This is a genomic window from Desulfohalobium retbaense DSM 5692, from assembly GCF_000024325.1.
Lineage (GTDB): Bacteria > Desulfobacterota > Desulfovibrionia > Desulfovibrionales > Desulfohalobiaceae > Desulfohalobium > Desulfohalobium retbaense.
This window is the reverse complement of record NC_013223.1, coordinates 2,485,001-2,541,575: the sequence shown is the minus strand read 5'-3', so window position 1 is coordinate 2,541,575 and position 56,575 is coordinate 2,485,001. Positions and strand designations below refer to the sequence as shown.

58 protein-coding genes, 1 tRNA gene and 1 other RNA gene (2 of these 60 cut by a window edge) are annotated in these 56,575 nt (G+C 58.5%); 51 read left to right on the top strand and 9 right to left on the bottom strand.

From position 1 onward, the window contains the following. On the bottom strand, positions 1–333 hold the start of the coding sequence (locus DRET_RS11205) for an elongator complex protein 3 (protein ID WP_015752663.1). 732 nt of this gene lie to the left of the window's left edge; only the first 333 of its 1,065 coding nucleotides appear in the window; the start codon lies at positions 331–333; its stop codon lies off the left edge, out of view. A 524-nt stretch (positions 334–857) separates the two neighbouring features. Here DRET_RS11205 and DRET_RS11200 point away from each other — a divergent pair. Beyond that, the gene (locus DRET_RS11200) at positions 858–1,274 is read left to right on the top strand and encodes an HIT family protein (RefSeq protein WP_015752662.1); all 417 of its coding nucleotides are present in this window, start codon (positions 858–860) and stop codon (positions 1,272–1,274) included. Between the two features lie 11 nt (positions 1,275–1,285). Then, positions 1,286–1,582, top strand: a complete 297-nt coding sequence (locus tag DRET_RS11195; protein WP_015752661.1) for an integration host factor subunit alpha — start codon at positions 1,286–1,288, stop codon at positions 1,580–1,582. Here DRET_RS11195 and DRET_RS11190 read toward each other — a convergent pair. Together DRET_RS11190 and DRET_RS11185 are read right to left on the bottom strand one after the other, a co-directional pair. After that, positions 1,566–2,222, bottom strand: a complete 657-nt coding sequence (locus DRET_RS11190; protein ID WP_148214099.1) for a septal ring lytic transglycosylase RlpA family protein — start codon at positions 2,220–2,222, stop codon at positions 1,566–1,568. The genes DRET_RS11195 and DRET_RS11190 overlap by 17 nt on opposite strands. 331 nt (positions 2,223–2,553) lie before the next feature. Next, positions 2,554–2,629: transfer RNA gene (locus DRET_RS11185), tRNA-Asn, on the bottom strand. 201 nt (positions 2,630–2,830) lie between these two features. Here DRET_RS11185 and lysS point away from each other — a divergent pair. The 9 genes from lysS (at position 2,831) to DRET_RS11140 (ending at position 12,909) form a co-directional block, all read left to right on the top strand. Further along, on the top strand, positions 2,831–4,345 hold the full coding sequence (gene lysS / locus DRET_RS11180) for a lysine--tRNA ligase (protein ID WP_015752659.1): 1,515 nt from the start codon (positions 2,831–2,833) through the stop codon (positions 4,343–4,345). After that, positions 4,345–5,574 (top strand): lipoprotein-releasing ABC transporter permease subunit, encoded by a 1,230-nt coding sequence (locus DRET_RS11175; protein WP_015752658.1) that lies wholly within the window; start codon positions 4,345–4,347, stop codon positions 5,572–5,574. The genes lysS and DRET_RS11175 overlap by 1 nt, the downstream gene beginning before the upstream one ends. Next, positions 5,567–6,256, top strand: a complete 690-nt coding sequence (locus tag DRET_RS11170) for an ABC transporter ATP-binding protein (protein ID WP_015752657.1) — start codon at positions 5,567–5,569, stop codon at positions 6,254–6,256. Before DRET_RS11175 ends, DRET_RS11170 begins: the two co-directional genes overlap by 8 nt. A 146-nt stretch (positions 6,257–6,402) precedes the next feature. Then, positions 6,403–9,081, top strand: coding sequence for an outer membrane protein assembly factor BamA (bamA, locus tag DRET_RS11165; RefSeq protein WP_015752656.1), 2,679 nt, complete (start codon positions 6,403–6,405; stop codon positions 9,079–9,081). Positions 9,082–9,112: 31 nt separating this feature from the next. After that, entirely contained in the window at positions 9,113–9,652 is a 540-nt protein-coding gene (locus tag DRET_RS11160) for an OmpH/Skp family outer membrane protein (protein ID WP_015752655.1), read from the top strand. Between the two features lie 14 nt (positions 9,653–9,666). Then, positions 9,667–10,707 (top strand): UDP-3-O-(3-hydroxymyristoyl)glucosamine N-acyltransferase, encoded by a 1,041-nt coding sequence (gene lpxD / locus DRET_RS11155; RefSeq protein WP_015752654.1) that lies wholly within the window; start codon positions 9,667–9,669, stop codon positions 10,705–10,707. Next, entirely contained in the window at positions 10,700–11,158 is a 459-nt protein-coding gene (fabZ, locus tag DRET_RS11150; protein WP_015752653.1) for a 3-hydroxyacyl-ACP dehydratase FabZ, read from the top strand. Before lpxD ends, fabZ begins: the two co-directional genes overlap by 8 nt. A gap of 2 nt (positions 11,159–11,160) precedes the next feature. Further along, positions 11,161–11,961, top strand: a complete 801-nt coding sequence (gene lpxA, locus DRET_RS11145) for an acyl-ACP--UDP-N-acetylglucosamine O-acyltransferase (protein WP_015752652.1) — start codon at positions 11,161–11,163, stop codon at positions 11,959–11,961. Between the two features lie 111 nt (positions 11,962–12,072). Then, positions 12,073–12,909, top strand: a complete 837-nt coding sequence (locus DRET_RS11140) for an LpxI family protein (RefSeq protein ID WP_015752651.1) — start codon at positions 12,073–12,075, stop codon at positions 12,907–12,909. Between the two features lie 124 nt (positions 12,910–13,033). Here the strand turns inward: DRET_RS11140 and DRET_RS11135 are convergent, their stop codons facing one another. The 3 genes from DRET_RS11135 to mnmL are packed head-to-tail and all read right to left on the bottom strand — an operon-like array spanning position 13,034 to position 16,096. Next, on the bottom strand, positions 13,034–14,632 hold the full coding sequence (locus DRET_RS11135; RefSeq protein ID WP_015752650.1) for an ABC transporter ATP-binding protein: 1,599 nt from the start codon (positions 14,630–14,632) through the stop codon (positions 13,034–13,036). Next, the gene (locus DRET_RS11130) at positions 14,629–15,114 is read right to left on the bottom strand and encodes a methylated-DNA--[protein]-cysteine S-methyltransferase (protein ID WP_015752649.1); all 486 of its coding nucleotides are present in this window, start codon (positions 15,112–15,114) and stop codon (positions 14,629–14,631) included. The genes DRET_RS11135 and DRET_RS11130 overlap by 4 nt, the downstream gene beginning before the upstream one ends. Continuing rightward, positions 15,107–16,096: a tRNA modification radical SAM protein MnmL/YtqA gene (mnmL, locus tag DRET_RS11125; RefSeq protein ID WP_015752648.1), complete on the bottom strand. Its 990-nt coding sequence runs from the start codon at positions 16,094–16,096 to the stop codon at positions 15,107–15,109. Before mnmL ends, DRET_RS11130 begins: the two co-directional genes overlap by 8 nt. A gap of 116 nt (positions 16,097–16,212) precedes the next feature. Between mnmL and DRET_RS11120 the strand changes: the two genes are divergently transcribed. The 28 genes from DRET_RS11120 to cmk all read left to right on the top strand — a co-directional run bounded on the left by DRET_RS11120 (position 16,213) and on the right by cmk (position 42,288). Next, positions 16,213–17,253 carry a rod shape-determining protein gene (locus DRET_RS11120; protein ID WP_015752647.1) on the top strand — a complete coding sequence of 347 codons (1,041 nt, stop codon included), beginning with the start codon at positions 16,213–16,215 and terminating at the stop codon, positions 17,251–17,253. A 40-nt stretch (positions 17,254–17,293) separates the two neighbouring features. After that, entirely contained in the window at positions 17,294–18,130 is an 837-nt protein-coding gene (gene mreC, locus DRET_RS11115) for a rod shape-determining protein MreC (protein WP_167317805.1), read from the top strand. A gap of 5 nt (positions 18,131–18,135) precedes the next feature. After that, positions 18,136–18,594: a hypothetical protein gene (locus tag DRET_RS11110; protein WP_015752645.1), complete on the top strand. Its 459-nt coding sequence runs from the start codon at positions 18,136–18,138 to the stop codon at positions 18,592–18,594. Then, positions 18,587–20,389: a penicillin-binding protein 2 gene (gene mrdA, locus DRET_RS11105; RefSeq protein WP_015752644.1), complete on the top strand. Its 1,803-nt coding sequence runs from the start codon at positions 18,587–18,589 to the stop codon at positions 20,387–20,389. Before DRET_RS11110 ends, mrdA begins: the two co-directional genes overlap by 8 nt. After that, a complete protein-coding gene (gene rodA, locus DRET_RS11100; RefSeq protein WP_015752643.1) occupies positions 20,376–21,497 on the top strand; it encodes a rod shape-determining protein RodA in 1,122 nt (373 codons plus the stop codon). The genes mrdA and rodA overlap by 14 nt, the downstream gene beginning before the upstream one ends. Before the next feature lie 563 nt (positions 21,498–22,060). Continuing rightward, complete coding sequence (locus DRET_RS11095; protein ID WP_015752642.1) at positions 22,061–22,483, top strand: ATP synthase F0 subunit B; 423 nt, start codon at positions 22,061–22,063, stop codon at positions 22,481–22,483. A 74-nt stretch (positions 22,484–22,557) separates the two neighbouring features. After that, complete coding sequence (atpF, locus tag DRET_RS11090; protein ID WP_052293339.1) at positions 22,558–23,088, top strand: F0F1 ATP synthase subunit B; 531 nt, start codon at positions 22,558–22,560, stop codon at positions 23,086–23,088. Next, entirely contained in the window at positions 23,085–23,636 is a 552-nt protein-coding gene (gene atpH, locus DRET_RS11085; RefSeq protein ID WP_041282026.1) for an ATP synthase F1 subunit delta, read from the top strand. The genes atpF and atpH overlap by 4 nt, the downstream gene beginning before the upstream one ends. 5 nt (positions 23,637–23,641) lie before the next feature. Then, complete coding sequence (atpA, locus tag DRET_RS11080; protein ID WP_015752639.1) at positions 23,642–25,156, top strand: F0F1 ATP synthase subunit alpha; 1,515 nt, start codon at positions 23,642–23,644, stop codon at positions 25,154–25,156. Positions 25,157–25,167: 11 nt separating this feature from the next. Next, entirely contained in the window at positions 25,168–26,037 is an 870-nt protein-coding gene (locus DRET_RS11075; RefSeq protein ID WP_015752638.1) for a F0F1 ATP synthase subunit gamma, read from the top strand. Between the two features lie 20 nt (positions 26,038–26,057). After that, positions 26,058–27,464: a F0F1 ATP synthase subunit beta gene (gene atpD / locus DRET_RS11070; RefSeq protein ID WP_015752637.1), complete on the top strand. Its 1,407-nt coding sequence runs from the start codon at positions 26,058–26,060 to the stop codon at positions 27,462–27,464. Between the two features lie 23 nt (positions 27,465–27,487). Further along, on the top strand, positions 27,488–27,904 hold the full coding sequence (locus tag DRET_RS11065) for a F0F1 ATP synthase subunit epsilon (protein WP_015752636.1): 417 nt from the start codon (positions 27,488–27,490) through the stop codon (positions 27,902–27,904). Between the two features lie 247 nt (positions 27,905–28,151). Next, the gene (gene glmU, locus DRET_RS11060) at positions 28,152–29,561 is read left to right on the top strand and encodes a bifunctional UDP-N-acetylglucosamine diphosphorylase/glucosamine-1-phosphate N-acetyltransferase GlmU (RefSeq protein ID WP_015752635.1); all 1,410 of its coding nucleotides are present in this window, start codon (positions 28,152–28,154) and stop codon (positions 29,559–29,561) included. Next, positions 29,548–29,736 (top strand): hypothetical protein, encoded by a 189-nt coding sequence (locus tag DRET_RS11055; protein ID WP_015752634.1) that lies wholly within the window; start codon positions 29,548–29,550, stop codon positions 29,734–29,736. Before glmU ends, DRET_RS11055 begins: the two co-directional genes overlap by 14 nt. A gap of 3 nt (positions 29,737–29,739) precedes the next feature. Beyond that, positions 29,740–30,009 (top strand): cell division protein ZapA, encoded by a 270-nt coding sequence (locus DRET_RS11050; protein WP_015752633.1) that lies wholly within the window; start codon positions 29,740–29,742, stop codon positions 30,007–30,009. Continuing rightward, a non-coding RNA gene (ssrS, locus tag DRET_RS13495) (6S RNA) lies at positions 30,009–30,188 on the top strand. Before DRET_RS11050 ends, ssrS begins: the two co-directional genes overlap by 1 nt. Positions 30,189–30,424: 236 nt before the next feature. Continuing rightward, positions 30,425–31,981, top strand: coding sequence for a ribonuclease Y (rny, locus tag DRET_RS11045; RefSeq protein ID WP_015752632.1), 1,557 nt, complete (start codon positions 30,425–30,427; stop codon positions 31,979–31,981). A gap of 28 nt (positions 31,982–32,009) precedes the next feature. Beyond that, on the top strand, positions 32,010–33,221 hold the full coding sequence (gene tyrS / locus DRET_RS11040) for a tyrosine--tRNA ligase (protein WP_041282023.1): 1,212 nt from the start codon (positions 32,010–32,012) through the stop codon (positions 33,219–33,221). 50 nt (positions 33,222–33,271) lie between these two features. Further along, entirely contained in the window at positions 33,272–34,102 is an 831-nt protein-coding gene (locus tag DRET_RS11035) for a 4-hydroxybenzoate octaprenyltransferase (RefSeq protein ID WP_041282627.1), read from the top strand. A gap of 224 nt (positions 34,103–34,326) precedes the next feature. Then, the gene (locus tag DRET_RS11030) at positions 34,327–34,779 is read left to right on the top strand and encodes a universal stress protein (protein WP_015752629.1); all 453 of its coding nucleotides are present in this window, start codon (positions 34,327–34,329) and stop codon (positions 34,777–34,779) included. 73 nt (positions 34,780–34,852) lie between these two features. Further along, on the top strand, positions 34,853–35,911 hold the full coding sequence (gene pilM / locus DRET_RS11025; protein ID WP_083777236.1) for a type IV pilus assembly protein PilM: 1,059 nt from the start codon (positions 34,853–34,855) through the stop codon (positions 35,909–35,911). Between the two features lie 9 nt (positions 35,912–35,920). After that, the gene (locus tag DRET_RS13130) at positions 35,921–36,496 is read left to right on the top strand and encodes a PilN domain-containing protein (RefSeq protein WP_015752627.1); all 576 of its coding nucleotides are present in this window, start codon (positions 35,921–35,923) and stop codon (positions 36,494–36,496) included. Beyond that, the gene (locus DRET_RS11015) at positions 36,489–37,106 is read left to right on the top strand and encodes a type IV pilus inner membrane component PilO (protein ID WP_015752626.1); all 618 of its coding nucleotides are present in this window, start codon (positions 36,489–36,491) and stop codon (positions 37,104–37,106) included. The genes DRET_RS13130 and DRET_RS11015 overlap by 8 nt, the downstream gene beginning before the upstream one ends. A gap of 54 nt (positions 37,107–37,160) precedes the next feature. Next, entirely contained in the window at positions 37,161–37,703 is a 543-nt protein-coding gene (locus DRET_RS13125; RefSeq protein WP_015752625.1) for a pilus assembly protein PilP, read from the top strand. A gap of 13 nt (positions 37,704–37,716) precedes the next feature. Continuing rightward, positions 37,717–39,849 (top strand): type IV pilus secretin PilQ, encoded by a 2,133-nt coding sequence (locus DRET_RS13120; protein ID WP_052293303.1) that lies wholly within the window; start codon positions 37,717–37,719, stop codon positions 39,847–39,849. A 3-nt stretch (positions 39,850–39,852) separates the two neighbouring features. Continuing rightward, positions 39,853–40,131: a hypothetical protein gene (locus tag DRET_RS11000; protein WP_015752623.1), complete on the top strand. Its 279-nt coding sequence runs from the start codon at positions 39,853–39,855 to the stop codon at positions 40,129–40,131. Positions 40,132–40,496: 365 nt separating this feature from the next. Then, on the top strand, positions 40,497–41,597 hold the full coding sequence (gene hisC, locus DRET_RS10995) for a histidinol-phosphate transaminase (RefSeq protein ID WP_015752622.1): 1,101 nt from the start codon (positions 40,497–40,499) through the stop codon (positions 41,595–41,597). Further along, a complete protein-coding gene (gene cmk / locus DRET_RS10990) occupies positions 41,587–42,288 on the top strand; it encodes a (d)CMP kinase (protein ID WP_015752621.1) in 702 nt (233 codons plus the stop codon). Before hisC ends, cmk begins: the two co-directional genes overlap by 11 nt. 90 nt (positions 42,289–42,378) lie before the next feature. Here cmk and mazG read toward each other — a convergent pair whose 3' ends face one another. Next, entirely contained in the window at positions 42,379–43,191 is an 813-nt protein-coding gene (gene mazG / locus DRET_RS10985) for a nucleoside triphosphate pyrophosphohydrolase (protein WP_015752620.1), read from the bottom strand. Positions 43,192–43,197: 6 nt separating this feature from the next. Then, positions 43,198–43,758, bottom strand: coding sequence for a CvpA family protein (locus DRET_RS10980; RefSeq protein WP_015752619.1), 561 nt, complete (start codon positions 43,756–43,758; stop codon positions 43,198–43,200). Between the two features lie 96 nt (positions 43,759–43,854). Here DRET_RS10980 and DRET_RS10975 point away from each other — a divergent pair, with 96 nt between their 5' ends. The 4 genes from DRET_RS10975 to DRET_RS10960 all read left to right on the top strand — a co-directional run bounded on the left by DRET_RS10975 (position 43,855) and on the right by DRET_RS10960 (position 49,830). Next, positions 43,855–44,217 (top strand): hypothetical protein, encoded by a 363-nt coding sequence (locus DRET_RS10975; RefSeq protein ID WP_015752618.1) that lies wholly within the window; start codon positions 43,855–43,857, stop codon positions 44,215–44,217. 72 nt (positions 44,218–44,289) lie between these two features. Next, positions 44,290–46,818 (top strand): TIGR03936 family radical SAM-associated protein, encoded by a 2,529-nt coding sequence (locus DRET_RS10970; RefSeq protein WP_015752617.1) that lies wholly within the window; start codon positions 44,290–44,292, stop codon positions 46,816–46,818. A 26-nt stretch (positions 46,819–46,844) separates the two neighbouring features. Further along, entirely contained in the window at positions 46,845–47,114 is a 270-nt protein-coding gene (locus DRET_RS10965; protein ID WP_015752616.1) for a hypothetical protein, read from the top strand. Positions 47,115–47,190: 76 nt separating this feature from the next. Next, a complete protein-coding gene (locus DRET_RS10960; RefSeq protein ID WP_015752615.1) occupies positions 47,191–49,830 on the top strand; it encodes a M16 family metallopeptidase in 2,640 nt (879 codons plus the stop codon). Positions 49,831–50,005: 175 nt separating this feature from the next. Here the strand turns inward: DRET_RS10960 and DRET_RS10955 are convergent, their stop codons facing one another. Beyond that, positions 50,006–52,411: a diguanylate cyclase domain-containing protein gene (locus DRET_RS10955; RefSeq protein WP_015752613.1), complete on the bottom strand. Its 2,406-nt coding sequence runs from the start codon at positions 52,409–52,411 to the stop codon at positions 50,006–50,008. Positions 52,412–52,701: 290 nt separating this feature from the next. On the opposite strand from DRET_RS10955, the gene DRET_RS10950 reads away from it, so the two are divergent. The 8 genes from DRET_RS10950 to obgE all read left to right on the top strand — a co-directional run. Next, the gene (locus DRET_RS10950; RefSeq protein WP_015752612.1) at positions 52,702–53,223 is read left to right on the top strand and encodes a nitroreductase family protein; all 522 of its coding nucleotides are present in this window, start codon (positions 52,702–52,704) and stop codon (positions 53,221–53,223) included. Next, positions 53,223–53,855 carry an MBL fold metallo-hydrolase gene (locus DRET_RS10945; protein ID WP_015752611.1) on the top strand — a complete coding sequence of 211 codons (633 nt, stop codon included), beginning with the start codon at positions 53,223–53,225 and terminating at the stop codon, positions 53,853–53,855. The genes DRET_RS10950 and DRET_RS10945 overlap by 1 nt, the downstream gene beginning before the upstream one ends. Positions 53,856–54,099: 244 nt before the next feature. After that, positions 54,100–54,222 (top strand): hypothetical protein, encoded by a 123-nt coding sequence (locus DRET_RS14025; protein WP_015752610.1) that lies wholly within the window; start codon positions 54,100–54,102, stop codon positions 54,220–54,222. Positions 54,223–54,229: 7 nt separating this feature from the next. Continuing rightward, entirely contained in the window at positions 54,230–54,835 is a 606-nt protein-coding gene (locus tag DRET_RS10940) for a flavodoxin family protein (protein ID WP_015752609.1), read from the top strand. Next, positions 54,771–55,565, top strand: a complete 795-nt coding sequence (locus tag DRET_RS10935; RefSeq protein WP_167317804.1) for a ComF family protein — start codon at positions 54,771–54,773, stop codon at positions 55,563–55,565. The genes DRET_RS10940 and DRET_RS10935 overlap by 65 nt, the downstream gene beginning before the upstream one ends. 178 nt (positions 55,566–55,743) lie before the next feature. Continuing rightward, entirely contained in the window at positions 55,744–56,055 is a 312-nt protein-coding gene (rplU, locus tag DRET_RS10930; protein ID WP_015752607.1) for a 50S ribosomal protein L21, read from the top strand. A 15-nt stretch (positions 56,056–56,070) separates the two neighbouring features. Continuing rightward, positions 56,071–56,337, top strand: a complete 267-nt coding sequence (rpmA, locus tag DRET_RS10925; RefSeq protein ID WP_015752606.1) for a 50S ribosomal protein L27 — start codon at positions 56,071–56,073, stop codon at positions 56,335–56,337. Between the two features lie 107 nt (positions 56,338–56,444). Then, a protein-coding gene (gene obgE, locus DRET_RS10920; protein WP_015752605.1) for a GTPase ObgE crosses the window boundary here: on the top strand, positions 56,445–56,575 show its 5' portion. It continues 922 nt past the right edge of the window; only the first 131 of its 1,053 coding nucleotides appear in the window; it begins with the start codon at positions 56,445–56,447; its stop codon lies off the right edge, out of view.

Genomic DNA, 56,575 nt, shown 5'->3' with positions numbered 1-56,575 from the left:
CCCGCGGTTTTTGAATTCCCTGGCCAATTCGAGAAACCGTTGGAGCCACTGCAGGGGCAGTCCGGTGAACGTGCCCCCGAAAAAACCGAGCTCCAGCGATGTCCCCTGCCGTGCATAATTGCTGAGCTGGTCGTGAAGACGGGCGTGCATCTCCTCCAATGCGAGGGGGGATTGCCCCGTCTGCCGGTCCTGGGCGCAATAGATGCATCGGCCGGGGCAGCCTTGAAAAGGCAAAAAGACAGGGTGGATATGCCGTTTGGCCTTTCCAGTCGGAGCCGGGGCAAAGGTCGCTTGGCGAGAAGGGGCGGTAAGACCGGGGGCGTGAAGTTCCATATTTGTCTATTTGCGCATAGGTGGTTGAAAAAACAAATCTGATTGGCTAAGGACCAAGGGAGAACAGTACGAGCGAATGGTATCTCCGGAAGCCGCATTGGCCTCGCCACCTCGCGGAACCGAGGAGCACTTGCGAAAGCCGACTTTTTCGCCATGCAACAGTGGCTTTGCTCCGGTGCCCATCTGTCAGTGCGCAGGGCATGGAGACGATGGCGAAATGCCGCCGTAGGACCCTTGGCCGCTGGAAAGGACCAAAACCGGCTTCAAGGGTTCAGAAATCCTATTTTTGGGGGCAAAACACGAATTTTCTGTTGACAAAACAGCCAGGAACAGGTGTGTCGATAGATATGCTGTTTTACCAGTCTTTTGTACATCTGGCCTTGGTTGCAAGCATAAGAAATCTGCTGTCCCCGGCTCCCGGGGCGGCTCATGCTGCGGGGCAGCCTGGGCTCAGCCGTCTGGTGGTTTGAGAAGTGTCTCCCGGACACTCAGCCTAGCCCAAAAGCAGCGCATGGAGTTTACATATGCAGGATTGTCTTTTTTGTAAAATAGTCCGGGGAGAGATCCCCAGTGCCCAGGTCTTCTCCTCGGAACATGTCCTGGCCTTTTTGGACATTGGTCCGATCCATAAAGGGCATACCCTGGTCATTCCCAAAACGCACTACGCCACATTGTGGGAGCTGCCCGCTGCCCTGGGCCAAGAAATGCAGGAGGCGCTGCAAAAAGTGGGACAGGCTGTGGTTCAGGCGACGGCGGCTGACGGACTGAATGTGGTCATGAACAATTTCAGGGCGGCCGGCCAGTTGGTCGACCATGCCCATTGGCATCTGGTGCCCCGGTTTACTGAGGATGGTCTGCGCTGGTGGCCCCAGCAAGAGTATGAGAGTTCTGAAAGTATGGAGGCCGTGGCTCAGGCGATACGAGAGACACTGCAACCGTGAAGGGGTGAGCTATGCAGGGAAAAACGTTGACCAAAGCGGATATCGTGGACGCGATCTACGAACAGGGGCAGCGCAGCCGCGCCGAAGTCAAGAATATCGTCGAAGATATGCTTGATATCATGCGCGACTCCATCAAAAAAGACTACGCCTTGCTGATCAGCGGGTTCGGCAAGTTCGAGGCCTATGACAAAGAGCCCAGAAAAGGCCGCAATCCCCAGACCGAGGAAGCGATCACCCTGCCGGGGCGCACCGTGGTCGTTTTTCGCTTGTCCCGCCGCTTTCGCGCTGAGCTCAATCCGCGAGAATAAAACACGAAGGGATGGTCCGTTCCAGGCGGGCGAGGTGGGAGCGGGCGACTTCCAAGGCAGGGAAGACCCCGGCCTGGACCCGCCATACGTGGACGCCATTGACGTTTGCCCGGACAATTCGGGAATGGTCGTAGCCTCGGCTGCGCAACTCCCGGTATTGGGCCAGGGCGTTCTCCTTCTCCCGGTAGGAGCCGGTCTGGATGTAAAAGCGCCCGCGCACCTGTTGCGGCCAGGAGCCGACAGCCTTGATGCGCACCGGGGCCGTCCCCGGGCCGACGACGCCGAGACGCTTGGCTGCGGCAAAAGAGAGATCCAGGATGCGGTTCTTGACGAAGGGACCGCGGTCGTTGATTCGGACCGTGGTCTGCTTGTTATTGCGCAGATTGGTGACCATGAGTTTGGTGTTCATGGGCAAGGTGCGGTGGGCGGCGGTCATGGCGTGCATATCGTAGCGTTCGCCGTTGGCGGTGGGCTTGCCATGAAAGTCTGAGCCGTACCACGAGGCGATGCCCTGCTCGACATAGCCATTCGCTGAACGCAGGGGGCGGTACGTCTGGCCGTTGATGGTATACGGCCGGAAGGTGCCTGTGCTTTTGCTGGGGATGCTCGCAGAGTGCGGCGGTCCTTCGACCGATCCCATGCATCCAGCCAAAGACCACAGCAGCACAAGGCTGCCCAAAACGGCACAAGCAGTGTGGAAAATTCGCATAAATGTGGCTTTGTTCGGCGTCATGCGGCCAGGACCCTGGTAGACCCCAGTTTTGTATGGCGTCCTAGAGCCAAGCGCCTGAAACGATTGGGCCCAGGCTCAGGTTGTCGGGCGCCAGGAACAGCTCCACCTCTGTGGGAGAACCCAGTCACCGGGTTCCCGAATTGAGAATGGTATAGCCTCCCCGCCGGGCAAAGTAAACCCGACACGATCCTTTGAGCATACAAAAAGCCCCATCCCGACGGGATGGGGCTTTGTCGTCTGGCTCCCCGGGACGGACTCGAACCGCCAACCTAGTGGTTAACAGCCACCCGCTCTGCCGATTGAGCTACCGGGGAAGACACGCATTGCGTGCGTGGCAAGGAGAAGTGTTTACAGAACGGGAGTTCACCTGTCAACAGGTTTTTCTGAGAAATCTCCGGGCAAGCCGGCTTTCTTGACGGGCTGACCAATTTGGCTTACCCACCATGAATTCAGCGTCAAACGGGAATTGGCGTGTGGTGCGGCGGTACGGTCAGACAAGCACGGAGTAGAGATTCTTGAGTAAGCAGAAGAAAGACAAAGCAGGGACTGAAAGTCAGGTCATCAAAAACCGCTGGGACAAAGCGCAGAATTTCGCCGAACAGGGTCTGGCGCTGTTCGGGAACACGTTTCGCAAGGATACGGATATTCAGGACCTGATCCAGTCCTATGAGTCCCTGAGCGCTGAAGATCTTGAAAACGTGGAGCACACGTTTGCCTTGGCCGGTCGGATCATGGCCATTCGCTCGTTTGGCAAGGCCACTTTCATGCATATCCAGGACAGCACCGGCAAACTCCAGGTCTTTGTCCAGCGTGATGCGGTCGGAGCTGATCTGTACAAGCTCTTTAAAAAGTTCGATGTCGGTGACATCGTCGGTGTCCGGGGGACGCTTTTTCGGACCCGAACCGACGAATTGACGCTCAAGGCGGAGCATGTCGAACTGGTCACCAAATCCATGCGGCCGCTTCCGGAAAAATACCACGGCCTCAAGGATGTCGAGACCAGGTATCGCCAGCGATACGTCGATCTGATCGTTACCCCCCAAGCTCGGGATATTTTTGTCAAACGGACCCGTATCGTCCAAGGGTTACGCCATTTTCTGGACAATCGTGGCTTCATGGAGGTTGAGACCCCCATGATGCAGCACATTCCGGGCGGGGCGACGGCCCGGCCGTTTGTGACCCACCACAACGCGCTGGATATGGAGCTTTACCTGCGCATCGCGCCGGAGCTGTATCTGAAGCGACTGTTGGTCGGCGGGTTGGAGCGGGTGTATGAAATCAACCGCAATTTCCGGAATGAAGGCATCTCCACACAGCACAATCCAGAATTCACCATGCTCGAATTCTATTGGGCCTACGCCGATGTCTACGATCTCATGGATCTGACCGAGGAGATGTTTGCCCAATTGGCCCAGGACGTCTGCGGGACGACCCGGATTACCTATCAGGGGCAGGAGATCGAGCTTGGCGGCCGCTGGAACAGGTTGACCTTCCACCAGGCCCTGGAGGAGATCGGGGGACTTGAGCCGCAGCAGTATCAGGACCATGATCAGGCCCAGGCCCTGGTCCAGCGGCTGGGCGAGAATGTCCAGACCGGAGAGCAACTCGGCAAGACCCAAGCCAAATTGTTCGATCTGCTGGTGGAGCCCAAACTCATCCAGCCCCACTTTATTTCGCACTACCCGACCGACATTTCCCCCTTGTCCCGGCGCAATGAGGAGAACCCTGAACTCACAGACCGCTTTGAACTGTTTATTTGCGGCCGTGAAATGGCCAACGCGTTTTCCGAACTCAACGACCCCTTTGACCAGCGGCAGCGCTTCGAACAGCAGGTGCAGGAAAAAAGCGCCGGCGATGATGAGGCCCACGCCATGGATGAAGACTATCTCCGCGCTTTGGAGTACGGCATGCCGCCAGCGGCCGGCCAAGGGGTGGGCATCGACCGTCTGGTCATGCTTTTGACGGACTCGGCTTCGATTCGTGAAGTTATCCTCTTTCCGTTGCTGCGGCCGGAAACCAAGACAGAATAATGGGTTTTGAACGATTTATCGCGGTGCGCTATCTCCTGGCGCGACGCAAGCAGACTTTTATTTCCGTGATTTCCCTGATCTCGGTCCTCGGCGTCGGGCTCGGCGTGGCCGCGCTGATTGTTGTCCTGGGGGTCATGAACGGGTTCAGCAATGAATTGCGGGACAAGATCCTCGGGGTCAACGCCCACGTGATCGTCGGCGCCACGAGCGGCGGGTTTGCCGATTATGAGCAGACGGCCGAGACCGTTCGCCGCGTCCAGGGTGTGACCGGTGTCATGCCCTTTATCTATTCCGAAGTCATGTGCAGCACGCCCCACGGCGTCAAAGGGGCCGCCTTGCGAGGAATCGACCCCGAGCGGGCGCCGGAGGTCTTGAACCTTGGCGAACAAATGGTTCAAGGCTCGCTTCAGGCGCTCACGGAACCCGGAGAGTATCCCGGGATCATCCTCGGTCAGGACCTGGCGGATCGCCTCGGCGTGTTTAGCGGACGAACCATCAACCTCCTTTCTCCCAGCGGGCAATCTTCCGCAGCGGGATTTTCTCCAAAAATCAAGATTTTTCGAGTTGTGGGCGTCTTCGAATCCGGCATGTACGAATACGATTCGTCCCTGGCCTATGTCGGACTCCCGGCGGCCCGGGATCTTCTGGGGTTCGGCGGCGAGTTGGTCACCGGTCTCGAGGTGCGTCTGGCTGATGTCTACCAAGCCCCCCAGATCGGGGAGGCGGTCCTTGAACGGCTGGACCCGTCGCGATTCTATGTCCGCAACTGGATGGAGATGAATGAGAGCTTTTTTTCAGCCTTGAAGCTCGAAAAGACGGCCATGTCCGTTATTCTGGTCATGATTGTTCTGGTGGGGTCGTTTAGCATCATCACCACATTGATCATGCTGGTTATGGAAAAAACCAAGGATATCGCGATACTTATCTCCATGGGTGCACAGGCACACAATATCCGCAATATCTTCATGCTCCAGGGGACGATCATCGGTTTCGTCGGGACCGGGCTTGGTTATGCGCTCGGACTGGGGGTCTGTTTTCTCCTGGACCGGTACCAATTTATCCGCTTACCGGGGGACGTGTATTATCTGGACCACTTGCCCGTGCAATTGGAGTGGCTGGATATGGGGCTTATCGGAGTCGCCGCGCTGGGATTGTGCTTCCTGGCCACCTTGTACCCGGCGCGTCAGGCGTCACGTCTGGAACCGGCGGAGGCCCTACGCTATGAATAGTCCGGTCTATGAACTCCGCCAGGTGCGCAAGGTGTATTCCGGCCCGGCTGAACAATTGACCGTGCTCGATGGCGTCGATTTTGCGATCGCCCGCGGCGATTCCCTGGCGGTCCTCGGGGCCTCCGGGTCAGGCAAAAGCACCTTTTTGCATCTGCTCGGGACCTTGGATACGCCGAGTTCCGGTTCGCTTCTGTTCGATGGCAAAGATCTGGCGCAGTTTTCAGACCGGGAAAAGGCGGTCCTGCGCAACTCCCAGCTCGGTTTTGTTTTTCAGTTCCACCATCTCCTGCCCGAATTCACGACCCTGGAGAATGTGGCCATGCCCGGACGGATTGCGGGCAAATCTCGAGCTGAAGCCGAAGATCTGGCTGCAGCGGCTCTGGACCAGGTCGGTCTGGGCCATAAAGGGCGACAGCAGGTCAACACCCTCTCCGGAGGAGAACGGCAACGGGCGGCCATTGCCCGGGCCGTGGTCTTGAGCCCCTCGGTCCTGCTGGCCGACGAACCCACAGGAAACCTGGATGAACGCACCGGCGACCGGGTCGGCGACCTTTTGTTTCGTTTAAATGACGAATTGGGGACAACCATGGTTGTGGTGACCCACAATCTCCGGTTGGCCTCCCTGTTTTCCCGGCAATATCTGTTACATGACGGGCGCCTGCAGCCAGCGGCGTCCGAGTGAGATCTGTTTCGCTTCCCTCGCTCCCGGCCCGTGCGGGCGGCAGGGGAGACCACGCCAACGGCTTGTGGAAACGTTTTAGTGTAGAGGCTGCTGAGCCGCCCGGTGGGCTTCATTTGAGCGTTGACCGAGCGCAGAGGAGGAACGACATGCGCTGCACTCTCCCTTTGATCTGTATTGCTCTTCTCGTCTGGGCCCTGATGGGAGCTGTCCCCCCATCAGTCGCTGCGGCCCAAGCAGAGGACACGGCCCTTGTCGTGCTCCCTTTCGAGATCAATGCCGAGCAAAATCTTGACTATCTGGGCCAGGACCTGCCGGAGATGCTGCGCGGCAAACTCCGGGACAAGGGGTTTGCTGTCCGCTCCCAGGAAGACACTCTTCGGCTTTTGCAGCAGGAAGAGGTCGAGTTTTTGAATCTGGAACGGGCCAGGGATCTGGCGTTGTTGGGCAAGGCCCAATACGCGATCTACGGCAGCCTGAGCCAGGTCGGCACGAATCTCAGTCTCGACGCCCGCTTGGTGGAGGCCACCGGCCTGAAACAGCCGACTCCGTTTTTCGTGGTCAAAGAGGGCCTGATCAACCTTATGCCAGCTGTAGAGGAACTGGCGGACAAGGTTGCCGACCAGATCTTGCGCAAGGAGAAAATCAGCGAGATCAAGGTGGAAGGCAACGAAATCCTTGATGACGATGTGGTCCTGATGCGCCTGCGCCTCCAGGAAGGGGACACGTATGACCCCAAGGCGATCAACACCGAGGTCAAACGGCTGTACCAGCTCGGGTATTTCGATGACGTCCGAGTCGAAGTCGAGGAGACCCGGGAGGGCAAGGAGGTTGTCTTTCAGGTCCAAGAGAAACCGTTGATTCAGGCCATTGGCGTCAAAGGTGCCGATGCCATCGACAAGGACGATATCCTGGAGGTCATGTCGACCAAGACTGGGGCAGTTCTCAATCCCAAGGTTATCGCCGAGGATCTGAAAAAAATCCGCGAAGTCTACCGCAAGGAAGGGTATTATCAGGCCGAGGTCGATTATGAACTCGAGCAGACCGATCCCCGCAAGGCGCGTTTGAACGTCCTCGTCGAAGAAGGGGACAAATTGTATATCGAGGACATCCGTATCAAGGGCGCCAAAGTCCTGGACCCCGGTGATCTCAAGGATGAACTCGCGCTTTCTGAACGGGGGCTGTTTTCCTGGCTCACAGGCCGTGGGGTACTTAAAGAGGAATTGCTGGACCGGGATGCCGCCGCCCTGGAGGCCTATTATTCCAACCGCGGGTTCATGGACGCCAAAGTCGGGCAGCCCGAGGTCGAGTACACGGACGAGGGCATTGTGATCACCTTCCACGTCAAGGAAGGGGACCGCTACAGCGTGGCCGGGGTGGATTTCAGCGGTGACCTGTTGACCGGAAAAAAAGAGCTTGCGGCTCAGACCCAGCTCGATGATGCGGCCGAGGAAAAGGCCCCCTTTGATCGCTCAGTGCTGCGGGAGGATATACAGAGCCTGACCGACTTTTACACCAACTACGGCTATGCCTATGCCGAGGTTGATGTCCAGATGGATAGGGACCGGGACGAGGATACGGTCCGCGTATCGTATAATTTGCGCAAAAATCAGAAGGTTTATGTCCGCCGGGTGACCATTGAGGGCAACACCAAGACCCGCGACAATGTCATCCGCCGCGAGATGCGCCTGGCAGACGGCGACATGTTCAGCGGGGCCGCACTGCGCCGGTCCAATGTCCGGCTGCAAAAACTCGACTATTTCGAGAAGGTCGATATCCAGACTGTTCCGACCTCTGACCGCGAACGCATGGACCTGGTGGTCCAGGTCAAGGAAAAGTCCACAGGCATGCTCAGCGCCGGTGCCGGGTATTCCAGTGTCGACAGTGTCTTTTTGAGCGGCCAGGTCAAGGAGCGCAACCTGTTCGGCAAAGGGTACACAGCAAGCCTGCAGGGAACCTTCAGCGGCTCCCGGACCCGGTACGATCTCGACTTCTGGAATCCCCATCTCTACGATTCCCCATTGGGGGCCGGAACCAATGTCTACTATGTGACCCGCGAATACGACGATTACGACAAGAATTCCATCGGTGGCAAAGTCAAGTTCGGCTATCCCTTGGGCGAATACACCCGCTTGTTCTGGAATTACCGGCTGGAAAAGTATACCCTGGACGAAATCGACGAGGACGAGGTCGACGAAGACATCCTTGAGCGCGAAGGGGAAAATTGGGCCAGCGCCGTGTACGCTTCGATCAAGCGCGACACCACGAACCGCCGTTTGAATCCCTCCAAGGGCACGGTCAACACCCTTTCCGTGGAATATGCCGGCGGCCTGATCGGCGGGGACGACGATTTCGTGAAATTCATCTACGACACGAGCTTTTACCAGCCGTTGCCGTTTGAACATATTTTCCACTGGCACGCCCAAGTGGGGCATGTCATGGAGAACAGTGACGATGAGGTGCCGGATTTCGAACGCTTTTATCTCGGCGGGATGGATGACGTCCGGGGCTATCCCGGTCGGGAGATCTCACCCGAGGACGATAGTGGTGACGAAATCGGCGGCCACACCTCGTTTTTCACCAATTTCGAATATCTGTTCCCCTTGAGCGACGAGCTCGGATTGATGGGGCTCGTCTTTTTTGACGCCGGGGACACCTGGGCCAAGGACGAGAGCTTTGACGGCGAACTCTACAAGGCGGTTGGCGCCGGTGTTCGCTGGTACTCCCCGCTTGGTCCCCTGCGCCTGGAATACGGCTACGGTCTTGATGAGATCGATGGGGAAACAAGTGGCGGCCATCTCGAGTTCTCCGTTGGCCAGTTTTTCTAAAAAATGTCTCTAACCCATGAGGAGAAAAAGCATGTTGCGCACTCTCGCCACACTGCATGTCTTTGTATTTCTGCTGGTCTGCACTGCACCGGGCTTTGCCGCTGATCTCAAGGTCGGTATTATCGACATGCAGCGGATTATCGAAAAGTCCGAGCCGGGCCAGAAGGCCATGGACCAACTCAAAAGCGAATTCACGGATCTCAAATCCAAGCTGGACACCAAGAAGGCGGAGATCGACAAGCTCCGTCAGGCCATCCAGAAGCAAAGCGTCATGCTCAGCCAGGAGGCCAAAACGGACAAAGAATTGGAGTTCAAGCGCAAAGTCCGTGATTTCCAGGACATGTATAAAGCCTACCAAAACAAGATGCAGGCCAAGGAAAAAGAACTCAGCGCCCCGATCATCCAGAAGCTCGCTGAAGTCATCGACGCCTACGGCGATAAACACAACTATTCGTTTATCATGGACAAGCGCAATAGTGGCCTGGTCTACGGCAGCAACGCCCTGGAGATCACCGAAAAGATCATGGTCGAACTCAATAAGGCCTGGCGCAACCAGCAGCAGGCAGAATAGCCCGGGAGGCGGATGTGAAACTCTCTGAACTCGCGTCCACCCTGGGGCTTGCCTATCAGGGACCGGACAAGGAGATCCGGGGGGTGGCGACCCTTGAAGAGGCTGGGCCCGAGGACATCTCGTTTTTGGCCAATCCGAAGTACGCGGGGATGCTGCAATCCACCCGCGCCGGAGCGGTCATCCTGGCCGAGCGGTTTGGCGAACAGACCACCACAGCCCTGGTCAGTGAGAATCCGTATCTGGATTTCGCCCGAGCGGTGCAGTTGTTTGCCAAACCGCAGGGCAGTTTCAACGGCCATTCCCAACAGGCCTGGATCCATCCCGAAGCTGAGGTCGCCGACGACGCGGTTGTCTATCCTTTTGTCAGTGTCGGAGCCGGGGCACGTGTGGGCTCGGGCACAACGCTTTTCAGCGGTGTCTATGTCGGTGAGGATTGTCAACTCGGTCCGAATTGCGTGATTTACCCCAACGTGACCTTGATGGCCGGGACCCAATTGGGCCAGGGAGTTATCCTCCACGCCGGTGTGGTCCTGGGCAGTGACGGTTTCGGCTTTGCCGAAGCGGCCGCGGGCCGGGAGAAATTTCCTCAGGTCGGGCGGGTTGTCGTCGGCGACAATGTCGAAATTGGGGCCAACACCTGCGTGGACCGGGCCGCCCTTGGAGAGACCCGCATCGGTTCTGGCAGCAAGATCGATAATCTGGTCCAGCTCGGTCACAACGTTCAGGTCGGGGAGAACTGCATTCTGGTCTCCCAGGTCGGCATAGCCGGCAGCACCAAACTCGGCCGCAACGTGATTATTGCCGGCCAGGTGGGCGTCGCAGGACACCTGGAGATCGGCGAGGGCTGCCGCGTGGGGGCCAAGTCCGGCGTCGGCCGATCCCTGCCGCCGGGCACGGATGTCAGCGGCATCCCGGCCATGGACCACGCCACCTTTTTAAAATCTTCCGCAGTACAAGGGCGCCTGCCGGAAATGGCGCGCACAGTGCGGCGGCTCGAAAAAGAAGTCGAAGCATTGAAGGCGGCCCTGGCCTCGCAAGGAGAAACCAATGTCTGAAAGCGTTTCGGTTGTGGAATGCCGGGATATCCTGGCCATGCTCCCCCACCGGTATCCGTTTTTACTTGTCGACCGGGTGCTGCAGTACGCTCCGTATGAGTCGCTGCAGGCCATAAAAAATGTGACCTTTAATGAGCCGTATTTTCAGGGCCATTTTCCCGATTATCCCGTCATGCCGGGGGTGCTCATTCTGGAAGCTCTGGCGCAGGCCGGGGGCATACTGGTGGTCAAATCCATGCCGGAAATCATTGGTTCCAAAATCTTCCTCTTCACCGGCATTGAAAAGGTCCGCTTCCGTCAACCGGTCTTCCCCGGTGATCAATTGCATCTCTCCGTCGAATATGTGCGTCATAAGCTCAATATGTGGAAGATGCGGGCCACGGCTCAGGTCGAGCAGCGGCTCGTCGCCCAAGGGGAATTCAACGCGAGTATTGTGGACCGGGAGGATTAACCGTGAGCGCACAGATCCATGAGACAGCGATTGTCCATCCCGAGGCCCATTTGGCGGAGGATGTGGTTGTTGGCCCGTATTGTGTCATCGAAGCCGATGTGAGCATCGGACAAAGGACGCGACTGGACGCTTTCGCTCAGATCAAAAGCCACACGGTGCTAGGGGCGGACAACCACGTCCACTCCTACGCTTGCGTCGGGGGCATTCCGCAGGATCTCAAATTCCACGGGGAAAAGACGGTGCTCGAGATTGGGGACCGGAATACGATCCGGGAGTACGCCACCTTGAATCGCGGCACGGGCGACGGTGGTGGCGTCACCCGGGTGGGTTCGGATTGTCTGCTCATGGCGTATTCCCATGTGGCCCACGATTGCCAGGTCGCTGACGGGGTTATCCTGGCCAATGCGGCAACTCTGGCCGGCCATGTGGAAATAGGTCACCATTCCGTGGTCGGCGGTCTCTCCGCCGTGCACCAGTTCGTGTGCATCGGGGAATTTGCCTTTATCGGGGGGAAGACCGGCGTCGCCCAGGACGTGCCCCCGTATGTCCTTGCGGCCGGAGAACGGGCGACCATGCGCGGGCTCAACCTGGTCGGACTCAAGCGCCGCGGGTTCAATAAGGAGGCCCTGCAGGGACTGCGCAAGACCTACAGCTTGGTGTTTCGCTCCGGTCAGGGACGTCAGGAAACCCTGGACCAGGCGCTGGAGCAGTGGGGGGAGAATGAGGAGGTTCGCCGCTTTGTCGATTTTATCCGCCAAAGCGAGCGCGGCGTGATTCCCCAGGAACGCGATACCCGCGGCTAAAAGCACCGGGCTCCTGCCCGACGTAATGCCCAGCGTGGCCCGCTTAGCCGTGCCAGGGGGCATTGCACCAGAATCCCAATTTTTTGTTGTCCGTTGTCGGAGAGATCTTCCATGCCCCACGGCGATCCGCCTGTTCTGGGACTCGTGGCCGGACAGGGCCAATTCCCCGCCCTGGTTGCGGCCGGGGCCAAGGCCCAGGGCTGGGGCGTGGCTGCGGTGGGATTTGCGGAGAATACCACGAGCGGATTGGCTGCGGAAACGGACTGGTTCCAATGGCTCAAACTGGGGCAACTTGGCAAACTGGTCGCGTTTTTCCGCACCCACGGCGTGCGCCAAGTGGTGTTTGCTGGGGCCATCAATAAGCCGCGGGCCCTGGATATCCGTCCCGATTTCAGGGCCGCCCGGCTGTTGTGGAACCTGCGGAGCAAAAGCGACAACACCCTGTTGACGGCTGTCGCTGGGGAGTTGCGCCGTGAGGGGATGGAGGTCGTCTCAGCCCTGCGCTTTGTGCCGGAGTTGCAAACCCCGGCGGGCCAGTTGACCAAGCGGGGATTGAGTCGCCGGGAACAGCAGGACCTTGAATACGGCTGGCCCATTGCCAAAGCCATTGGCCGGATGGATATTGGGCAGTGCGTGGTTGTGCGCGAGCAGATGGTCGTGGCTGTGGAGGGGCTGGAAGGGACGAATGCGATGCTCAAGCGCGCTGGTGATCTTGGCGGGCGCGGCGGCATGGCTATCAAGATTTTTAAACCCGGCCAGGAAGAGGCCATTGACCAGCCATCGGTTGGGCTCTCTACTGTGGAGACCATGCTCGAGGCCGGTCTGACCAGTCTGGTGGTTGAAGCGCACACGAGTCTGTTTTTCGACCGCGATGCCAGTGTCGCTTTGGCCAATCGGCATGGACTGTGCCTGTATGGCCGCAGTGATGGGCAGGACGGGGGCGACTGATCCTCGCTTTGGATCCCCTGCCGTCTTCTTGGCTTCCGAATTGGAGCGCTTCGAGTGTTTCGGACCGCGTACCCTCCGAGCGACCGCGTGTCTTTCCCGCCGTTTTTCCCGAATCGTTTGTGTCTCAGCCGGCTTCGCCGAAGGCAGCGCTGACCAGCCGCCGTGTGCTTGGGGCTTGGGGCTCGGACAGCACGGCCTCCGTGGCCCCGTGCTCCACACAACTGCCGCCGTGCATGACCAGAACTTCGTGGCACAGGGCGCGGACCAGCTTGAGATCGTGGGAGATAAACAGATAGCTCAAACCGAGTTCTTTTTGGAGGCGCCGCAGCAAGACCAGGATCTGGGACTGGATGGAGCGGTCCAGAGAAGAGGTCGGCTCGTCCAGGACCACAAGGCTGGGGCGGAGGATGAGCGCCCTGGCGATGGCGAGGCGTTGACGTTGGCCACCGGAAAATTCATGCGGATAGCGGTGGCGCCAGGCGGGGTCGAGGCCGACCAACTCCATGGTTTGGACCACGCGCTGGATCCGGTCCGATTCCCCGAGGGATTCATGGACCTTAAGCCCTTCAGCAATGATGGCCGTGGTGTCCAGCCGTGGATTGAGGCTGCCGAAGGGATCTTGAAAGATGATTTGCAGTCGGCGGCGCAAAAAGCGGAGTTGGGAGGAGCGCAGCGAATCGATCCGCTGCCCGTCGAACAGAATCTGGCCGCGACTGTGGGCCAAACGCAGCAGGGCCATGCCAAGCGTCGTTTTTCCCGAGCCGCTTTCCCCGACAATCCCCACAGCATGCCCCTGCCGCACCCGGAGATCGACCCCGTCCACGGCTTTGACGTGCCCCACCGTCCGTTTGAATACTCCTTTTTTGATCGGGAACCAGGCCCGGAGTCCTGCGGCATCCAGAAGTACGGGGGCTGTAGCACGGGCGGGAACCGGCGCCCCGTGTGGCTCGGCATTGATCAAAGCCGAGGTGTACGGGTGGTGCGGCTCGGCCCAGAGTTCAGCCGTGGGCCGATTTTCGACCAGGCGGCCCTGCTTCATGACCGCGGTGTCAGCGGTAACGTCCTTGATCATGGCCAGGTCATGGGAAATGAGCATCAAGGCCATATCGAAATTGTGCTGCAACCGCTGCAGCAGGTCCAAAATCTGGCGCTGGACGGTGACATCCAGGGCGGTCGTTGGTTCGTCGGCAATAAGGACCCGCGGGGATGTGGAAAGGGCCATGGCGATCATGACCCGCTGGCGCTGCCCCCCTGAGAGTTGATGGGGATAGGTCGTGAGTTTGGCCGCCGGTTCCTTGATTTCGACCATCTCCAGGAGCTCAATCGCCTTCTTGCGGGCGTTCGCTCCGGAAAGACCCGTATGCCATTGCAGCGGTTCGGTGATTTGCCGTTCAATGGTGTGCAGCGGGTTCAGAGCGGACAAGGGCTCTTGAAAGACCATGGCCGCGGAGTTGCCGCGCAGAGCCCGCACAGTTTTGGCATTGGCGCGCAGGATATCGGTAGCGTTCAACTCGAGTCTTTCAGCCGTGCAGCGGGCTGCCGGGGGCAGCAGGCCCATCAGGGCCAGGGCGGTGACGGATTTTCCGGAGCCGCTTTCGCCTACCAGCCCCAGGGTTTGTCCGGCCTCCAAGGACAAGCTCACACCGTTGACAGCCGGCTCCTGGTCCCCCGGGAACCAGACGCACAGGTTTTTGATCTCGACAATACGCCGCACACCGGTCATAGAATGTTCTCAAGGCCAAGCAGCAGCCGTTTTTGGTCCAGTCCGGAGCTGAAGCCGCCCAATTGTTTGCCGGCCCCGAGAACGCGGTGGCACGGGACCACCAGCGGCCAGGGGTTGCAGGACATGATTCGGCCGACTGCCCGGGCCGCCTTGGGCCGGCCGCAGGCCTGGGCCAGCCCGCCGTAGGTGGTCCACTCCCCCCAGCCCACGGTTTGGGCCAACGCCTCGAGTACGGTGCGGGCAAAAGGGGGCACGGTCGTCCATGCCAGCGGCAGCGCAGGCCAGGCCGTGGGCTTCCCGTCCGCATAGGTCTCAAGGCTGTGGAGCAACACTTCTCCCCACTCGGAGAGAAGGCTGCTTCGCTGTCCCTGTGCTGGAATATGCAGCCGTATCCGGGTCAGCCTCCCCTCCTGCCAGGTGCAGCTCAAAGCCAGGGGTGAGGTGACGAGGTGTTCCGTTCCGGCCAAGCGGGGCTCAGACATGGGTCACCTCCTGGCCAGGCAGGTCCAGACTGGGCGGAAGAGGGGCATCGGTGGTAAACCAGGGCGCTGGAGCCGGGGCCCACCGGCAGCCTTGCCAGACCGCACTGGCTTCAAGCGTTTCGTGGATGGCCTGCCGCACGGTCTGTTTCGCTCCGGCCCAGTTCGGGGCGATCAATTCCCCGGGCGCCGGGTCGCCGTTGAGGCGGTGAATGACGATGTCCTGGCGCAGGTCGGCCAGCCCCTGGGCGAGCCAGCGGCAATAGTCGTCGCGACTCGGCGGGACGTAGCGTCCAGCCTCGAACCACTCGGCCAGCGGGGTGTTGTGGCAGACATAGAGATTGTGGAATTTGACTCCGTGCACCGGCAACTCGTTCACGAACCGGACCGTTTCCAGAAAATCGGGTTCTGTCTCGCCGGGCAGACCAGCGATGAGATGGGCACAGATCTTGAGCCCTCTGGCGGCAGCGGCGCGGACCGTGGCTGCGAACGTGGCCGCATCGTGGCCGCGATTGATGCGAGCCAGGGTCTCGTCGTTGGAGGATTGCAGGCCGATATCGAGCCAGACCTCCGGGAGATCGAGATCACCCAGCAAATCCAGCTTGGCTGGCTCAAGACAATCGGGCCGGGTGCCGATACAGATACCGCTGACATCGGGTAAGGCGCGCAGTTGGTCCAGCAGTCCGGCAAACCGGTGGACTGGCCCGTAGGAGTTGGAAAACGACTGCAGATAGGCCAGAAACCGCCGGGCCTTATAACGGCGGCGGAAGCGGTCGCGCCAACCGTCCCATTGTTCGGCGAGGGTCCTGCCTTCGGCCGCCTGCCCCGTGCCTGAGCCCGAAGGATTGCAAAAAATGCACCCGTGGCGGGAGAGGGTTCCGTCGCGATTGGGGCAATTCATGCCGCCATCAAGAGGGATTTTCTGGACCCGCTCGCCAAAGCGCTGGCGCAGGTAGGTAGAGAGGGCGTAGTACTTTGTGGTCATTGGAAATAGCTTTATGAGGCCCTTCAGGCAGCTTCTTCGTTGCCTGGAGAGATGAGTTTTGATAGATAGCAGCTTCTGATTTTGTCTATAACGCGACTGTCGTCAAGCGAGGAACTATGTCGAGGATATTCAACAAAATATTGGGATGTTTTTCAAATGATCTGGCCATCGACCTAGGAACGGCCAACACCTTGGTTTACGTGCGGGGCAAGGGGATTGTCTTGCAGGAACCCTCGGTGGTGGCGGTCAAAAAGGATAATCGGGGCATGAACCGGGTTCTGGCCGTGGGGGAGGAAGCCAAGCGGATGCTGGGCCGGACCCCGGGGAATATCGTGGCCATTCGGCCGATGAAAGATGGAGTGATCGCGGATTTTGAGATCACCGAGGCCATGCTTCGCCATTTCATCAAAAAAGTCCACAACAGCCGCCGTCTGGTCCGGCCCCGGATCGTCATCTGCGTGCCCACAGGTATCACCCAAGTCGAAAAGCGGGCCGTGAAGGAATCCGCGGAAAGCGCCGGCGCCCGAGAGGTCTATCTGATTGAGGAGCCCATGGCCGCGGCCATTGGATCCAATCTGCCGATCACCGAGCCGACCTCGAATATGGTCGTGGATATCGGCGGCGGGACCACCGAAGTGGCGGTCATCTCCCTGTCCGGTGTGGTCTACAGCAAGTCAGTCCGCGTTGGCGGGGACAAGATGGACGACGCCATCATGCAGCACGTCAAGCGCAAGTACAATATGCTCATCGGGGAGAGCAGCGCCGAAATCATCAAGAACAAGATCGGCTCGGCCTACGACCTTGAAGAGGAGGAGGAACTGGAGATCAAGGGCCGCGATCTGGTCTCCGGCATCCCGCAGCACGTGACCATCACCTCCGGAGAGGTGCGCAAGGCCATCGCCGAACAGGTTGACAGCATCGTCCAGACCGTATTGATCGCTTTGGAGCAGACACCGCCGGAACTGGCCGCGGATGTCGTCGACCGCGGGATCGTTCTGACCGGTGGCGGCGCCGCCCTGCGGGGACTGGACCAGTTGCTGCGCGAAGAGACCTCCCTGCCGATCACCGTTGTCGACGCACCATTGACAACAGTCGTCATGGGTTCGGGGAAGGTGCTGGAGAACCTCCAGGTGCTGAAGGAGGTTACCGTAGATTAAGATTTTGACGCCCCGGGCACGCAAGGTGCTGTTCCTGTTTTTGCTGCCCCTTTTGGCCTATTTGCTGGTCTATACCTGGAACGTCCAGACCGGGGCTCTGGACCGCTTAGCCGCCTGGACCGGCCTGGAGGCGGTTGGCTGGGTCCTGGTCCCGGGTCAATGGGTCGAGCAGCGCTCAACCCAGATGTGGCAGCGCTATGTCTATCTTATGGATGTGCAGCGCGACAATGAGCGCTTGCGGGCCAGGGTGGACTCGCTGCGCTTGGAAAATCTCGCACTGGAGCGCAGGGCTCGGGCCACGGAGCGGCTCAGACGACTTTTGCAAATGCCCGCGCGACCGGAGTGGCGTCTGACCGGAGCCCGGGTCATCGGGCACAGACAGGGGCCAAATGGACTCCTGCGCACGCTGATCATTGATGTCGGCTCTGCGGAAGGGGCTCGCGAAGACCTTCCGGTGCTCACGCCGCAAGGCGGGGTTGGACGTGTTTCCCGGGTCTCCCCGCATTTCAGCACAGTGCTTCTGCTGCACGACCCCAACAGCCGTATTGCCGTAATCAGCGATACCACACGGACCAGCGGGATTCTTGTCGGTCAAGGGGCGGGATCGTCCCTGGACGTAAAATATATCCCGCAAAACGAGCCCCTCAAAAAGGGCGAACTCCTGGTGACCTCCGGACTGGCCGGCATTTTTCCCAAAGGGATCCCCCTGGCGCGGGTGCGTTCGGTCGTGCATTCAGAGCTGTCCCTTTTTCAAAACGTGGTCGCCCAGCCGTTACTCAATCCCCATCGCCTTGAAGAAGTTCTGCTCTTGCACCAACGGACTGCCGTCCCTGGGCAGCCCTCAGACAATGCGACCGCTGCGGCGGACGTTTCCTAGCGCTTATGCCCAAGCCGTTGTGGTGGCTTTTGTTTACGGTCGTCGGGATCTGGCTGCAGCATTTCCTGCCCGGAGTTGATCTCCTGGTGCCGGGGTTGATTGTCTGTCTGCAGGAAGACGGTCCCGCGCCAGCCCTGTGGTTGTCGGCCCCGTGGATCCTGATTCAGGAAGGAACAGGAAGTCTGCATTTCGGTGTCGGCGTGTTGTGGTATGCCGGGTTGTGGGTCCTGTTTTACGCGGGGCGACTGCTTCTTGAATCCCGCAGTGGTGTGTTTGTCATCCTCTTTGCCTTTTTCAGCGGCTGCTACCATTTCTTTTTGGTCCAGATATTCAGCCGTTTGCAGGGCCTGGAAGTCCCGCTGGCCTTACAGATGCAGGACAGCCTGCGTCATATTTTTCTCTTCCCTCTGGTATGGCTGGTGGTCTCCTTTCTCTATCGCGGCCGGGAGGCAGGGCATGCTTGACGCCGAACTCTTTCAGCCATCGAAAAAAGGCCTCGTTCTTGTCCGGCTTTGTATTCTGGGGCTGTTCTGCGTTTTTGCTCTGCGTTTGTGGTATCTACAGATCCACAAGGGGGAGACGTTTGCCAGTAAAGCCCGGGAAAACCGGCTCCGCGAGATTCCCGTCTATGCCCCCCGGGGGCTGATTCGGGACCGGCACGGGACCCTGGTCGCGGAAAACACCCCTGCCTACGCGCTGGCCCTTATCCGGGAGGAATCCCCCGACATTGCCGCCTGCCTGCAGCAAGTCAGTCGCTGGACCGGCCACCCTCTTTCTGAACTCCGCTCCCGTTTTGAGCGCGGGCGGAAGCGGACCCGCCCTTTTGAATCACAGGTGCTCATCCCCCATTTGGATTTCGAACTCGTGGCTCGCATTGAGGCCCACGCCCCTGAATGGCCGGGACTGAAAGTCTTGAGCCGGCCACAGCGGTATTATCCCTATGGGCGTGATCTGGCTCATGTCCTGGGGTATGTCGCCCAGGCTTCAGAGGAAGAACTCCGCTCCGATTCCATGCTCCGATTGGGCGATACGGTCGGTAAGCAGGGCATTGAAAAGGTCTTGGAACAGCGATTGCGCGGTGACAAAGGGCGGAAACAGGTGGAGGTCGATGCTGTGGGCCGCGGCCTCCAGGAACGGGTCTTGCGACAGCCCAAGGCGGGTAACGATGTCCGCCTGAGCATTGATTTGTCCCTGCAACGTCTGGCCATGGATCTTCTGACCGACAAGGCCGGGGTGATCATTGTTCTCGAACCGGAAACAGGCCAGGTGCTGACGTTGGCCTCAAGCCCGTCTTATGACAGCAATCTTTTTGTCGAAGGGATCTCACCGAAGGATTGGAAACGGCTTTTGCACCACCCCCGCAATCCGCTGCAGAACAGGGCCATTCAGAGTGCCTACCCTCCGGGGTCCGTGTTCAAGCTGGTCATGGCCGGGTGCGCGTTGCATGAAATGGGCGTCGATCCAGAGCGGGAGGTGTATTGCAACGGCGCCTACCGACTGGGGAACAGGTCGTTTCGATGTTGGAAGAAATGGGGGCACGGGGATGTAGATCTGCAAAAGGCCCTGGTCCAATCCTGTGATGTGTATTTTTATAAGCTGGGTCAGGAACTCGGCGTGGATACGATCAGTCCCTACGCCAAGGCCTGGGGCCTTGGCAGTAAAACCGGGATCGGGCTGCCCCACGAACGCAATGGCCTCATTCCGAGCCGGGCCTGGAAACGGCATCAGCTCGGGGCCGGCTGGCAGGGTGGAGAAACCTTGAATATGTCGATCGGCCAAGGGTTTACACTGACCACGCCGCTGCAGATCGCTCGGGTGGTCGGGGCCCTGGTCAACAAGGGGCAGTTGGTGAAGCCGACACTGCTGCAGGATGCGGCTGTGGAGATCGAGGGCGAAGTTCCGCTGGATCCTCCAGAACGGCAGCGGATCGTCGAGTACATGGTCGATACCGTTGAGTCACGCCGGGGTACGGCTCGTGTCCTGCGCACCGAGGATGTGGTCATCGGGGGCAAAACCGGCACGGCCCAGGTCGTGAAGCTCAGAGACGATGAGGAGGAAGAGGAGGAGACCCCGTATAAATACCGCGACCACGCCTGGATGGCGAGTTTCGGTCGCCGAGGTGAGGACCAATACGTGGTGGTAACCTTTATTGAGCACGGCGGACATGGGGGGGCGGCGGCTGGTCCGCCGACCAAGGCCATCTATGAAGCACTTTTTCCCCAGTTGGGAAAAGGAGACGAGACCGATGACGCCGGTTGACCAACGCCTTTTCATCCATCTGAACTGGGCCTTGCTGGGACTGGCTCTCGTGTTGTTCAGCCTCGGTGTGCTCAATCTGTACTCGGCGAGTTCCCTGCGCGGCATTGAAGGACTTGCGGTGACCGCATTTTATAAAAAGCAGCTCATCTGGGGAACGATCGCCTTTGCCGGCATGCTGTTGTTCATGAGTTTTGATTACCGCCATCTGGAGGTCCTGGCCTGGCCGCTGTATTGGGTTACCGTGGTCTTGCTGCTCATTGTCCCGCTGTGGGGCAAAACCATTTACGGCGCCCAACGCTGGGTTTCCCTGGGGTTTTTCAATCTCCAGCCCAGTGAACTGGCCAAGGTCGCCGTTTTGCTCGTTGGAGCCCGAATGCTCGCCCGGGTCCCTGGTCTTTTGAACTGGCCGGGGCTGATGAAGGTGGTGCTCATGGGCGGCCTGCCAGCGGGACTGATTATCATCCAGCCGGATCTTGGCTCGGGCCTCAATCTGCTTCTGCTTTTAGGGGGCATGATTTTGTACAAGGGGATGTGGCGCCCGGTGGCCAAAACCTTGTTCATTTCCCTGCCGCTGCTTGTTCCCTGCGGATGGTTTTTCCTCCACGATTACCAGAAGCAGCGTATCCTGACGTTTTTGCATCCCGGCAGCGATCCACTCGGGTCCGGGTATCACATTTTGCAGTCCCAGATCGCTATTGGATCGGGCCAATTCTGGGGCAAGGGATTTCTGGGGGGCACCCAGAGCCAACTCCGGTTTCTCCCCGAAAAGCACACCGATTTTGCCTTCGCCGTCTTTGGAGAAGAATGGGGGTTTGTCGGCTGTATCGCCCTGTTGAGCCTGTTTTGCCTCTTTTTGTTCCAGATCAGCCTGGTCGCCCAGGAGTCCAAGGACAGTTTTGGCAGTTACGTGGCAGCCGGTGTCTTTTTTTATTTCTTTTGGCAGATTCTGATCAATATGGGCATGGTTCTCGGACTTATGCCGGTGGTGGGCATTCCCTTGCCCTTTTTGAGCTATGGCGGCAGCTCGCTCGTGGTCAACTGCTGCCTGCTGGGCATGGTCCTCAATGTTTCCATGCGGCGCTATGTCTTCAAACAGGGCCAGAACTAACGGGGCCACGAAGCAGCCGTTTCGTTATCCCCCTGCGGCTCCCTCCTCGGCATCCAGGGGCTCTGGGAGTCTGCGGCCCATCGCCTGGTGATCGGTGTGCCGTGGCTTGGGGTGTCTCGGCAGGTTGCTGACAATCTCCCAACGGCAGATAACTGCAATACCTTCAAACGCTTGCGGGCAAGCACCTCTGCTTTTTGTCGCCGTCACCGGGGAGTTTAGAACCATCTGCTGTATACAAAGTTTCCCACGGGTCAGTGAGGAGAAGAGGCTGAGTCAAGAGCAAAGGTTGGTGCTGCAAGGAGTGAGGTGGCATCAACCGGACTGAAAAAAAATCCCTTGGTAGTTGTACGAAAAAATCCTCCCGCAGCAAGAGGAGAACCGGGCAAAAAGGCGGTAACGCAAAGGGAAACAGCCCCGACGTGAAAAAGGGCACAAAACTGATCGCTCGACCAGTAGTATGCGCCATGACTGATCTTTCGGGAAAAAGGCTTTGACACGAAATTGGAAATTGGCTAAAGCCGCAATGACTTTGAACCAAAATTCACATACTCGTGGGGGGCGGCATGATTGAACTCAATCTCACCTTCTTCATCCAGTTGGTGAACTTTCTCATCATTCTGGCAGTCTTGAACCTCATCCTCTTGCGGCCGATTCGCGGCATCCTGCAGCAGCGGGCCGACCAGATGGGGGCCCAGGTGGGCGCTATCGACCGGTTTAATACCGAAGCCGAGAGCAAGCTCCAAAATTACGAGCAAGCCCTGGAGCAGGCTCGTGAAAAGGGGGCCCAGGTCCGGGACGAATTCAAGGCCGAAGGACAGGGCAAAGAGCAGGAAATCATCGACCAGGCTTCTCATGAAGCTTCAGTGGAGCTGGAAGAATCGCGCCAGAAGATCGCTTCTGAGCGTGAGGCAGCTGCCAAGGCATTGCGCAAGCAGGTCAAGGCGTTTGCTGAACAGGCAACGGAAAAGATTTTCAGCCGGGCCTAAAACCAGAACAGAAGGAGGGTGGAGCGTTGCGAAGATTACGGAGCATCGGGGTCATCGCGACGGCGCTGGTCTTCATGGCCGTTGCCGCCTGGGCCTCAGAACAGGGGGGCGGAGAAGCCGCGCACGGCGGATCGTGGATGAACCTTTTCTGGCGGACAGTGAATTTTGTTATTTTCGTGGCCATTATTTATAAATTGGCCGGAAAGCGCATCCGGGAGTTTTTTACCGGACGGCGCCACCGTATCGCGACGGAACTCAAGGACCTTGAGACCCGCAAAGCGGATACGGAAAAACGCTTGGCCGAGGTCGAGCAAAGCATTGCTGACCTGGACAAGAAACGTGAAGACATCTTGGCGGAGTACAAGCAACAGGGCGAGGCTCTCAAGGAATCCATCGTGGCCAAAGCCCACGAGCGGGCTGAGCAGATCCAGGCCCAGGCCGAGAAGACGGCCCAGCAAGAGCTTCGGCAGGCGGTCAAGGACGTGCGGGCCGAGATCGCCGAGGCTGTCGCCTCTGCCGCGGAGAAGTCGATTGCGGATAAATTGAATAAGGAAGATCATAAAAAACTTGTTCAAGATTATCTAACAAAGGTGGTGCTCAATTGACGGGACAAATGATCGCTTCCAGGTATGCTCGCGCCTTGTTCCAGTTGTGCAAGGAGCAGGGTGGCAATGAGCTGGAGTCGACTGCCCAGCAACTGAACGCGTTGGCAACAGTCATGGAACAGTCGCCGGAGCTGTACCGCCTTTTCCGCAACCCGGCCTTTAGCGCCCAGGAGAAAAAGAATGTCATCGAAGCCGTGCTGGCCAAGGGCGAGTATGCGGCTGTGGTGATCAATTTTTGCCGGCTGCTGGCCGACAAGGGTCGTTTGGCCATTCTCCCGGACGTCGACGCTGTTTTCCAGGTCCTTTTGGATCAGGAAAAAGGTGTTATGCGCGGAGAGGTGGTAACTGCCGTTTCCATGCCCAAAACCGATCGCGAAAAAATCAAGTCGCAGCTGGAGGGCCAGCTTGGGCAGGAGCTGGTGTTGGACTTCAGGGTGAACAAGAAGATTTTGGGTGGACTTGTGCTGAAGGTGGGGGACAAGCTCTATGATGCCAGTCTCCGGGCACAGCTCGATATGCTCAAAGAAAACTTGAAGAGGGGTGAGTAGTGGCCATGCAAATCAAAGCAGAGGAAATCAGCAAGGTCATTCAGGACCAGATCCAGAATTATGAAGCTCGGATGGAAACCAGCGAAACCGGTACGGTCATCTATGTTGGTGACGGTATCGCCCGGGTCCACGGCGTGCAAAACGCCATGGCCATGGAATTGCTGGAGTTCCCCGGCGGCGTAAAAGGGATGGTCCTGAACCTGGACGAAGACAATGTCGGCGTGGCCTTGCTCGGTGAGGACTCCCACATCAAAGAAGGGGACGAGGTCAAACGTACGGGCGAGATTTTTTCCGTGCCGGTTGGCGAAGCGGTCAAGGGTCGCGTTATTTCACCCCTGGGTGAGCCGCTCGACGGCCTGGGGCCCATTGACGACACCGAGAGCCGTCCGGTGGAAATCAAAGCTCCGGGCATTGTTCAGCGTAAATCGGTCCATGAACCCATGTACACTGGGCTGAAGGCCATTGACGCCATGACGCCCATCGGCCGTGGTCAGCGCGAATTGATCATCGGCGACCGTCAGGTTGGAAAGACCGCGATCTGTCTGGACTCGATTCTGGCTCAGAAAGATTCCGACGTGCATTGCTTCTACGTGGCCATCGGGCAGAAAAAATCCACTGTGGCTTTGGTGGCCGACGCCCTGCGCCAGCACGGCGCCATGGAATACACGACCATCATCTCGGCCACCGCGTCTGAAGCGGCCTCGCTGCAATTTATTGCCGCCTACGCCGGATGCACCATGGGCGAACATTACCGGGACAACGGCCAGCACGCGCTTATCTGCTACGATGACTTGTCCAAGCAGGCTGTGGCTTATCGCCAGATGTCACTGCTGCTGCGGCGCCCCCCCGGACGTGAAGCCTTCCCCGGCGACGTCTTCTACCTCCACTCCCGTCTGCTCGAGCGCGCGGCCAAGCTGAGTGATGAGGAAGGGGCCGGCTCCCTGACCGCCCTGCCGATCATCGAAACCCAGGCAGGCGACGTGTCAGCCTACATCCCGACAAACGTTATTTCCATTACCGACGGCCAGGTCTATCTGGAACCGAACTTGTTCAATGCTGGGGTCCGTCCGGCGATTAACGTCGGTCTCTCGGTCTCCCGTGTCGGCGGTGCTGCTCAGATCAAGGCCATGAAACAGGTTGCTGGTACATTGCGCCTTGACCTGGCCCAATATCGCGAATTGGCCGCGTTCGCCCAGTTCGGTTCCGACCTGGACAAGGCGACACAGCAAAAACTCGAGCGCGGTGCGCGCATGGTCGAATTGCTCAAGCAGCCCCAATACAAGCCCATGAAGGCCGAGGAACAGGTGGCCGTGCTCTTTGCCGGCACCCGCGGCTATATGGATGATGTTCCTACTGATGCCGTGCGGAAGTTCGAGGACGAATATCTCGAGTTCATGTACAATTCCAAGCAGGACGTTTTGCAGGCCATCAAAGAGCAGGCAAAATTGGACGAGGCCCTGGAAGAAAAACTCAAGGCGGCTGTGGAGGAGTTCAAAAAGGGATTCCGCGCTGAAGGCTAGGGGGTTGACCGATGCCATCTTTGAAGGATGTCAAGAATAAGATAGCTGGGGTGAAGAAGACCAAGCAGATCACCCGAGCCATGAATATGGTCGCCTCGGCCAAGCTGCGCAGGGCCCAGGACCGGATCGTTCGTTTCCGGCCCTATGCCGAGAAATTTTACGATATTCTCGGCGATCTCTCCGCACGCGCCGATCACGATGCCCACCCGTTGCTGGAAGTCCGGGAGGAGATCCAGAATGTAGGCATCGTCTTGATCACTTCCGATAAAGGGTTGTGCGGCAGCTTCAATATGAATCTGATCCAACAGGCGTTGAAGCTGGCTGAGGCAAAACACAACGAAGGGAAGTCCGTGACTTTCTACTGCGTGGGCAAAAAGGGCCGCGATGCGGTTCGTAAACGGGGCTATACCCTGGCCACGGCCCATGTGGATGAAATGAACGTCTTTGATTTCTCGTTGGCCAACTCGATTGGCACGGAAGTCATCGACGCCTATCTGGACGGCAGCCTGGACGAGGTCCATCTTGTCTATGGTGAGTTCGTTACCCTTATTCGCCAGAACCCCAGACAATTGCAGATGCTGCCGATTGTGACGGAAGGCGAAGCCGAGGAAACCGGCGCCGCCAGCGAATACATCTACGAGCCCTCTGTCGAGGGACTATTGGCGGAGATCCTGCCGCGCTTTATCAAGGTCCAGGTCTATAGAGGATTGCTGGATACATCGGCCAGTGAGCATGCCGCGCGCATGACTGCGATGGACAACGCCACAAACAATTGTGACGATATGATCAGTTCGCTGACTCTGGTCTACAACAAGACCCGGCAGGCGGCCATCACCACAGAACTCATGGATATCGTCGGCGGCGCTGAAGCGCTGCAATGATAAAAGGGGGCAATGAGACTATGAGTGTGAACAAAGGCAAAATAGCTCGCGTTATGGGGGCTGTTGTCGACGTGGACTTCACCGACGGACAGCTGCCTGAACTCATGAGCGCGTTGGATATTAACAACCCGAACAATCAGGACGCATCCGACCTCGTGGTCGAGGTCGCCCAGCACCTTGGCGATAAAGTGGTTCGCTGCATTGCCATGGACGCGACGGAAGGCCTGGTTCGTGGGATGGAAGTCGTTGATACCGGAAAGCCCATCTCGGTTCCTGTGGGCAAGCCCTCCCTGGGGCGGATCATGAACGTTGTCGGGCGTCCCGTTGACGAAGCCGGCCCCATTGATGACAGCATCACGATGCCTATTCACCGTGAGGCTCCGGAACTCGTCGATCAGAATACGGCCGTCGAACTCCTGGAAACCGGTATTAAGGTTGTCGATCTGCTGATCCCCTTTCCCAAGGGCGGGAAAATGGGCCTCTTCGGAGGCGCCGGTGTCGGCAAGACGGTTATCCTTATGGAGATGATCAACAATATCGCCAAGGAACACGGCGGTAAATCGGTCTTCGCCGGTGTCGGGGAGCGGACCCGTGAAGGCAACGACCTCTACGAAGAAATGAAGGAAGCCGGGGTTATCAACAACGCCGCGCTGATTTACGGGCAGATGAACGAACCTCCTGGAGCCCGTGCCCGGGTGGCGCTGACTGCGCTGACCTGTGCGGAGTATTTCCGTGACGAGGAAGGGGAAGACGTCCTGCTCTTTATCGACAATATCTTCCGCTTCACCCAGGCCGGGATGGAAGTTTCCGCCCTGCTTGGCCGGATGCCTTCCGCGGTCGGTTACCAGCCGACCCTGGGCACCGACCTTGGTGAACTCCAAGAACGGATCACCTCGACGCAAAAAGGCTCCATCACCTCGGTCCAGGCCGTGTATGTGCCTGCCGACGACTTGACCGACCCCGCGCCGGCCACGACCTTTTCGCACTTGGACGGAACCCTTGTTTTGTCCCGTCAGATCGCTGAACTGGGGATTTACCCCGCTGTGGACCCCTTGGACTCCACGTCGCGGATTCTGGACCCCAACGTCCTGGGCACTGAGCACTATCAGGTCGCCCGCGGCGTGCAGCAGGTCCTGCAGAAGTACAAGGATCTCCAGGATATCATTGCCATTCTGGGTATGGAAGAATTGTCCGATGAGGACAAGTTGACCGTCTCCCGGGCCCGTAAAATCCAGCGCTTTCTCTCGCAGCCCTTCCACGTGGCCGAGGCCTTCACCGGCAAGCCTGGCAACTATGTCCGTATCGAGGATACCATCAAGGGCTTTAAGTCCATCTTGGACGGCGAACTTGATGATATCCCGGAAGGCGCCTTTTACATGGCCGGTGATATCAACGAAGTGCTTGAAAGAGCCAAACAATCCTCGTAACCGCAGCGTTTGAGGGAGCGATCATGGCTAATACGATCAAATTCGAACTCGTCACGCCCGACCGCAGTGTCGTGAGCGAGGACGTGGAATATGTCGGCGCCCCCGGGGTCAATGGCGAATTCGGGGTCCTGCCCAACCATATTCCCTTTCTCTCCGCGCTCGGGGTTGGTTCCCTGTATTTCAAGACAGGGGGACGCCGCTCCTATGTGTTCGTGGCCGGCGGGTTCGCTGAGATCTCTCCGGACAAGGTGACTGTTTTGGCTGAAGTGGCCGAAAAGGCAGAGGAAATTGATGTCGAGCGTGCCAGGAAGGCTCGTGAACGGGCGGAAAAACGGCTCCAGCAGGCTCAGGACCGGGTAGAATACGCCCGGGCCCGGGCGGCACTGGTGCGGGCCATGCAGCGCGTGACGACCCGTGAGACCGCTTCGCAAAGCAGATAGATTCGTCTTTTGGCCCCGAGGGGGCAAAACGATAATTGCGCACAAGGGGTGGGCCGGAGTACCGGCCCACCCCTTGTTTTTTAGGCCGGGACAGTCGTTGGTGGGAGCAACCGAGTTGCGTCAGGGATAAAAAAAAAATAGGATCACGACGGCGCGAAATTGGCGTTGGAGAAAAGGACACAACGTATCCCTTTTGGCGGCCGCAACACGCCTGGAACCTTTTACATTTTTGAGAGACGTGAACCGCATGGTGATCGAAACAAACAGTGATGGACGGACCGGGGCCCTCATCCTTGCCGCGGGGAAGGGGACCCGCATGCATTCGGAGCGGCCGAAGGTGCTGCAGACGATTTTGGGTGAACCCATGCTGGCCCACGTCCTGCGGGCTATTGACCCAGTGTGCCCCCAGGGCCTTGTGGTGCTGGGGCACAAGGCGGAAGAGGTCCAGACGACTTTGGATCTTCCCGATGCGCGAATTGTGACCCAAAAACAGCAGTTGGGAACCGGCCATGCTGTTCAATGCGCCTGGCCGAACATAGAGCGCCAATCCTGGAAACGGTGCGTTGTGGTTAATGGCGACGCCCCTCTTGTCCAAGTCCAGACCATCCAAGATCTGCTGTGCAAGGTTGAGAACGCCGGAGCAGCGCTTGGTTTTTTGAGTATCGAACCGCAGAACCCAGCGGGATACGGCCGGGTTGTGCGTAATGCCCAGGGACGGGTTACGGCCATTGTCGAAGCCAAGGATTTCTCCGAGCGCGAACACGGGCCGGATGCCGGAGAGGTCAATGCCGGGATTTATGTTCTGGATGTCGCCAGGATTGGTCCGCTTTTGGATCGTCTGAGCAATGCCAACGCCCAGAACGAATATTATCTGACCGATCTTATCGACATGGCCACTGCGGCGGGGGAAACGATTGTCGCTCTTAATGCTGGGCAGGACCCGAGTCTTTTAGGCGTCAACACGCCAAGCGAACTTGTGGCCTGTGAGGAGTTGTTGCGCAGCCGACTGGTCCGCCAGTGGCTGGACCAGGGTGTTCTCGTCAGGTCCCCAGAGCAGGTGCGCATTGGCGCATTGGTCCAATTGACGCCCGGCGCGGAAATATGTGGTCCGTGCACCTTGACCGGAAAGACTTCCGTGGCTGAGGGGGCTGTCGTCTCCGAATATTGCTGGCTCCATGATGCTACTGTCGGAGCTGGAGCACGTGTGTACCCTTTTTCCCATCTGGAGCGAGCCGATGTGGGGGATCTGTGCGCCGTCGGCCCCTATGCCCGGCTCCGGCCAGGGACCTGCTTGCACCGTGGGGCAAAGATCGGTAATTTTGTTGAAACCAAAAAGGCTGTCCTCGGGCCGGACAGCAAAGCCAATCATCTGAGTTATCTTGGAGATTGTGAACTGGGCAGCGGAGTCAACATCGGTGCCGGCACGATTACCTGTAATTATGACGGCGCCAACAAGCACCGGACCGATATCGGAGATGGTGTCTTTATCGGGAGCAATTCCGCCTTGGTGGCTCCGGTGCACATTGGGGACAACGCCCTGGTCGGGGCGGGGTCGACCATCACCAAGGACGTTCCGGCGAAGACCTTGGCCGTGGCGCGGGTCCGCCAAAAGAATTTGGCACTCAAACAAAAGGCCAAAGACCATGACCATGGATAACGTCCTGACTGCCTTGGAGACCAAAATCGACGCCCTTTTGGAACGGGTCCACTCCCTCGAAGAGCATAACACCAGCTTGCAGCGTCAACTCGACGAGGAACGAGAGAAGCGGGGGGCGGCGGTTGAGAGACTGGATCGCCTCTTGCAAAAACTCCAAGAGGTGACTATTGAGTAGGAAATGCCTGAATACAAGCTCACCGTTTTAGGATTGGATGTCGCGTTTAAGACCGATGCGGACGGCGAGCGGGTTCAGGCCGCCACGGATCTGCTTGAGAACCGATACCAAGAGCTCGAGGCCCGGGGACTGCGCCTGGGGAAGCAGAAATTACTCGTGTTTTTGGCCTTGGGGTTGGCGGATGATTACTTGCAAATGACAGAGCGCTTGCAGGGGCAGGATACGGAACTGCAGCGTTTGCTGGATAAAATAGATGGAACCGACAACGGGTGACCCCCCTGGGGTGTACGTGATCATAAGTATGATTTTTGAGCCAACACCTCAAAAACGGGAGCCGCTTCTTGCTGCCTGTTGAGCACACTCGCCCTCGCGAGGAGCCTGATGGCAGCTAGTGGCGCCCACCTGAAGATTCAGGTTCAAAAGATCTTGTGACACGGCTCCCCGGGGTCTGCTTTATCCCTGTCTTGCACGTCTGTTCACGTCAGTGAACCAGTATCTCCTCCTTCCAAGGCATTTCCCCTTCCCGGTATTTCGATCGGCTTGGTACACACCGGCGGAAAAGTCGCGCCACACTCCAGACTGTCAGAGTCGGCCGGCATTGCTGTGTCGCGTTTCCCTCCTGGAGTCGCGGACTTTTTCGATTTTCGTCTAACAGGGGTCCCTGTTTTGAGATACAAGGAGAGAGATTATGATCCAGTATATTGCTGTGGCCCTGATCGGGGCCCTGGTCGGCACGGCGGCGGGAGTGGTTTTGAACAAAAAAATCGCCGCCAAAAAACTGCAAGATGCCAACGTGTTGGCCGAGCGGATTCTCGACGAGTCCCGCAAGGAGGCGCAGGCCGAAAAGAAGGAGTACCTGCTTCAAGCCCAGGACGATATTTATCGTCAGAAAAAGGAAATGGAGCAGGAGCTCAAAGAGCGTGAATCGACTCTGAAAAAGCAGGAACTGCGCCTGCAGGAAAAAGAGGAACGCCTGCAATCCAAACAGGAAAGCAACAACCAGAAAGAAAGCGAAATTGTTGTCTGGGAAAAGCGGCTGACCAAACAGGAACGTGATCTGGAAGAGCGTCAACAGCAGCTCGATGAGATTATCCAGCAGCAGGAAAAAAAGCTGGAGCAGATTGCGGGACTGACCGCCGAGGAAGCGAAAAAACGCTTGCTGGCCGATATTGAGAGCAAGACCCGGCACGAGGCGGCTGCCACCATTCGTCAGATCGAGATGGAAGCCAAGGAGAATGCGGACCGCAAGGCGCGTGAAATCCTGGCCACGGCGATCCAGCGCTATGCCGGGGACTATGTTTCTGAACACACGGTCACGGCGGTGGAACTGCCCAGCGAAGATATGAAAGGCCGGATCATTGGCCGTGAAGGGCGCAATATTCGGGCAATTGAAGCGGCCACCGGCGTGGATCTGATCATCGACGATACCCCGGAAACCGTGGTCCTGTCCGCGTTCAGCCCCTTGCGCCGCGAGATCGCCAAGCGAGCCCTGGAACGATTGATCAGCGATGGCCGGATTCATCCGGCGCGCATTGAAGACATGGTCAAGAAGGTGGAGCAGGAGATGGAGGTCAAGCTCCGCGAAATCGGGGAGCAGGCCACATTTGACGTGGGGGTCCACGGAATCCATCCGGAACTGGTCCGTTTGCTTGGCCATTTGCATTACCGCACGAGCTTTTCGCAGAATGTCCTGCACCACTCTCTGGATGTGGCCTTCTTGTGCGGGATCATGGCCGCCGAACTCGGCCTGGATGTGAAAAAGGCCAAACGCGCTGGATTGTTGCACGACCTCGGCAAGGCCGTCGATCATGAGGTCGAAGGACCCCACGCGGTCATCGGAGCGGATCTGGCCAAAAAGTACAACGAATCTGAAGAAATCGTCCACGCCATCTCCGCCCACCACGAAGACGTCCCCCCGAAATCCGTACTAGATGTGCTGGTCCAGGCTGCGGACAGCCTTTCCGGCGCCCGCCCCGGTGCGCGCAAGGAATTGCTCCAGAATTATGTCAAACGCCTCGAGGAACTCGAGGGCGTGGCCTCCGGGTTCGACGGGGTCAGCAAGGCCTACGCTATTCAGGCCGGCCGGGAGTTACGGGTGGTGGTCGATTGCGAACGCCTCGGCGACGACAGCACCTATCTGCTCTGCAAGGACATCGCCAAGCAGGTGGAGGAGAAATTGACGTATCCTGGACAGATCAAGGTGACCTGTATCCGGGAGCGCCGGGCTGTGGAAATTGCCAAATAACGACGTTGAAGCGAGAGAGCGAGAAGTGATGGAGCGTGACATGCAGGAGGCCGTGGAACTGATCCGCCGGGGCAGTGAGGAGATCATTAACGAAGAGGAACTCCTCGAACGGCTACGAGGCGACCGTCCCTTGACCATTAAGGCCGGCTTCGATCCCACGGCCCCGGATTTGCATCTTGGGCACACGGTCTTGATCCAAAAACTCAAGCATTTTCAAGAGCTCGGGCACAACGTGGTCTTTTTGATCGGAGATTTCACCGGCATGATCGGAGATCCGAGCGGGAAGTCCGAGACGCGAAAGGCCCTGACCCGCGAAGAGGTCCGGATCAACGCCGAGACCTACAAACGGCAGATATTCCGGATCCTGGACCGGGAGAAAACCAGGATCGCCTTCAATGCAGAGTGGATGGACAGCTTCAGCGCAGCGGACTTCGTCCACTTGTGCTCCCAGTATACAGTGGCCCGGATGTTGGAACGCGATGACTTCGCCAAACGGTACCAGGCCAACAAGCCGATCTCCGTGCATGAGTTTTTGTACCCCCTCGTTCAGGGCTACGATTCCGTAGCTCTACAGGCCGATGTCGAGCTCGGCGGCACGGACCAGAAATTCAATCTGCTCATGGGGCGGACTCTCCAACGGGAATACGGACAGACTCCGCAGGTGATTTTGACCATGCCTATTTTGGAGGGGCTCGACGGTGTCCAGAAGATGAGCAAATCCCTGGGCAATTATGTGGGCATTGAAGAGCCGGCCCAGGATATGTTCGGCAAACTCATGTCCATTTCGGACGAGCTTATGTGGCGGTATTTCGAGCTGCTATCCGATCTGAGCCTGGAGGCCATTGCCGCCCTGCAGGCACAGGTGGCTTCTGGTGAACTCCACCCGAAAGCGGCCAAGGAACAGCTCGCCTTTGAAATTACTGAACGGTTCCACTCCACGGCTGAGGCCGAAAAGGCTAAAGCCAATTTTGCCAACGTCTTCAGTCAGCACCAGCTGCCTGAGGACATGCCCGAGATCCGGATCGCCCCTGAAGAAGCCTCGGTTATTGCGACCATCGACCACAGCGGACTGTGCGCCTCCCGGGCCGAAATCAAGCGGTTGTGCAAACAGGGGGCTGTCACCTGCGATGGAGAGAAGGTCACGGCGTTCGGGGACATGCTTGCCCCTGGTGAGCATGTCTTCAAGATCGGCAAGAAACGGTTCTTCAAGGCGGTGGTCAGCGAGGAGTCCCAGGCGTGAGTTCCCCTCAGGTCGACCGCTCTGTTTCCCTGGGTCGTCAACTGCGGGTGATGGCTCGGATGGTCAAAGTTGAGCACTCTGTTTTTGCCTTGCCCTTCGCCTATATCGGGATTTTTCTGGCCGCCGGAGGCTGGCCCGGTGCGCGGCCGTTTTGGCTTTTGACCCTGGCCATGGTTGCAGTCCGCTCTTTTGCCATGGTCGTCAACCGGCTGGTCGATCTGCCGTTTGACCGGCACAATCCGCGGACAATGGATCGCCCCCTGGTAACTGGAGAAATCCGGCCCTGGGGGGCAGTGGCTGCGATCGTGGTCTGTGCCGTGGTATTTTGGGGCGCGGCTTCCGCCCTGAATCCTTTGTGTAAGGCGCTGGCTCCCTGGGCCCTGGTCTGGGCCGCCGGTTACAGTCTGGCCAAACGGTTTACCTGGTTGACCCATTTCTGGCTCGGTTCCGTGTTGGCCCTGGCCCCGCTGGCCGGCTGGATCGCCTTCGACCCCGCGTTTGTCCCCACAGCCGGGCTTTTTTTCTGGGGAGTGCTTTTTTGGGTTGCCGGGTTTGATATCCTCTATTCCTGTCAGGACGTGGCGATCGACAGATTTATGGGGCTGCATTCGGTGCCGGCGCGGTTCGGTGTTGGTCCGGCGTTGCTGCTCGCGTGCTTTGCCCATATCGTCGCGAGCCTTTTTTTTCTTATGGCCGGCTGGTCCGCAGGACTCGGCCCTGTCTATTTCGGGGCCTGGGCTGTGGTGACCCTCTTGCTTATAGGGGAGCACCTGCTTCTCGCCGAAGACGATTTGAGTCGTATCAATGTGGCCTTTTTTACTTTCAACGGGGTCATCGCCATAGTGCTTGGTCTTGGAGTCGTCGTGGAGACGTTGTTGTAAGCGACCGCGAATGCCTGCGGCCTTGATTGATCCGGGCATTGCAAACTTCACGGGTGCGTGCAGAGACAACACCCCCGACTCTTGAAAGTGCCGGGGGTGTTTTACGTGAGCGAACTTTTTCTGTCGGAACTGTGGCTCCCGTCTTGTCTTATCTGGACATGTTTGGCAATCTACACTAAAGCCGAGTTATAAGGCCTAATAAGAATGCGCCAAGGAGGTGGAAAATGGCCGAGATTAAGAAGATTCTATGCGCGGTGGATCTTTCGGATATCAGCCCCAAGATCGCCGATTACGCGAAGACACTGGCCCAGCTTTCAGGAGCATCTGTCCAGGTCGTGTATGTGGCCCCCTCCCTGAGTCAATATGTCGGCTTCCATGTTCCCCCGAGCTCCATTGAAACCTTTGTTGGTGAAATCGTGACCGGTGCCGAGCAGACCATGGAGAATTTTGTCGAAGAAAACTTCGCCGGAATCGAGGCCGACGGCTATGTGGTCACGGGATACGCCGCAGAGGAAGTGCTCCGGTTTGCCCAGGAACAGGGATGCGACCTGATCGTCATGGGCACGCACGGCAGGACCGGCATAGATCGCATTTTGTTTGGTTCCGTGGCTGAAAAGGTAGTCAAAAGCGCTCCGATCCCGGTGTTGACACTGCGGCCTGAAAAAAAGGAAGAGTAGAGACCAAAACCCCCGCCGAAAGACTGATGCCGGCGGGGGTTTTATGTGAACAACGGACAATTGGGGGGACGCCGTGGGCTTAGGAAAACTTTGGCCAAAAAAGCGGGGGGCTTGTGGATTGGACCTGGGCAGTGCCTGGGTCAAGGCTGTCCGGATGGTGCCCGGTAAGGCCGGCCCGCAGCTGGAACGACTCGGCCGGGTACCCTGGCCGCGACAGGACAACGAGGCCACGGACGCCAAGGCCGAACGCCTCCGCCAATTGTGGCAGGCGCTGGAACTCAAAGACAAAGTCGTCACTTCCTCAATGGCCGGACACGCCGTGATTGTGAAGCGCGTGCGCTTCGCCAAGGACAGGATCCGACACCTCGCCGCCGAAGTCCAGAAAGAGGCGAAGCAATACATCCCCTTCGATATCAACGACGTCTACCTCGACTTCCAGGATCTGGGACCTGAATCGGAACAGGCGGGGTTCCATCAGGTTTTGCTGGTGGCCAGCAAGAAAAAGATGGTCCACGAGGTCCAAAATGTGCTCTCGGCAGCCGGGCTGGGATTGTCGGTTCTGGATGTCGATGCCTTTGCGCTGACCAATTGTTTTACCTTCAATTATCCTGAGTGGAGCGACAAACCGACCTATCTGCTCGATATCGGCGCCCAGCAGTCCGTCTTTTGCGTTTGTGCTCAAGGGCGTCCTCTGTTTTTACGCGAAATCGCATTTGGCGGACATCAGATCACCGAACGGTTGGCGCGGACGTTGGAGATTACCAAAACCGAGGCTGAAAAACTCAAAGTCAACGGTCCCAAGGAGGAGGACGCGAGCAATATCGCCACCGTCCAGGATGTCTTGAATAAGGTGTTTGCCGATTGGGCCCAGGAAATCCAGCGCATGCTCACTTTTTACCAATCCTCGGAAAGCGGCGGATTGACGTCGACGCGGATGCTCCTATCCGGCGGCGGAAGTCTTATTTCCGGTTTACCTGAGCGGTTTGCCGAACGATTGGAGATGGAGGTCGGGCTTCTCGATCCTTTCCGGCGGATCAATATCTCGCCGAATCTTTTCGATCGAAATTATCTGACTCGCACCGGGCCGCAGTTTGCGGTGGGCACGGGGCTTGCCCTGCGACAAGCCGTATAGGAGAGAGAGATGATCCGCATAAATCTCTTGCCGCAACAAAAGCGGGCCAAAGCGTCCCAAGCCGGGAAGGAACTCGCCTTTCTGGTTTTTCTGTTTTGTGTGCTCCTGGGAGGCATCGGGGGGACGCAGTATTGGATGCACCGGGAAATCCAGACCCTCGAAGAGCATATCGCCACCAAGACCACCCGGAAAAACGAACTTTTTGAGCAAATTCGCCATCTGCGCCAGCAGGAGAAGGAACTCGCCTCCCTTGAAGAACGCATTCAGGCCATCAAGATCATCCGGGAGGCCCAGGGATTGCCGGTCCGGTATCTCGACGCGCTGGTCTCTTTGCTGCCTGAGGACGAAATCTGGTTCGAATCACTGCAATTTTCCCGCAGCAGGGGGATCAGCCTGCGCGGCGTGGCCTTGGATAACCAAGCCTTTGCCCAATATGTCCAGCAGCTGAGGGAGTCTCCGTATATTCAGTCCATCCAGACCCGCCGGACCTCTCGCCGCCGGGTGCAGAATCTGGATCTGGTGGAATTCCAGACGGAGATCAGTACTGGAGAGCCTGAAGACAAAGGGGAGGAAGGACGTGGCTAAGCCAGATTCGAAAAGTCTCCTGAGCCGGTATGAGGCTGTGCCGCGTAAGCGCCGCATTCTCCTTTTTGTCCTGCTCCTTGCGGCTGTGGCTGGCGCGTATTGGTACTTTCTGTTCCAGCCCCAATGGGAACAACGGCAGGCCCACCACAAGACGATCCAGGAGCTCGATTCCCAGATCGCCACGTATCAGACGAAAATCGCGCGCTTGCCTGAGATCGAGAAGAATCTCGCCAAGCGGCAGCGAGAATGGACGTATGCGCAATCCCTTTTGCCGGAGAGCAGCCAGGAAGTGGAGGAGTTGCTCGCTTCCATCGAACGGTTGGGCAAGGATGTTGGGGTCGAATTCTTGCTTTTCGCCCCCGGCCGGGAAGAGGTGCAACAATTTTACGCCTCCCGTAATGTCGACGTGCGCCTCCGGGGGCAATTTCACAGTCTGATGCGCTTTTTCAGCCGCCTTTCTCATCTGGACCGCTTGGTTCGGCTGGAAAGCCTGCGCCTGCGGCCCCAGGGCAAAGGGGAGCAGCTTGAACTGGCTGTGGACAGCGATATCTCCATGTACCGTGCTTTGACAGAGGCTGAGATCGCCGCGCGGGATGCAAAGAAGCAATAGATTGTTTGCTTCCTGGAGCCTGGCGAGCGCCCAACGCAGTAGCGGAGAACCGAGATGAAAGTTTTGCAGAACCTGCCGTGCCGGAGGTGGCCCCGATGGGGACTCATTGGATTGAGTGGTGCCGTGTCACTGGTTTTGGCCTTTCCTGCGGTCGCGGCAGAGATTGCCGAGGGCCAGGACCCGCCGGGGTGGCTGGAACCACAAACCCCTGTCTATGATGCCACTGGAAAGGCAGATCCCTTCCAATCCTTTGTCCGGCAGGAAGAAGCGCAGGTCCAGGGGCCACAACGGGCTGAACCTCAGCGCCCCTTGACGCCGCTGGAGAAGGTGGCGGTCTCCCAACTCCGCCTCGTCGGGGTCATCGTCCGCCCGGGGGCGGGCGAGACGCCGTTGGCGATGGTGGAACTGCCTGACGGCAAAGGATTTCTGGTCCGTCCCGGTACCAGGATCGGACGCAATCAGGGCGAGGTCGTGGCCATTACCTCAAAGGCGATCATGGTCCAAGAGACTGTTGTGGATGTTTTTGGCGAGGAAAAAGAGCGCACGGTCACTTTAAAGTTGCACCCTTCCTCTGGAGAGAACGATGGTAGCACGTAGGGCGAAGAAAGCGATGTCTTGGTTCAGATTGGGGGCCACGGGCGCACTCTGCCTTTTTTTTCTGGCACAACTCAGCGCTTGTGGCGGGTCCACCACCTCTGTAGCTCAATCTTCAGCCCTGGACGCAGCGCAGCAGGCTCCTTCGGAAGCGGCCACGAAGGACCGGGTTGGCGCTACGGGCGACTCCCTCGCCATGCAGATCCGCCAGGAGCAGGGACAGGTTGTCCTGGACATCCCTGTTGCCGCAGAGACTGAAGTGGCCGCCGACTATACCCATCCCGATTTTGTTTTGCAGCTGAGTTCGCCGTTGCCAGCAATGAGCGTGCCCCGGCCGGAGACGGATCTCCTTCAGGCGGTGCGTATAGGGGCAACTCGGCAACAGGTCAGGCTGGAACTGACCCGGAAAATCCAGTTTCTCCTTTCCCGGCCGGAGGCAGGTCGCCTTCAGGTGCTGCTTGTGCCCCGGGAAGCAGAGAGTATGGCCCAATCCGCCAGCCCGCAGCAGGCTGCAGGAGCAAAACTGGAAGAGGTCCGGTTCTCAGAAACAGAAAGCGGTGAACTCGCGGTCTCCGTTGAGGCAAGCGGTGTGCTGCGGCATACGGTGCGTGACAGTTCCGCGTCGAGTGTGGAGATCCTCTTTCCGGATCTGAAAGTTCCCCAGCATCTGGCCAAGCTGTATCGCCTGGAAAAATTCAACGCCCCTGTGCGCTCGGCCTTGATGCGTCAAGTCGAAGACGGAGCGCTTTTGACCTGCGCCCTGAGTGCGCCAGTGCCGTTCCGGATTCAGGAAGACACGCGTTTGCTGCGGATTCTCTTCGATCAGGCCCCATTGGCGGGGAAAGAGACGGAGCCGGCTGATTTTACACCGAAGGAATCGTCCTCCACAGACCGCAATGAAATGGACTATATGGCCGGAGAACCGCTTTTCCCCGGCATGGATCGCAATTATAGCGGTGAAACTATTTCCATCGACCTCCAGGATGCTGATGTGGAGCATGTCTTGCGTCTGCTGGCCTCCATGGCGGACAAGAATCTGATTATTGACGAAGGCGTCCAGGGATCGATTTCCCTCAAGCTTGAAGAGGTTCCTTGGGATCAAGCTCTTGATCTCGTTTTGCTGCAAAGCGACTTGGGGATGGTCGAGCGGGGCAATATTATCCGCATCGCTCCAGCCAATACCCTGGCAGAGGAACGAGAACGTATCCGGCAAGCGCGCCAAAAGGCCCTGGAAGCCCAGCAGAAAATCCAGGAACTGGAACCGCTGCAGACCGAATTCATCCAGATCAACTATACCACGGCCAGCGCCCTGCGCCCGCAGCTTCAGGAGTTTCTCTCCGAACGGGGGCGCATCGGTCAGGACGCCAGGACCAACACCTTGATCGTTTCCGATACCCGGGACAATATCCGCAAGGTCCGCAGCGTCATCGACCGGTTGGACCGGCCCGAGCCCCAAGTCCTGATCGAGGCCCGGATCGTCTATGCCAAAGACGCATTTAAACGCAGTCTTGGGGTCTCCCTGGCTGGCGAGTACTATGATGATGTCGGAGCGGTTGGCCAATACGAAAAAAGCCTCAGCGCCGGGGTCCTGCAAGGCTTTACTCCTGAGGTGAGCACCGTGAATATGCAAGGCGCTCTGGACAAGATCTCGGGAATTGATCTTTTTGAGTTGGATGCCCAGTTGAAATTAGGCGAACTCAAGGGGGTAACCAAGACCATTTCCTCACCGCGGCTGGTGACGCTGAACAACCAGCAGGCGGAGATCTCCCAGGGGATCAAGATCGCCAACGAATCGGAGTCGGAAAGCGGTGGAACGGACATCGAGTATACCGAAGCCACCCTCAAGCTGGCGGTGCAACCCCAGATCACCCCGGACGACAAGGTTATCCTCGATCTGGATATCGCTGATGACAGTCCGACGGAAAACGGCGAAGATATTGAAACCCGCACTGCTCGGACGAAGCTTCTTGTTGAAAACCAGGAGACTGTGGTTTTGGGTGGTGTGTATCAGGTCATCGAAAATAATGAAAAGAACCAGGTCCCCGGACTTGGCGACGTCCCGTTGCTGGGGTGGCTGTTCAAAACCGATAACGTCAATAACGAAAACCGGGAATTGCTGATCTTTATCCGCCCGACGATTCTGGAGTAGGTTGTGCGTTTGACCTTTCCGTCGCTCGCCAAATTCGCCTCAGTCTGGCAGGAGGATTTCCTGGGACAGCAGGGGTTCCTCCTGCCTCCGAAATACGATATGCCCCTGGGCCAGGAAGTCGACCTTGAAGTCCTGGTCCAGGACGAAAAATGGGGCCGGGCCCGCATGCTCCCGATCTGGAGCAATCGGTATGGTCCCAATACCGAGGCCACCCCGCAAGGCGTATTTTTGCGTCTTATCCGGGCTGATGATGCCATGGAGCGGCGATTACGCGGATTATAATCCGGACGAGCCATGCGCATGTCCTGGCCGGTTCAACCCTCCAGCTGGCAGGAATACGGCCCAATGGTGACGCTCGTTGAGACAACGGATGTTGCGACCGGCCAACCGTTCTTGCCGTTTTTGAGAAGGGCAAACGGTTGCGCAGGCGAAAATGGTGCCGGGCGGGATTTCGGACCATTGGCGGTCCTGGTGGCAATCCCTTTTTACGGCTGTGGCCGGTCCTTCGGGGCCGGTTTTTTGTTTTGGGACCGTACCCGGAGTTGCCGGTTCAAGATACTGTCGAGAGTGGAAGCCTGTTTTTTTTTGCAGGGACAGACGATTGCAAAACGGCCATCTGGCCTGACGAAGCAGTGGAGTGTATCCGTATGGCAAAGTTTTCCCGTGTGCGACCGGAGATTGCCGGTTTGAAACCCTATACCCCTGGGCTGTCTATCGAAGAAATCAAGGATCGGTATGCATTGACCACTGTGTGCAAGATGGCCAGCAACGAAAATCCACTAGGCACCTCGCCGCTGGTCCAGGAGGCGTTGTGCCGGTTTGCGCCGTATGCCTTTCGCTATCCGCGCGGCGGATGTCCGGATTTGAGTGCGGCTTTGGCCAAAGTGCTGGGGGTCCCCGGGGAGTGCGTCGTGGTCGGCAACGGTTCGGATGAATTGATTGATCTCTTGATCCGAACCACGCTGCGCCCCGAAAAGGACAATATGGTCGTTTTTGATCCCAGCTTTAGTATTTATCGGATGCAGGCCACCTTGTGCGGTGTGGAATGCCGACAGGTTCCGCTTGAGCAGGACCTGACATTTGACTTTGATCGGTTGCTGGAGCAGGTGGATTCCCGAACCGGGCTGGTTTTCGTGACCAACCCGGACAATCCGTCCGGCCACGCCGTACCTGCGGCGCAGCTTATGGAACTCGCCCGGTCCCTGCCTCAGCAGTGTCTGCTGGTAGTGGACGAGGCGTATATTGAATTCGCCGAAAACGGCATCTCCCCCCTGGCCGATTGGGATGCACACGGAAATATCGTCTTGCTGCGCACCTTTTCGAAACTCTATGGGCTGGCCGGTTTGCGCCTGGGCTACGGGATCATGCCGGATTGGTTGGCCGAGGCCGTACTGCGGATCAAATTGCCCTTTAGCGTCAACCTGTTGGCTGAAAAGGCAGGCGTCGCCGCGCTGGAAGACACCGCCTTCTATACCCGGACCAGGGAGGTCGTTGGCGAGGGACGGCGTATCTTGAGCGCGGGGTTGCGGGAGTTGGGCTGCGAGGTCAGTCCGTCACAGGCCAATTTCCTCCTCTTCCGTCCCCCGATGCCCGCGCGCGAGGTTTTCGAGCGTCTGCTGGCCAAAGGGATCATCATCCGCCCCCTGACCAGCTACGGCCTGGAAGATGCTCTGCGTGTCAGTGTCGGTACCGCTCATGAGAATTCCAGATTCCTTGAAGCCATGCAGGAGATAGTCCATGCCCGCTAAGCGGCCGTTGATCGTGACTCTGGACGGACCGGCAGGTGCCGGGAAATCCACAGTGGCCAAGGCTGTGGCCGACGCCTTAGAAATCGCCTATCTTGATACCGGGGCCATGTTTCGCAGCGTGGCCTGGGCCCTTGGTGCAGATTCCTGGCAAATGGACCATGAGAGCCTTGTCCGGGCCCTCGAATCGATGGAATTTGATCTTCACGGCCAGGGACCGGCGTCCTATTTGACCTTGAACGGCCAGCCGATGGGCGCGGATATCCGTACGGAAACCGTGGGGATGTGGGCCTCGCATATCGCACAGCTCCTGCCGGTGCGAGAGAAACTCAAGCAGGACCAGCGTCGTCTGGGGGCAAAGCGGGATCTTGTGGCCGAGGGCCGAGACATGGGTAGCGTGGTCTTCCCTGAGGCGTGCTGCAAGTTTTTCCTTGTCGCCAGCGCTGAAGAGCGGGCCCGGCGGCGGTGGGAGCAATTACGGCAAATGGGACAAGACCCCTCTTATGAGGGATTGGTCCAGCAGATCCGTCAGCGTGACGCCCAGGACTCCCAGCGGGAATTCGCTCCGTTGCGCGCGGCCGAGGACGCTATGGAGATCGATACTACGACCCGTTCAGCCCAGGAGGTGGTGGAGCGTATCGTGGAACTGGTCCAAAGACGGCGAAAGGGAACTCCGGGAATGCCGGGGGAATGACCAACCTCGGAGCAGGATCTGAACGCGAAGACGTACAACCGCCCTGCTGGTGCTCCCGGCGGGGCGGTTGTACGTGGTCTGGCAGGGGGGTTAGCCGCTTTGCTCCGTCGGCTCGTCGGCGGGAGTGGTCTTTTTGACTTGGTCCCAGAGCGTGTCCTGGGCCTCGAGTTCGAGGTCGGCAATATGTTCGCCCTGTTCGGCGGCCAAATGTTCCATGGCCTCAAAGCGGCGGAGGAATTTCTGATTGGCCTTGTGCAAAGCGGCATTGGCCTTCAGGCCGTGGCGGCGGCCCATTTCGACCAGGGTGAACAGGAGGTCGCCAAACTCTTGCTCCATGGCTTCATGGGAGCCGGTGTCTTTGGCCTCCTGCCACTCTTGCCATTCCCCGTGCAGGTGCGTTTCGAGTTCCGCGAGGGAGCCCCAGGTAAATCCAGCCCGGGCGGCCTTGGAATGCAGCCGGTAGGCCTTGGTCAGTGGCGGGAGGCTGGAGGGCAAAGAGGCGAAGACCCCCTGGGCTTTCTTGTCTTTCTTTTTTTGTTCCCGGCGTTTGATTTTTTCCCAGGTGGCAAAGAGGTCCTCACGGCTCTCGAGGGACTTGTCGCCAAAAACGTGGGGATGGCGGGCGCGCATCTTGGTGGCGTTGGTCTGGAAGATATCATTGAGGGTGAAGGCGTCGCGTTGTTCGAAGAGCGTGGCCATGAAATACAGGAGGAAGAAGACGTCCCCGAGTTCCTCTTCGGTCTCCTCGATATCTCCGGCGCGAACCGCTTCCACCAGTTCAAAGCATTCCTCGATCAGGTATTCGCACAATGATTGCGGGGTTTGTTCCTTATCCCAGGGGCACCCGCCCGGCCCGAGGAGTTCGCGGATTGTCGCCAGCAACGGTGTGGAGGCGTCGGCCATGTCTGATTACTCCTTCGGCGTTGTATCGCGCAGTTTTTGCAGCCAGTGTTCCTGCCAGGATTGCTGCAGGCTCTGGCTTTTTTGATCAAAAGTTTCCCGGAGGTCATCCGGGATGAGACCGGTCACGGTGCTGGTGAAGCGGTGGACATACGGGGCGGTTTGCGAGTCGCGAAGCACGGGGGTGTTGTCTGGTAAAAATGTGGTCATGACGAAGAGGACGATACTGCACAACAATCCCGCTTTGACCAGCCCGGAAATACCACCCAGAATCCGGTCCACTCCCCCCAACAGGGTAATGTGCAGCAGTTTGCGGATTGCGCTGCCAATGAAGAACACCGCTGCGATCACTGTGAGCAGGATGAGCGTATAGCTGACGATCTGGGTGTAAGGCGGATTGGGGAGCAGGGGCTTGAGATAGGGTTCCAGAACCGGGTAGTAGGTGTTCGCGGCGAAAAAGCCGGCGATGAGGCTGAGAATAGAGGTCAGTTCCCGGATCAGGCCGCGAAACAGGCCGCGAACAAGACCCAGCACCAGCACGAGTAGAAAAAAGATATCCAGTCCGTTCATCTTTGCTCCCGCTGCGACCGTGAGGGACCATTGACAGGTTATAGGGGAGTACCTACTCTACTTTCTTTCGGAAATCAAAACAAGGAGTAAACGAGCATGGCACGCGATATCCGTTTGGTAAAAATGATAAATGGGGACATGGTGCTTGGAAAATGGGAAGAAGCCGAGGGTAAGATCAAGGATCCTGCCCTGCTGCAGACCATGCCCACCGAGCAGGGCGGCGTTCAGATGATGCTTCTGCCCTATGGGTATCCCTTTGACAATGAAATCGGCGGGGAATTGTCCACAGAGCACGTCCTGTTCCAATACCAGAACGTGCCGGGTGATCTGGTCAATAAGTACAACGAGGCGTCCAGCAATCTGACGATTTCCAGCGCCAACGATCTGCAAAATCTGGATAAAATGGCTGGGGAACAGGGGGGCAACATTTCCGACATCAGCGATCTGTTGCGCAAGTAACGCTGTTTTTTTCCCTTTATTGACAGGATATTCAAGGCGGCTTCAGGCCGCCTTTTCTACGTGAGGCACCGCATGCGTGAATTATTGGCTTTGCTGCCGCGTCCGTCGCATTATCTGGGCACAGAAATCAACGCGGTCCATAAGCAGCCCTCCTCGGAAATGCTCCGAATGGCCTTGGCCTTCCCCGATCTTTATGAAGTGGGCATGTCCTACGTAGGACAGAAAATCCTCTATGCCGCGGTCAACGCTCGGGAGGACATGTGGGCTGAACGCGTCTTTGCTCCTGCGCCGGAGGCGGCTGCTGTCCTGCGGGAACATGGTGCGGCTCTGAGTACGCTGGAGTCGGACACCCCCCTGGACGGTATGGACATTCTTGCCTTCAGTCTGACCCATGAATTGTGTTATACGACCATCCTGTACATGTTGGATCTGGCCGGGCTCCCTTTTTGGGCCGCAGAGCGCGACCAGGGACCATTGGTCATCGCCGGGGGGGGCAACGCCGCCAATGCGGCACCGGTAGCGCCCTTTTTTGATGCCCTGGTGGTCGGCGACGGCGAGGAAGTCCTTGTGGAGGTCGGTAGCGTCGTGCTCGAGGCCCGGCGGGAGGGCGTGAACCGTCAGGCATTGCTGGCGCGTCTGGCGGCCATTCCCGGGGTCGAGGTCCCGGCCATGGCCCAGAGCGAAGTCGAGCGCCGGATGGTCATTGACCTCGATGCGATCCCGTTTCCCACACAACCGGTGCTGCCGTTCGGCAAGGTCGTCCATGACCGGTATTCCCTGGAGATCGCCCGAGGATGCACCCGAGGGTGCCGCTTTTGCCACGCGGGAATGACCTACCGCCCGGTGCGGGAACGCTCGCTCCCGGTTTTGCAGCGCCTGGTCCAGGAAGGACTTGACGCGACCGGCTTTGAAGAACTGTCGTTTTTGTCCTTGAGTACCGGGGATTTCTCCATGCTCGAGACGTTGTTTGCCCAGAGCTATGCCCGGTGTCTGGAAGAACAGGTTGCTGTGGCGCTGCCGTCGCTGCGTGTCGGGTCGGTCAGTGAACAGATGATGGGGCTGATCGCCAGGATCCGCCGAACCGGTGCCACCCTGGCCCCGGAAGCCGGGAGTCAGCGTCTGCGGGATGTAATCAACAAGGGGATATCCGAAGAGGCCCTGCTCCGGCACACGGAGCAGCTGTTCGCTCATGGCTGGCAATCGATCAAGCTGTACTTCATGATTGGCCTGCCCACGGAAACCGAGGCCGATCTCGAGGCTATTTTCGACCTGTGCCAGAAAGTTCGTCAGACAGCGGGAAAACAGGCTAAACGGGTCCAGATCACCGCTGCCATCTCTCCCTTTGTGCCCAAACCGCACACACCGTTTCAATGGCAGCGGCAATTGTCTTGCCAGGAAGTTCGCGAACGCATCGGTTTTTTGCAGGACTGTTTTCGCCACCAGAAGGGCTATAAGCTCCGCTGGCACCAGCCGGAGATGAGTTTTCTCGAGGGCGTGTTTTCCCGCGGCGATACAGCCTTGGCCGAGGCTGTATCGCTCGCCTACGCCGAAGGCGATATTTTGACCAGCTGGGCCGAACATTTTGACCTTTCCCTCTGGGATCGTGTCTTCGCCGCCTGCGGCATTGAACCGGAGCACTATCTCCGGGCCCGGGACCTGGACGAGCCGTTGCCCTGGGATCATATCAAGACCGGGGTCAGTAAACGGTTTTTGCAAACGGAATACCGCCGCGCCCTGGCCGAGAAGGAGACCCCGGACTGTCGTTATGGGGCCTGCCGGGCATGCGGAGCCTGCAATTTCAACAACCACTCTTCAGAACTCAGGCAGCAGGCGGCCCGCGCCGAAATTCGCCCCCGGATCAACAGCGCCGAGCGCGAGGCGCAGCTGCCGGAGCGCAACTGGGAGCGCCAGAATTTGCAGGAAAAACAGGGCCATTTCCGCGTCTGGTATGAAAAACTCGGCCCAGCCCGCTTCCTCAGTCAGCTGGAACTCCAACGGTTGTTCGAACGGGCCCTGCGCCGGGCCGATATCCCGGTGACCTTTTCAGCGGGCTTTCATCCCATGCCGCTCTTGTCTTTCGGGCCGGCCCTGCCTGTGGGGGTACAGAGCTATGCGGAGTGGTTTAATGTCTTTGTCCGCCAATCCGGGATGGACCCGGACACCGTGGGCGAGCGGCTTCAAAGCCAATTGCCCCAAGGGTTTCGGGTCCTCGGTGTTCAGGAATTGAGCCTTGGCAAACGCCAATCCCAGGCCGTGGCCGAGGAATTCGATCTCCAACTCCATGTCCCTGCGGACCAAGCGCGTCTGTGGCAGGAGCACATCCAGGCCGCATTGGCCCAGGAACAGATCCGCTGGGAGCGCAAGACCAAGCGGCGCGGCTGGCAGATTGAAGACACCCGTCCCTTTTTTGAAGAGGTGGCCCAGGTGTCGCCGCAGGAGATCCGGTTTGTGTTCTCCTGGCGCGAGAAATACGTCAGCCCGCTCCAATTGGTGCGTCTTCTTCTCCCTGAAGCTCGATTGGACCAGTTTACACTGACCAAACGCCGCCAGATCATGGATTGTCAAGAGACGTCGCAGCAGGTAGAACAGAATCTACTCTAGCATCTGTCTAACCTGAGGAGGAACCTATGGCGGCAGACAAGCAGGCTTTGGCCAAAAAGATCGAGGCCATGTATCCGGAGGTCCCTGAACACGGGATTGATGTGCAATTGGAATTCTTGGCCGATGAAGACTCCTGGCTGGTCACCTTCAGCAAAGGAGAGCACTCATTGGCTACCCATATGGATGATGCGGATGCCCAAAAATGCCTCCAGGATATCGAATGTGTCCATTTGGGAGTGCAATTAGGGCGGTTCGTGGATAACTATTGTCGGGGCGCTGACGCGTGCCGGACATAATAGGAGACGCCGGCCCTGGTTGTTTGCAGCCGGGGCCGGCGCGTCTCGGGCAGCTTTTCCGGGGAGGAAGCGGCTGATGCGTAAAGTAGTTTCCGTGTTGATTGGAGTGTGCATGATGCAATTCGTAGCTCAGTGCAGGCCGTATACAGCCCAGGCAGCTGAATTGACGAGACTTGCCAACGGCCTGCAAGTCCTTGTTGAAGAAGACCACCGCTTTCCCCTGACCGCAATGCGCCTCTACGTCCACGCCGGGTCAGCGTACGAAACGGCTGAAGAGGCGGGAATCAGTCATATCCTGGAGCATATGGTCTTCAAGGGGACCGAGACCCGTGGCCCCGGGGAAATGGCCCAGGCCATCGAGGGCGTGGGCGGATCGTTGAATGCGGGAACAAGCTTTGACCAGACGATGTACAAGGTCGATGTCCCGGCTGAACATTGGGAATTGGGCCTTTCCGTGCTCCAGGATATGGCCTTCGGCCTGCAGATCGATCCTGAGCAATTGGAGCAGGAGAAGGCGGTAATCCTGGCGGAACTCGAGCGGAACGAGGACAATCCCGACCGACTCCTGTTTCAGGAGCTGCAGCCGCTGGTCTGGCCGGAAACCTCCTATGCCAGGCCGATTATCGGCTTCCGGGAAACGGTTCGCAATATCACCGCCGCCGATATTCAGGCCTACACCCAGCGGCTGTATCAACCGCAGTCGATGCTGCTGGTGGTCTGCGGTCATGTTGAGACAGAGGCGGTCCTGGACAAGGCCGAAGCGTTGTTCGGGAAGGCTGCCAACGACAGAAGGTATGCACCGCCCCAGCCGTGGGAACTGGACGAGTGTTGCCAGGACCCTCTGGTCACCACCGGCCATGGACCGTGGAAAAAGGTCTACGTCAGCATCGGTCTCCCCACACCGGGATTCCGGGCTGAGGAAGAGGCCGGTCTGGAAGTCTTGGCGCATTTGCTCGGCGGTGACCAGACGTCGCTTTTGTACCGTACCTTCAAATACGAACAGCAACTGGTCGATGAGATCGCCGTGGCTCCGGTCCTGCTGGAGCGTGGCGGGATGCTCTATATCCGTGCCCAATTGGACCCCGACAAGCTGGAACCCTTCTGGGGCGAACTGACCACGACACTTTCTCGTCTTTCGGCAGATCAATTTTCCAAACAGGAACTGGACCGGGCCAAACTCAATCTGGAGGACGATCTTTTCCAGGCCAAGGAAACCCTGGGGGGGTTGGCCTCGAAGCTGGGACACTTCCAGTTTTACGGCAGTGGGCCGGAGGAAGAACACGCATATCTGTTTCAATTGCGGCATGTTGATAAAGGACTGCTTCAGAAATTGCTGGATGCGTATGTGAATCCGGCACGGATGCGTAGTCATGTGCTCTTGCCGGATGAAGTCCCCCTCGATGGCCAGGATTTGGCCGCGCTTGTTCGCCAGCACTGGGACAAAGAAAAGAAGACCGCTGAGTCCGCCCGGGCCGGGGGAACAAAAGACCTTCCTGATGGGCGACAGATTATTGAATACGGCCAGGGCAGGCGTCTGGTGCTTTTGCCAGATGCGACCCTGCCCTATACGGCGGTGACCGTGACCTGGCCCGGTGGAGACGCCATGTTGCAACAGGAGCAAGCTGGCCTGGCAGCACTGGCCGCTCGGGCCCTGACCCGCGGTACCCAGCAATTCGACATGGCCCAATTCCATGAATTTCTCGGTGACCGAGCGGCCTCGGTCGGGGCGCGGGCCGGTCGGCAGGAGTTTACCCTCCAGGCAAAATTCCCGACCAAATTTTCCGAGGCAATGCTGGAGGTGGTGGGGGACGTGATCACCGAACCGGCTTGGCGCGAAGAAGAAATCCAGCGGGCCCAGCAAGATCAGGTCGCCTCGATTGTCGAGCAGCAGGATCAGCCGCTGGGGCTTGTGTCCCGAGAGATGTTTCCCTTTTTGTTCACCACGTTTCCCTACAATACCTACCACCTGGGCACGCGGGAGCAGGTTCAGCAATACCGGCCTCATGCGCTACGGGCGTATTGGCAGCGACAATCCGCCCAGCCGTGGATCATGACCGTGTGCGGGCGGTATGATCCGGAGGCGGTGAAACAACTGGCCAGTCGACTGGCCCAAACACCGGTGCGGCAAACGCAGGCAGTGACTGGAGACCTGGTTTGGAGCGAAAAGCAGGATCTGGAACTGGTCATGGAGGACCGGAACCAGGCCCATCTCTTGGTTGTTTTCCCTGTGCCGGGCATAGCCGAGGACGACCATGCTGGGTTGAGCCTGCTGCGAAAGGCATTGGCTGGTCAAGGCGGCATCCTGTTTCGCGAGTTGCGAGATAAACAGGGCCTGGGCTATTCCGTGACCTCGCTTCTCTGGCAGGTCCAGCAAGGTGGGTTTCTCGGGTTTTATATCGGTACTGATCCGGACAAACGGGACCAGGCCCTGCAGGGATTCCGGGAGATTGTTCGCGAACTCCGGACCACGCCGTTGCCCGAGGCCGAGCTGAAGCGGGCCCAAAATCTCCTGCAAGGCGATTATTACCGTTCACACCAGAGTTTAATGAGCCGAAGCGGTGAAGCAGCTGATATGCTTGTCCAGGGACTACCCGTGGATTTTCAGCAAAATCGCATTGAAGCAGCGCAGCGTATTTCAGGACCGGAGCTTCGCGATGTGGCCCGTCGTTTCCTGGATTGGGACGGGGCGTATACGATCACCGTTTTGCCTGAATGAGGCGAGCAGACAGAAAGGGTTTCTTTAGCGAGTACGGCTGGGAGCGCACAGCGTATTCCACTGTGACGGTGTTAGCCATGAAGGCCCCTTCGCTTGCAAGCGAAGGGGCCTTCATGGCTTGAACAACTCTACTGGAACAGACCTTCGCAAACGAGCGTAGGGACGCGGCCCCGGCTCAGGAAGCGGAAAAGGGCGAAGGGTGGCGGGTCTGGATGGCTGCGGCACGCTCATCCTCGCCCTGTTGGCGGAGGATATCTCGCCAGAGATCCCAATATTCGCCGCGCTCGGGCTGGTTCAGGGCGCTTTCCCGGGCCAGCGTTGCGGCGACCTCCAGGTTCTCTTCGGCTTCGAGATACAGCCGGGCCAGGAGATGCATGGCGTAGGCGTCCCGGGGATTGTGCGCCAGCGCCTTGTGCAGATGTTCCCTGGCCCTGTCCGGATGTCCCTCTTTGACAGCCAAGCGGGCCAGGTGGCGGTGACTGATGGGCTCCCCATCGCTGTGCGCCGCTGCTGCGGCAAAATGCTTGCGGGCCTCAGTGAGGGCATGACGCGTCTCGGCCAGTTGGCCCAGGCGTAACCGGGAGTAGACGTGCTCTGGACAGAGGGAGAGGCAGCGGTGCAAGGCCGCCTCTGCGGCCTCTGTCTCCCCTTCTTTCATGGCCAGACAGCCGAGATTGTATAAGGCGATGTGATTGTCCGGGGTCTGCTCGAGTATGGCCTCGAATTCCTTGCGAGCTGCGCTGTGCTTGCCCAGCCGCGCGAAACAAATTCCAAGAGAGTTCCGGGCTGTGGTGTTGGCCGGATCCAGGGCGAGGGATTTCTGGTATTCCTCCATGGCCGCGTAGAGGTCGCCTTTGGTGAATTGGCGGTCGGCACTGATGTTCAAGGAAACGGAATCAAAGGTAGCGATGCGTGGGACGGGAAGGAGCCTGGCGTGTTCCAGGGCCTTGCGGGCATGGGAGAGGATGTCGGCCCGCCCGGCGTCCAGACAGGGATAGGCGGCCACTCCGGCGGAGATGTCCAACTCCCGGGCGTGTCTGCCGTGTTCGACGATGCTGTGCGCCAGGCCTCGGGCCTGCTCGGCGTCCAATTGGGGCACAAAGGCCACCAGGCTGTTGGTACTGTGCCGGGCGATATGGTGGTTCTCCGGGAGAAATCGGCTGACCCAGGCCGCAGTGGCCTGGAGGTGCCGCTGGTTTTCCCGTGCCTGTTTGGAATCATTCGGGGTCGGAGACCCGAGGTTGCCGAACAGGAGGAGAGTAAACGAGGAGTGACTGCCGCGCTGCCGACTCCAGATCTTGAGGAATTCCCGCAAGGAGGGCAGGCCGGCCAGGGTGGATGTTTCCTGGCTCTGGGGCGTGTCCGCAGAGGTTGGCTGCTCCTGCAAGTCGGGCAAAAGGGTGAGCCGGTCCCCGGTGGTCAACGTCCAGGCGGGTTCGTCCTGATTGATGATTTCGGCCACGCTTTGTTCTTCGAGGATATCCACCAGCACGACCTCACCTTTCGGCGTGGGGAGAGGATCGGAGTCCTCGGTGGTCTCTGGACTGTCCGGCGGCCAGACGAGAAAATGCTGCCCTTCGCTGGCCCCGATGTCACGGCCGGCGTCGATCAGAAAACGGTTCAGGGGCAGCTCCCGCAGGATGCTGCATCCTCTGGCCAGCAGGTCCTGGAAGGCGTAGATCTGATTGCCGCCCTCCTTCTGGGCGGACTTGAGCGCCTTGCGGCTTTTTTTCTGCAGGCTCCGGCTTTGTTCCCGGCCGTGCCCCTGCAACTCCCATCCCAGAAAATCCTGGGGGAAAAGCGCGAGGCCGATGCTTGCGGAAACAGCGATCTCCTCTCCAGTGGCTTCGTGGGTCAGCACCATCCCGGCCAAGTGGAGGCGGAGGTGGGACGCCAATTGGCGGCACCGCCGCCCGCTCGCCTGTGGCCAAAGCATATAAAATCGCTGTTTGTCCCGGCCCAGGATGGCACCTTCAGGAGCCAATTCCCGTAAGGTCTCGGCCGTTTTGGTCAGAACCTGGTCTCCAAAAAGAGGGCCGTAGCGGGTGTTGAGCCGGCTTATCGCATCGGGCTCGACAAGAATCAGGGCCACACTGGCGCTGTGCCCGCTGAAGGTTTCTTCCAAGGCGGACTCGGAGCCGGGGCTGAGGGTGGCCAGGACACGTTCGATCTCCTGCTCCAGGAGCTGTCCCAGCGCCTCGGCGTTGAAGAGGCCTGTCAGCCGGTCCAGACTTGTCATCTTTCTGAGGGCAATTTTTTCCACGCACAATTTGGCCAACATCGCCAGATAGGGCAGCACGGCCTCAGGGTGGTCCAACTCGACATCTGAAGCCACGAACAGGGCCAAGGGTTCGTCGCCTTGAAGCAGGGGCAAAAATAAACGCCGGGCCTCGGCCTCGTATCGGGGCGTGCAATACAGCGGGTCCGCTTTTTTTTCAGCTGCCGGAAAATAGAGTCTGGGACCAGTAAACGAGACCGCTTCGCCAAGGCTGGAAAAAAGCATGTTCTGGTAGTGGAGCAGGTCCTGGGCCTGGACCGGCAGCAAGGGAGGTGAAAGCGATTCGTGAGTGGCTTGGGACATACGCGGTTCGGCATCCTTGCGATTTGGCAGCGGTTGCCCACTGCGGTGTCGGGAGTCGGGGCCATGCGGCTGACGCCGGTCCCCCTTCGGTTTGTAAGGGGTTGGCAGGCGTTGTGCAACGGTTTCTTGAGTCCGGACAAGACCAGGATCGGCTCTCAGATCCTGTTTGACAGGCGCCACGAACCGCGAGACAACCACAGCACGGTCCCGGCCATTATCCGGCGTCCAGGTCCATTCCCTGCGCCTCAATCTTGGCGGGACAAAGTGCGTACAAGAAGAAGGAGAAGTCCATGGTGCGATACGAGGATCCTGTTTTGCGAGCCCTTTTTGAACGCCGCAGCATCCGGCAATTTACCGAGGAACCCGTCAGCCGGGAGCAGGTGGTGACGATTCTGGAGGCTGGCCAATGGGCCCCGAGCGGGCTGAATAACCAACCGTGGCGGTTTCTGGTCCTGACCCACGGCGACAGTCGACTCGAGGACCTGGCTGGGCTGACGAAATACAGCCATGTCGTACACCGCTGTCAGCGGATGATCGCTGTCTTTTTAGACCGGGAATCCATGTACAATGCCACCAAGGACCATCAGGGCATCGGGGCCTGCGTCCAGAATATGCTTCTGGCGGCCCACACCCTTGGCTTGGGCGCCGTCTGGCTGGGGGAGATCCTCAATCAGGAAGCCCAGGTCATGGAGGCACTGGCTCTGGATCCGGAGCGGTATACCCTGATGGCGTGTGTTGCTGTGGGACACCCGGACCAAAAAGGAAGCTCACAGCGCAAGGAACTCAGTGAATTGCTTTTGGAGGCGTTCTGATGGCTTCGATACAGACTTTTGCCCTTGGACCTTTGGAGACCAATTGTTACCTTTATACGGATGAGGCATGCGGTTTTGTCATCGACCCGGGCGGAGACCCGCAAGCCGTCGTCGACACCCTTACAAAAGATGGGCTGCGCCTGGAGGCTATCGTCAACACGCACCTCCATTTTGACCACATCCATGGTAATGCCGCCTTGCAAAACGCCACCGGTGCGCCTATTTACGCGCCGTCGGCTGATGAAACCCTGCTGCAAACCGAAGTTGGAGCGGGGGGATTCATGGGGCTGCCAGAAGTGCCACCGTTTTCCTTTACTCCCCTGGAGCCGGGGAGGTGGCAATTGTGCGGCCTGGACTGCCGGGTCCTGCCGACACCAGGGCACACCCAGGGCAGCGTCTCCCTCTATTTTCCGGAGTTGCAGGCGGTCTTTGTCGGTGACCTGATTTTTGCCCGCTCCGTGGGCCGGACGGATTTTCCCGGGGGCGATACCGCGACCCTGGCGGCCTCGGTCCGGGAACAGATTTTCACTCTCCCTGCAGAAACAGTTATCTATCCTGGGCACGGGCCGCAAACACGTGTCGGCGATGAAGCGGCGCACAACCCGTTTTTCCAGGACGGTTTTTCCATTTAGCAATCCGCACTCCTGGCAAGAGGCCAAACACGATCGAAAGGCGTGATCACTTGGCCATACGCCCTGCTTCGTGAACGCCTTGTCCTTGGGATGAGTGAAGGGGTGGTGACCCAATCAGTACAGCAGCGGGGGATATATGGCCGCCGAAACGATTCAGCTCGATTTGCGCAACCAGTGTTGAGCGCTCGGGCGGGAGGTAGGGTTCTATCTCCGAATTCCACGGGTTCGCCAAGTGGAGGTCCGTTTGCAGCGCAAAAGCCTCCCGCAGATAACGAACCTGATGTATATCGAGCCGGATTGGGAATTGCAGATTCCTGAGGAACAGGGTGAGGAGCTTCTGGTCCGGCTGCAGCGTAAAACAGAGTGACCTGAGTATGGGCGATGGGAGAGAACTCCAGATCTGGGACTGCAGTCCCCGGGCGGGCGGCCACACTCAGGCCATTCAGTCTGCGCTTGTCCAGGCATTGCTCCGGGAGGGGGTGCGGCCCTTGGCGGTTTCCCTGCGCGAGTATCAGGTCTGGCCGTGTCAGGGATGTCAGCGGTGCAGTCGCGGGGAAGAGTGCCCTCTGGCCGCCTCAGACGCCTGCGAGCAATTGTTTGATTTGCTCTGTGCCGCGCGAACCGTGTGTTTCGTGGCCCCTATCTATTTTTATCATCTCCCGGCGCCTTTCAAGGCCTTTATCGACCGCAGTCAGCGCGTCTACGCCCAATTTGAGCGAGACTCCAGTGACTGCATGCCCCAGGCGGACCCCCGTCCGGCCTTTGCTCTTCTGCATGCCGGGCGTTCCCGAGGCGAGCACCTGTTTGCCGGCAGTATCCTGACACTGCGGTTTTTTCTCCGCTCCTTCGGCCTGGTTCTTGAGGATGTGCACACGGTGCGAGGCATGGATGGTGTGGAACTTCATGGATGGCCCGATGCGCTCTCCCAGGCGGTATACGATGTGGCGCGGCAGATGGCTCCGTTCGCGGGGCGTCGCTGATGCGGTAAAGACCTGGTCCAGGCGCTTGGCCGGACGGTTGGCGCCGGGCCGGTGCCTGTATTGTGGGGCCGTGCTCGATGCCCCCGGGGCTGGCGAGTCGCTGTGCCACCGGTGCGCCCCCTTTTTTGCGCCACGCCCCGGGGGATTTTGTCCAGGATGCGGTCAGCTGCTTGAAGACGAAGCCGCCCCCCTGCATTTGTGCCGTTCGTGCCGTGACGCCCCCCAGCCATGGGAGCAATTGGCCTTTTTTGGGGTCTATCAGGGTCCCCTGCGTGAGGTGATTCTGGAATATAAGCTCCAGGGGCGGCTGGGGCATACAGCGCTTTTGGCCGCGTGTCTGTCCCGTTGCTACCGGCTCCATTTCGCCGGCGGCGGCTGGGACACGCTGGTTCCGGTGCCGTTGCACAGGACCAGGCTGCGCCGGCGCGGGTTCAACCAGAGCTGTGAACCATTGAAAGGCTGGGGTGCGCAGGAGGGTCTCGAGCTTGTCGTACGGGGGCTGGAGCGGGTCCGGCCGACTCCGTCCCAGACGGGACTGCACAAAACCGAGCGGGAGCACAACATGCGTGATGCCTTTGCTGTCTTCGGAGAGATCAGTTGGCATGAGCGCAATGTCCTTCTGGTGGACGATGTTTTTACGACCGGGGCCACTTTGAGCGCCTGCGCCCGGAGGCTTTGTGAGGCCGGGGTGGCCCGCTTGGGAGTATTGACCATGGCGCGCGCGGAGTAGTGTTTTTGCTGGCTTCTGCCGGCGGAGAGTCTGAAAATGGGTGGCGCAACCTGCTTGAGTTATTGAATTTCGAAGGAAAGGGCGGCAGAAACCGGCTGGAGATGAAAAATCCCTTGACGTCCCTGCCGTCTCGAGGTTAATAAAGCAAGTTCATTTTTTGAGCGGAGGTCTGGATATCATGTACGCGATAGTAGCTACTGGCGGAAAACAATACCGGGTCAAGGAAGGCATGGAGATCGATGTTGAAAAACTCCGCGCCGAACCCGGTGATGAAATTGCTTTGGACAACGTCTTGCTCTTGGGTCAAGACGATGATGTGAAAATTGGAACCCCTTACTTGGAAAACGCCAAAGTGACCTGTGAAGTCGTCAAGCACGACCGTGGTGACAAGGTGATTATCTTCAAGCATAAGCGCCGCAAGGATTACCGGCGTAAGACAGGGCACCGCCAAGATTACACCCGATTGAAAGTGACTGCCATACAGTCGTAAGGCAAGGAGGCGGAAATGGCACATAAAAAAGCAGGCGGGAGTTCGCGCAACGGTCGCGATAGTATTGGCCAAAGGCGTGGCGTTAAACGCTTCGGCGGGCAGCAGGTCCAAGCCGGCAACATTCTCGTGCGCCAACTGGGCACCAAGATCCATCCCGGCCGCAATGTTGGCCTGGGCAAGGACTACACCCTGTTCGCCAAGTCTGACGGCGTGGTGACCTTTGAAAAGTACACCCGGAAACGCAAGACGCGGACCCGGGTACACGTCGAGCCCGCCTCCTAGGCTGGCTGACGCTACTCTTTTTTGGAAGGGGGTAGGGGCTCAATTGCCCCTGCCCCCTTTTTTTCGTTGCGGCGCTGCCCCATGGCGTCCGAGAAAGGAACAACGCGATGCGATTTATTGATCAAGCCGAGGTGACTGTCCGCTCCGGTAATGGCGGCAACGGGTGCGTCTCTTTCCGACGGGAAAAATATGTCCCCAAAGGAGGCCCTGACGGCGGCGACGGCGGTCGAGGCGGTTC

Coding starts and splice junctions, on each gene's coding strand:
- DRET_RS10935 (WP_167317804.1), top strand. CDS start 54,771: ATGCGCTCTCCCAGGCGGTATACGATGTGGCGCGGCAGATGGCTCCGT.
- DRET_RS10980 (WP_015752619.1), bottom strand. CDS start 43,758: ATGAACGGACTGGATATCTTTTTTCTACTCGTGCTGGTGCTGGGTCTT.
- DRET_RS11175 (WP_015752658.1), top strand. CDS start 4,345: ATGGGTTTTGAACGATTTATCGCGGTGCGCTATCTCCTGGCGCGACGC.
- DRET_RS11200 (WP_015752662.1), top strand. CDS start 858: ATGCAGGATTGTCTTTTTTGTAAAATAGTCCGGGGAGAGATCCCCAGT.
- DRET_RS11110 (WP_015752645.1), top strand. CDS start 18,136: ATGCCCAAGCCGTTGTGGTGGCTTTTGTTTACGGTCGTCGGGATCTGG.
- DRET_RS11055 (WP_015752634.1), top strand. CDS start 29,548: ATGACCATGGATAACGTCCTGACTGCCTTGGAGACCAAAATCGACGCC.
- DRET_RS11030 (WP_015752629.1), top strand. CDS start 34,327: ATGGCCGAGATTAAGAAGATTCTATGCGCGGTGGATCTTTCGGATATC.
- atpF (WP_052293339.1), top strand. CDS start 22,558: ATGGCCGTTGCCGCCTGGGCCTCAGAACAGGGGGGCGGAGAAGCCGCG.
- DRET_RS11075 (WP_015752638.1), top strand. CDS start 25,168: ATGCCATCTTTGAAGGATGTCAAGAATAAGATAGCTGGGGTGAAGAAG.
- DRET_RS10950 (WP_015752612.1), top strand. CDS start 52,702: ATGGTGCGATACGAGGATCCTGTTTTGCGAGCCCTTTTTGAACGCCGC.
- DRET_RS11035 (WP_041282627.1), top strand. CDS start 33,272: ATGGCTCGGATGGTCAAAGTTGAGCACTCTGTTTTTGCCTTGCCCTTC.
- DRET_RS11065 (WP_015752636.1), top strand. CDS start 27,488: ATGGCTAATACGATCAAATTCGAACTCGTCACGCCCGACCGCAGTGTC.
- rpmA (WP_015752606.1), top strand. CDS start 56,071: ATGGCACATAAAAAAGCAGGCGGGAGTTCGCGCAACGGTCGCGATAGT.
- tyrS (WP_041282023.1), top strand. CDS start 32,010: ATGGAGCGTGACATGCAGGAGGCCGTGGAACTGATCCGCCGGGGCAGT.
- atpD (WP_015752637.1), top strand. CDS start 26,058: ATGAGTGTGAACAAAGGCAAAATAGCTCGCGTTATGGGGGCTGTTGTC.
- hisC (WP_015752622.1), top strand. CDS start 40,497: ATGGCAAAGTTTTCCCGTGTGCGACCGGAGATTGCCGGTTTGAAACCC.
- DRET_RS10960 (WP_015752615.1), top strand. CDS start 47,191: ATGCGTAAAGTAGTTTCCGTGTTGATTGGAGTGTGCATGATGCAATTC.
- DRET_RS11195 (WP_015752661.1), top strand. CDS start 1,286: ATGCAGGGAAAAACGTTGACCAAAGCGGATATCGTGGACGCGATCTAC.
- DRET_RS10965 (WP_015752616.1), top strand. CDS start 46,845: ATGGCGGCAGACAAGCAGGCTTTGGCCAAAAAGATCGAGGCCATGTAT.
- fabZ (WP_015752653.1), top strand. CDS start 10,700: ATGTCTGAAAGCGTTTCGGTTGTGGAATGCCGGGATATCCTGGCCATG.
- DRET_RS10970 (WP_015752617.1), top strand. CDS start 44,290: ATGCGTGAATTATTGGCTTTGCTGCCGCGTCCGTCGCATTATCTGGGC.
- rny (WP_015752632.1), top strand. CDS start 30,425: ATGATCCAGTATATTGCTGTGGCCCTGATCGGGGCCCTGGTCGGCACG.
- DRET_RS10940 (WP_015752609.1), top strand. CDS start 54,230: ATGGGCGATGGGAGAGAACTCCAGATCTGGGACTGCAGTCCCCGGGCG.
- mnmL (WP_015752648.1), bottom strand. CDS start 16,096: ATGACCACAAAGTACTACGCCCTCTCTACCTACCTGCGCCAGCGCTTT.
- glmU (WP_015752635.1), top strand. CDS start 28,152: ATGGTGATCGAAACAAACAGTGATGGACGGACCGGGGCCCTCATCCTT.
- DRET_RS13130 (WP_015752627.1), top strand. CDS start 35,921: ATGATCCGCATAAATCTCTTGCCGCAACAAAAGCGGGCCAAAGCGTCC.
- rplU (WP_015752607.1), top strand. CDS start 55,744: ATGTACGCGATAGTAGCTACTGGCGGAAAACAATACCGGGTCAAGGAA.
- DRET_RS11170 (WP_015752657.1), top strand. CDS start 5,567: ATGAATAGTCCGGTCTATGAACTCCGCCAGGTGCGCAAGGTGTATTCC.
- DRET_RS10975 (WP_015752618.1), top strand. CDS start 43,855: ATGGCACGCGATATCCGTTTGGTAAAAATGATAAATGGGGACATGGTG.
- DRET_RS11190 (WP_148214099.1), bottom strand. CDS start 2,222: ATGGGATCGGTCGAAGGACCGCCGCACTCTGCGAGCATCCCCAGCAAA.
- DRET_RS13120 (WP_052293303.1), top strand. CDS start 37,717: ATGTCTTGGTTCAGATTGGGGGCCACGGGCGCACTCTGCCTTTTTTTT.
- DRET_RS11140 (WP_015752651.1), top strand. CDS start 12,073: ATGCCCCACGGCGATCCGCCTGTTCTGGGACTCGTGGCCGGACAGGGC.
- DRET_RS10955 (WP_015752613.1), bottom strand. CDS start 52,411: ATGTCCCAAGCCACTCACGAATCGCTTTCACCTCCCTTGCTGCCGGTC.
- bamA (WP_015752656.1), top strand. CDS start 6,403: ATGCGCTGCACTCTCCCTTTGATCTGTATTGCTCTTCTCGTCTGGGCC.
- DRET_RS13125 (WP_015752625.1), top strand. CDS start 37,161: ATGAAAGTTTTGCAGAACCTGCCGTGCCGGAGGTGGCCCCGATGGGGA.
- atpA (WP_015752639.1), top strand. CDS start 23,642: ATGCAAATCAAAGCAGAGGAAATCAGCAAGGTCATTCAGGACCAGATC.
- cmk (WP_015752621.1), top strand. CDS start 41,587: ATGCCCGCTAAGCGGCCGTTGATCGTGACTCTGGACGGACCGGCAGGT.
- DRET_RS10945 (WP_015752611.1), top strand. CDS start 53,223: ATGGCTTCGATACAGACTTTTGCCCTTGGACCTTTGGAGACCAATTGT.
- DRET_RS11095 (WP_015752642.1), top strand. CDS start 22,061: ATGATTGAACTCAATCTCACCTTCTTCATCCAGTTGGTGAACTTTCTC.
- DRET_RS11135 (WP_015752650.1), bottom strand. CDS start 14,632: ATGACCGGTGTGCGGCGTATTGTCGAGATCAAAAACCTGTGCGTCTGG.
- mrdA (WP_015752644.1), top strand. CDS start 18,587: ATGCTTGACGCCGAACTCTTTCAGCCATCGAAAAAAGGCCTCGTTCTT.
- DRET_RS11050 (WP_015752633.1), top strand. CDS start 29,740: ATGCCTGAATACAAGCTCACCGTTTTAGGATTGGATGTCGCGTTTAAG.
- rodA (WP_015752643.1), top strand. CDS start 20,376: ATGACGCCGGTTGACCAACGCCTTTTCATCCATCTGAACTGGGCCTTG.
- mazG (WP_015752620.1), bottom strand. CDS start 43,191: ATGGCCGACGCCTCCACACCGTTGCTGGCGACAATCCGCGAACTCCTC.
- DRET_RS11130 (WP_015752649.1), bottom strand. CDS start 15,114: ATGTCTGAGCCCCGCTTGGCCGGAACGGAACACCTCGTCACCTCACCC.
- DRET_RS11120 (WP_015752647.1), top strand. CDS start 16,213: ATGTCGAGGATATTCAACAAAATATTGGGATGTTTTTCAAATGATCTG.
- DRET_RS11160 (WP_015752655.1), top strand. CDS start 9,113: ATGTTGCGCACTCTCGCCACACTGCATGTCTTTGTATTTCTGCTGGTC.